Genomic DNA, 51,580 nt, shown 5'->3' with positions numbered 1-51,580 from the left:
GCCCCGTCAAGGGGGAGGAGAAGGGATGCCTCAGAACGAAAGCCGTGCCCGCCCCAGCACGCGGTTGCCGCTGTGCCGCAGGTCCGCGTACGGCGACGCCACCGCGCGATTGGTGTCGATGTCGGTCCCGACATAATCGACGCCGAGCGTCAGCAGACCGCTGACATGCTCCACGCCGATTCGCCAATCGGTATAGTCCCCCGTCGGGCGCAGCCGTGCGGCGCGGAGGTCGTCGGTGCTGCCGGTCGTGTGACCGATCGACCCCGACACGGTGAACGGCGTCGACGGCACGCCCACCGCCGCGCCTGCGTGGAGGTAGAGATTGTCGCCGCCGATCGGCCCCTGGTCCGGCGCATAGGTCGCGCCGCCGTTCAGCTGCAGCGGGCCGAGCGAGAACCTGCCATCCGCGCCGACCTCGACATAGTCCATGGCACGCGCCGCGCCGGTGAAGACATGGCCGGTGACGAAGCCGCGCAACTTGAACAGGCCGATGTCGAAGCCATGGCCGGCTTCCAGGTCGAACACCGTGTCCGCCCCGGCATGGCGGCGCGACTCGCGCACCATCGCCACCCGCGCCGAGGCGTCGAAGCCGAGGATGCCGGCGGACACGTCGCCGGAGGCGCTGAGCTGGTTCTCGCTCCAGCTCAGGCCGCGGCGGCTCTCGTCGGTCGAGAGTTCGACGCCGCCCGAAACCTTGGGGAGCACCTGCGCCTGGGCGGCGAGCGGTAGGGCGAGTGCGGCGAAGGCGGCAACGGTAATGGGGATACGCATCAGGTGTTTACACGTCCTATCTGATCGAGTTCGGCGCGCAGCGTCGCGGCATCCTCGCCGGCCAGCGCCTCGACCGCGCCTCGCATGTCCTTCGTCGCGCTGGCAACGTCCTTGGCGATGACGGCGCGGTTGGCGGTGCACCAGCCGGGACGACTGCCCGACGCGACACTCTCCTGGCGCAGCGCGCGCCCGAGCGTGCCGGTGGCGTGGCGCGCCTGGCGATCGACGACCAGATCGGCCTGCCAGCGGCAGCGCAGCGTCGAGGCGCGGCCGCCGGGGGCCGCCACGCCGAGCTGCTGGTGGCGCACCTCGACCCGCATGCGATAGTCGGCATGGACCGGGCCGCTGTCATGATCGATGCGCACGCTATGCGCGATCTCGGAAAAGGGGGCGGCGAGCAGCAGCCCCAGAATCAACGGGATCATGGCTCTTCTCCTGCGGTTGCCCCGGCTGTTGTCGCCGGTGGCACGGCGTCTTTGCGCGCTGCCTGCGCGGGAATGCAAGTTACCAAGTGTTTCTCGGGGGTTGGCTGGTGCCGCTGAAATGCCGACCGTCGTGCGGGTTGTGGGGCGGGGCAGGCGGCCTACATCGCGCACAAACAATGCGGAGAAGCACATGACCGGCACGCGCACCGAAACCGACTCGATCGGCGCGATCGACGTTCCCGCCGACGCCTATTGGGGCGCCCAGACCCAGCGATCGATCCAGAACTTCCCGTTCGGGCCCGAGGAGCGGATGCCGATCGGCATCGTCCATGCCCAGGCGATCGTGAAGCAGGCCGCGGCGCGGGTGAACGTGAAGCACGGGCTCGATCCCAAGATCGCCGAGGTGATCGACCGGGTCGCGCAGGAAGTGATCGACGGCAAGCTCGACGACCAGTTCCCGCTGGTGATCTGGCAGACCGGCAGCGGCACCCAGACCAACATGAACGTCAACGAGGTGATCGCCGGCCGCGCCAACGAGATCCTCACGGGAAAGCGTGGCGGCAAGAGCCCGATCCACCCCAATGATCATGTCAACATGGCGCAGTCGTCGAACGACAGCTTCCCGACCGCGCTGCACATCGCCGCGGCGCGCGCGGTGACGCTCGACCTGTTCCCGGCGCTGGATCGGCTGCACGCGTCGCTCGACCGCAAGGCGCATGACTGGGACCACATCGTCAAGATCGGCCGCACCCATCTGCAGGACGCGACGCCGCTGACGCTCGGGCAGGAATTTTCGGGCTATGCCGCGATGCTCGCCTCGGCGCGGGCGCGGTTCCAGAGCGTGCTGGAGCTCGACATCTTCAAGCTGGCGCTGGGCGGCACCGCGGTGGGCACCGGCCTCAACTCGCCGCCGGGCTATGCCGAGGACGTGGCGGCGGAGATCGCCAAGATCACCGGCCTGCCCTTCGTCTCGGCACCCAACAAGTTCGAAATGCTGGCGACCAAGGACCAGCTGGTCAACCTGTCGGGGGTCTGCAACACGCTCGCCGTCTCGCTCACCAAGATCGCCAACGACATCCGCCTGCTGGGCTCCGGCCCGCGCTCAGGGCTGGGCGAGCTGGAGCTGCCGGCGAACGAGCCGGGCAGCTCGATCATGCCGGGCAAGGTCAACCCCACGCAGAGCGAGTCGCTGACGATGGTCGCCGCCCAGGTGATCGGCAACCATGCGGCGGTCACCGTGGGCGGGATGCAGGGCCATTTCGAGCTCAACGTGTTCAAGCCGCTGATCGGCGCGAACGTCCTGCGCTCGATCACCTTGATGGCGATCGGCATGACCAACTTCGCCGAGCGCGCGGTGGACGGCGCGGTGGCGAACGAGGCGCGGATCAAGGAACTGGTCGATCGCTCGCTGATGCTGGTGACGGCGCTCGCGCCCGCCATCGGCTACGACGCGGCGGCAAAGATCGCCAAGAACGCCCATGAGAAGGGACTTACGCTAAAAGAATCGGGGCTGGCGCTCGGGCTGGTCGACGAGCCGACCTTCGACACGTTCGTCCGCCCCGAGACGATGATCGGCCGTTGACGTGCTGCGGAACGGCGTGACGACAACGCCGTTGTTGCAGCGAAGGAGAAGACAATGATCGGCAAGTTGATTGCAGGCTGGGTCGGTAGCAAAATCGATCGGCGCGACGGCGAAGGTGGCGCGGTGGGCGCGGCAGTCGGCGTCGCGACTTGGGAAGTCGCCAAGCGCGTCGTGCCGGCGGCGTTCGTGCTCGGCGCGGGCGCGGTGGGCGCGGCCTATCTCAAGCGCAAGCTGACCACCGAACACGGTCCCGATACGGGCCTCGGCGCGTAAGCCGCGAAGCGGCGCCTGGGCTTGACGGCCCGGGTGCCGCTACGCCAAAGGCGCGCATGGCCCATACGCACCAGAACGACCCGCATGGATTCCATCGCCGCGGGGTTTTGTTTGTCCTTTCCTCGCCCTCGGGCGCCGGCAAGTCGACCATCGCCCGCAAGCTGCTGGCAGCCGAACCCGATCTCGCCGTCTCCGTCTCGGTGACCACGCGCGAGCCGCGCCCGGGCGAAGTGAACGGGGTCGATTATACATTCGTCGATGTCGAGCGGTTCCGCGAGATGGTCTCGCAGCACCATTTCATCGAATGGGCGCACGTCTTCAAGCATCGCTACGGCACGCCCAAGGGCCCGGTCGACGCGGTACTCGCCACCGGTCGCGACATGCTGTTCGACATCGACTGGCAGGGCGCGCAGCAGCTCCACCAGACGATGGGCGGCGACGTGGTCCGCGTGTTCATCCTGCCGCCGTCGATGGCCGAGCTGCACCGCCGCCTCGAAGGCCGCCAGACCGATACGCCCGAGGTGATCGCCCACCGCATGGCCCGCGCCTCGAACGAGGTGAGCCACTGGGACGGCTATGACTATGTCCTGGTCAACGACGATGCCGACAAATGCTTCGAGGCGGTCCACACCATCCTCAAGGCCGAGCGCCTGAAGCGCTCGCGCCAGACCGGGCTGATCGGCTTCATCCGCGGCCTGATGAAGCGCGGCGATCCGACCGGGGAAGCCGACGTCCTCTGAACCCTCTCAGAGGAGGCTGAGGAACCGCACCGCTGCGTCGAAATCGGCGCGGCGGACGTTGCGGGCGCGGGTGGCGAGTTCGTCCGCGCCCCATTGTTCGGCCTGCCAGTCTTCGTCGAGCTGGGCGGCGTGCCACACCGTTTCGCGGTCCGCGGCACCTTCGAGCAGCGCGAGGGCTGCCACCAGCGAGCCGCTGATCGTCACCAGCGGGCTGAGTGCGGCCAAGCGGAACGGGTCGAGCGCTGCCACTACCTCCTGCAGCCGCGCGATCGTCGCGGCCGGCTGGGGGCGGTGCATGATGCCCGCGGTCGTCTCGAAATGCACGTCGTAGCGGGTGCGCGCCCAATCGAGCAGCGGATCCCACTGCGCGGCCTGGCGTTCGACCAGCGGGGCGGGCAGCTCGGCGCGATAGCAGAGCAGGTCGCTCTCGCCATAGCGCGCCAGGTCCGCCGCGAAGGGGGCGGGGTTCGGCGCGATCTGGTCGATCGCGGCGTTGGCGAGGCCGGTCAGCGGCATCGTACGCGGATCGAGTTCCTCGCCGACGCTGCGCCATTCCTCCGCCACGGCCTCGGCAAGCTGCGGCGTCGGCAGCGTCAGCAGGGCACGCGCGGGGGTGCGGACGGGACGGCCGTCGAGTTCGATGGCGCCGTCGACGATCGATACGGTCTTCCAGAAACGTTTCATGCGTCGGGGGGTGTCCTCCAGCGGCGGGCGAGCATCCTGGGGATCGCCGCCATGACCCAGAACGAGGCGAGCATCAGTGCCACGCCCAGCATGGTCAGTTCGGTGGTGCGCGCGCGGCCCAGGATGAGCAGCGCCAGCACCGCGCCGGCCACGCCCACCAGGTTGGCGCCCATCATCAGGAAATAGCGATTGCGCGCAAGGCGATCGGCGTCGTTCATAGCGCCTCCAGTCACAGGGCCTCCAGATGCGCCGGAAGCGCCGACGCATGCTCCACGACCCGCACCGCGCCGGCCGCGTGCAGATCTTGGGGAGTGTGGTAGCCCCATGCAACACCCAAGGGATGCGCGCGGGCGGCGACGGCCATTGCCATGTCGAAGCTGGTGTCGCCGATCATCACCGTGGTCTCCGGCGCCGCGCCCGCCTCGGCCATCGCCGTCTCGATCATCGAGGGGTGCGGCTTGGAGGGATGCCGGTCGGCGGTCTGGAGCGTGACGAAGCGATCGCGCAGGCCATGCGCCTCCAGAACGCGGAGCAGCCCCCGATCGGACTTGCCGGTGGCGACGCCGAGCAGCCAGCCATTTGCATCAAGGGCTTCGATCGCTTCAAGGATGCCCTCGTAGAGCGGTTCGTCCTCGATATGGCCCGAGGTGCGCAGCGCGAAATAAGCGCGCTTATATTCCTCGGCGAGGTGGCGGTGAAGCGCGTCCTCCGCTTGCGGCAGCAGCCGGGCGATCGCCTCGACCAGGCTGAGGCCGACGATTCGGCGGATCGCCGCGCGCGCCGGCGGCTCCAGCTTCTGGCCGGTGAAGCAATGCTCCATGGCGAGGCAGATGCTCGCCTGGCTGTCGACCAGCGTGCCGTCGCAGTCGAACAAAGCGAGGCGGTTCATGCGGCGGCGCTCACCAGATCACGGTCATCCCGGCGGAAGCCGGGATCCATTCGCCAGTCGGCAGCAGCAAAAGCCGCGACGGCGACCCCAATGGATCCCGGCTTCCGCCGGGATGACGAACTTAGAGGAGGCACGCGCACGCCTACTTCGCCTGCCCCCGACCCCGCCGCTCGCCGCGGCGTTCCTTGCGGTAGGTCTTGGCGTGCGCCTTGGCCTTCTGCTTGAGCAGTTCTTTGCTCATCGGCGGGGGGCCGTCGTCGATCTCCAGCGCATTGCCCACCGCCAGGTCGAAGCCGAGCGTGTGCATCGATTCCGCGAAATGGTGCGGCAACTCGGCGCGGACGTCGATCCGGCCGCCATCGGGGTGGTCGATGCGGATCCGGCGCGCATGGAGGTGCATCTTGCGGCTGATGCCGCCGGTGAGGAACGCCTCCTGCAGTCCGTACTTGCCATCGCCGACGATCGGGTGGCCGATCGCCGCCATATGGACGCGCAGCTGATGGGTGCGGCCGGTGAAGGGCTGCAGCTCGACCCAGGCGCAGCGGTTGCCCGCCTGCTCGATCACCCGGTAGCGGGTGCGGGCGGGCTGGCCCTCTTCGGTGTCGACCTGCATCTTCTCGCCGCCGGTGCCCGGCTGCTTGCCGATCGGCAGTTCGATGAAGCCGTCCTCGATGTCCGGCACGCCCATCACCAGCGCCCAGTAGATTTTCCGCGCGGTGCGGCTGGAGAAGCTCTTGGAGAAGAACGCCGCCGCCCGTGCCGAACGGGCGATCAGCAGCGCGCCCGAGGTATCCTTGTCGAGCCGGTGGACCAGCTTGGGGCGGCCCTCCGCCTCGAACTGCAGCGCGTCGAGCAGGCCGTCGACATGCTCGAACGTCTTGGTGCCGCCCTGCGTCGCGAGGCCCGGGGGCTTGTTGAGCACGATCGCCGAGGCATCGCGGTGGATAACCATGGACTGCGCCAGCTCGACCTGCTCCGGCGAGAGCGGCGGCCGGTTCGACTTCGGCCGTGCGGTTGCGGCGGGCTTGGCGGGCTCGGCCGGGGGAACGCGGATGGTCTGGCCCTCGGCGATGCGGTCGCCGGGCTGGGCCCGCGCCCCGTCGACGCGGAGCTGGCCGGTGCGTGCCCAGCGCGAGACGAGGTTGAAGCTCACATCCGGCAGGTGCCGCTTGAACCAGCGGTCCAGCCGAATGCCGTCATCGTCGAGGCCGACGGTGAACTGGCGGACGTCGTTCTCGCCGCTCATGCCGTCACCGCCCGGGCGAGCGTCATGCCGATGGCGAGGGCGCCGATCGCACCGATCATCGAGGCGAGGACATAGCCGATCGCCACGAGCACGTCGCCGCGCTCGATCATCGCGAAGGTTTCGAGCGAGAAGGAGGAGAAGGTGGTGAAACCGCCGAGCACGCCGACGCCGAGCAGCAGTCGCGCCTGTTCGGCATTGGGGCCGAACCGCATCAGGCTGGCACCGAGCAGCCCCATCAGGAAGCCGCCGAGGATGTTGACGGCAAGGGTCCCCCAGGGGAAGGCTGGACCGAGCAGGGCGACGCCGGCGCGGCCAACGCCGTAGCGGGCCGCGGAGCCGATGGCCCCGCCGAGCATCACGAGAAAAAGATTGGGCATCCCGCGCCCCTAGCGCGAATCGGGGCAAAGGGGAACCTTCGTGGTTTGGTCCGTCAGGAAGCGGGGGTGGCGGGAAGGGACAGGCGGGGCGCGAGCGTTTGACCCTCCACGATCGGTGCGGCCTGCTGCCAGCACGATTTCCAGCTATTGCTCGAATTGTGCCACCATGTCGCGAAATCGCCGGCGTCCTGGCTGACGCTGGCTTCGGTGAAAAAGCCCGCCTGCGTCGTGGTGCCCTTGATGGTGACGGTGGACGAATCGGAGACGCTGACGAAGTCTCGCACCGGTGCGAAGCCTGCGGGCCGAATGGCCCAAAGCGCGGTGAAGGCCGGTGCCACCTTGGGGCAGGTTGCGCCGTCCAGCCAGTCATGAACTTGGGTCTCGGTGGCGACGCATTTGCCGTCGGCGCCCTGCTTTCCGCACCAGCGGCGGTCGCGGCGCACCCGCTCCGCAACCCAGCGTTGTCTGGTTGCGTCGCCGGGCACCATGCCGAAGATCACCTTCTCGTCGACATAGTTGCCGAGGCCCCCGCCGACATTGGTCACCGTGTACTGGACGTTGAGCGTCCGCTCGACCGGCGGCGTGCCGGCGATCAGGAGGGCGAGCGATAGAGCGGGGAGCGGCATGGCAGACCTCGTGGCGCGACGTGCGGATCGAGGCGTTGCATATCATGGCCAAGCCGGTCGGCGAAAGCGCGCGCGGGGCGCATCCAAAAGCCGGTGTGCTGTCTTGATAGTACAGCAAAGGTGCGCCACATGTTGTCCATGTTCAACGCAATCTCGCTGCTGATCGGGCTGGTGGCGCTGCCCTTTGCGCTGGTGGGGATCATCCCGTTCCCCTTCCTGCCGCTGATCAACTGGATCGCCTTCCCGATCGCGCTTACCGGCACGGCGGTGGGGCTGCTATCGAGCGGGACGGCGGGGCGGAACCTCAATCTGCTGATCCTGATCGTCAGCGGGGTGCGGCTGATGCTGACCGGCGGGTTTATCTGACTCCGGCGGGCGTCGAGTCTATCTGCTGACCCATACTCGTCATCCCGGCGAAAGCCGGGATCCAGTCGCCTCTATGTTTCCGCTCTTGCTGCGACCGAGGGCCAATGGATTCCGGCTTTCGCCGGAATGACGGCTTAACGGGGAGGACGCGTCCTTTCTGAGGCCCTTCCATCGCGCGTAAACAAAAAGGGGCCCGGCGAACCGAGCCCCTCTTTCTGCACGGCTTCAGGCTTCAGCGGCAGCGGACGTTGCCGCGGTCGACCGACTGGCCGAGCGCCGCACCCGCCGCTGCGCCGAGCAGCGTACCGAGCGTCGCGTTGCCGCCCGAGGACAGCGCGTTGCCGAACAGACCGCCGGCGACGCCGCCGACGATCAGGCCGGTCGTGCCATCGTTGCGGCGGCAATAATAGCGGCCGTCGCGGCCGCGATAGATGCGGTCGTTCCGGCTCAGCCGGCGCTCCTGGTAATAGCGGCCGTCGCGGTAATAATTTTCCGCATAATAGCGGCGCTGGCCCGGTTGCGGGCGGTTATAGTCGTAGTTCCGCCAGCGGCGCCAATCGCCGCGATCCGCGCCGCGGCCGGGGCCGCGATCGTTCCAGCGGCCGTCGCGGTCGCGACCATGATCGCGGTCCTGCCAATGGGCATCGCGATCCTGCCAGCCCTGCGCCATCGCGGGCACCGTCGGCAGGGTCAGCGCCGCCGCCGCGGCGGCTACGAACAACATGCGCATCGTGACATTTCCTCGTCGTTATCGATGCGTGCCGAACGTGCCACAGCGGCGGCGGGTTGCGTGAACATGAAACTACGTGCGGTTCACTCGGCGTGCATCGCCGGGACACGGGCGTCGCCCGGATAGGCAAACAGCAGGTCGCTGCCGACCGCGGCGTGCAGCTCGACATGGCCTTCCAGCGTCAGGCACTCGCCCGCCTTGAAGGCGATGCCGTCGACCACGCCTTCACCCTTTACCGGGATCAGCCAGCCGGTGGTGCCCGCCGGCAGATCGAAGCGGCGATGGCCGCCCTGCCAGCGCTCGAGCACGAACTTCGGCCCCTCGACGAGGATCGTGCGGTTCGGCGCGACCGCACCCGGCATCGGATGCGGCACGAACGGCACCGGCTCGGCAACGGCGATGCCCTGGTCCAGGTGCAGTTCGCGCGGGCGGCCGTAATCATAGAGGCGGTAGGTGGTCTCGCTGTTCTGCTGCACCTCGATCAGCGTGATTCCTGCACCGATCGCATGCACCGTGCCCGAGGCCGAGTAGAAGAAATCGCCGGCCTTTACCGGCTTCCAGTCGAGCATGTCCTCGATCGAGCCGTCGAGTGCCCCGGCGCGCAGTTCGTCGCGGGTATAGGGGCGCTTGGTGCCGAGCGCGATCGTCGAATCGGGCTGGGCGTCGAGGATCACCCAGCATTCGTCCTTGCCGCGCGGCAGGCCGGCGGCGTGCGCCTGCTCGTCGTTCGGATGGACCTGCACCGACAATTTCTCGCTGGTGAACAGATACTTGATCAGCAGATCGGGAGTCGAGTTGCCCGGCGTCTGGAACCAGACTTCGCCGACCGGTTCGCCATCCTTGGCGGGATCGGCGAAGCCCGGATACAGGGTGTGGCGGCCCCAGGGTTTTTCGACGCGGTGGGTGGCGAGCAGGGTGGCGGGCATGGAAGGTCCCCTTCGGTAAACGGTCACGAAAGCGGGAGCGCATGTGGCGCGATGCGGGTTCCGCCGCAATCCCGCCCCGAAAAGGATTGTTTGCAGCCACGGCCCCGGTCTAAGAACGCCGCCATATGCGTAGTCCTCTGCCTCGCGCGCTTGCGTTCGCGCTTCTTCCGGTGTTCGCCCTTTCCGTCGCCGGCTGCGCCAAGCGCGGCGGGGTGAAGGATCTGCCCTATGTCGCGCGCGACGTCGGCACGCTGTACAGCGCGGCCAAGCAGAAGCTGGACCAGCACCAGTACAAGCTCGCCGCCGCGCTGTTCGACGAAGTCGAGCGCCAGCACCCCTATTCGGTGTGGGCCCGCCGTGCGCAGCTGATGGGTGCGTTCAGCTATTATCTGAACCGCGACTATGCGCAGGCGATCTCGTCGGCGCAGCGCTTCCTGGCGGTCCACCCGGGCAACCGCGATGCGCCCTATGCCTATTATCTCGTCGGCATCTCCTATTACGAGCAGATCAGCGACGTTACCCGCGACCAGAAGATCACCCAGCAGGCGCTCGATTCGCTCGGCGAGCTGATTCGCCGCTATCCGAACTCGAAGTACGCCGCCGACGCGCGGCTGAAGCTGGACCTGGTCCGCGATCACCTGGGCGGCAAGGAAATGGAAGTCGGCCGCTTCTACGAGAAGCGCGGCCAGTGGCTGGCGGCGGCACTGCGCTTCCGCGCGGTGGTCGACAACTACCAGATGACCACGCATGTGCCGGAAGCGCTGATGCGGCTGACCGAAAGCTATCTCGCAATGGGCGTGCCGGAGGAAGCCAACAAGGCCGCCGCCGTGCTCGGCGCCAACTATCCGGGCACGGACTGGTACAAGCATGCGTACGAGCTGATGCAGGAAAACCAGGACAAGGTGGCGGCTGCGGCCAAGGCGAGCCCGCCGCCCAAGCCCGCGAGCTAAAACCACTTTCGTTCTTCTCCTGTTCCTGCGATAGGGGGCCGCGATGCTGACCGCGCTATCCATTCGCGACGTGGTGCTGATCGAGGCGCTGGACCTGGAGTTCGGCGAAGGGCTCGGCGTGCTGACCGGCGAGACCGGGGCGGGCAAGTCGATCCTGCTCGATGCGCTGGGGCTGGCGCTGGGCGCGCGCGCCGATAGCGGGCTGGTCCGCAGCGGCGCAGGCCAGGCGGTGGTGGTGGCGAGTTTCCTGCCGCCCGCCGCCGATGGCGAGATCGCCAATCTCTTCGCGCAGAACGGCATGGAGCTGGAGCCGGGCGAGCCGCTGCTCGTCCGCCGGCTGGTCAAGGCCGATGGCGGCAGCCGGGCGTTCGTCAACGACCAGCCCGCGTCCGCGGGCTTTCTGCGCGAACTGGCGCCGCACCTCGTCGAGATCCACGGCCAGCATGACGATCGCGGGCTGCTAAATCCGCGCGGGCACCGGCTGTTGCTCGATTCGTTCGGGCGCTGCGACGTGGGGCCGGTGGCGATCGCGCATCGTGCCTGGCGCGCGGCCGAGGACGCGCTGGCGGTAGCGCGTGCCGAGCAGGACAGTGCCGAGCGCGATCGCGAATGGCTGGAACACGCCGTCACCGAACTCGCCGCGCTCGCGCCGGAGGATGGCGAGGAAGAGCGGCTCGCCGAACGCCGCGCCTCGATGCAGCGCGGCGAGAAGATCGCGACCGACCTGCAGGGCATCGCCGATCTGCTCGAAGGGTCGGACGGCGGGCTCGCCCGGCTGCGGCAGGCGGCGCGGATCCTGGAGCGCGTGTCCGGCGATCACGAGGCGCTGGCCGAGGCGCTCGCCGCGATCGACCGGGCGATCACCGAGGGCAGCGAGGCACAGGCGCAGGTCGATGCCGCCGCCGAGGCGCTGGCCTTCGATCCCGCCGCGCTGGAGGCCGACGAGGCGCGGCTCTTCGAGCTGCGGGCCGTCGCGCGCAAGCACCGCGTGCAGCCGGACGAGCTGCCGGCGCTGCTCGCCGAGCTGTCCGGTCGGATGGAGCGGCTGACCAGCGGTGGGGCGGGCATCGCGAGGCTGGAGAAGGCGGCGGTGCAGGCGCACGCCGCCTATCGCGAGGCGGCGCAGACACTTTCCGCCATGCGCACCATGGCGGCGGCGCGACTCGATGCGGCGGTGGCGACCGAGCTCAAGCCGCTCAAGCTGGATGCCGCGCGCTTCCGCACCATGGTCGAGCCGCTCGACGAGAATCAGTGGAGCGCCGCCGGCATGGACCGGGTGGAATTCGAGGTCTCGACCAACCCCGGCGCGCCCTTCGCGCCGCTGATGAAGATCGCCAGCGGCGGCGAACTCTCGCGCTTCATCCTGGCGATGAAGGTGGCGCTGGCGGAGGAAGGCGGCGCCCGCACGCTGATCTTCGACGAGATCGATCGCGGCGTCGGCGGCGCGGTCGCCGATGCGATCGGCGAGCGGCTGGCGCGGCTCGCCCAGGGCTCGCAGCTGCTGGTGGTGACGCACAGCCCGCAGGTCGCGGCGCGCGGGGCGCGGCATCTGCTCATCGCGAAGAGTCACGACGGCATCGTCACCCGTACCGGCGTCACCCCGCTGACCCCCGAGCAGCGCCGCGAGGAGATCGCGCGGATGCTCTCCGGCGCCGAGATCACCCCCGAGGCACGCGCCCAGGCCGAGCGGCTGCTCGCTGCCTGAACCTGAACGAACGTCGCAGGCTTGCGACAAATCGTGACGGAAAAGGCTGAAACGCGGGACAAAAACACGACATCGGCGTTCCACAACGGCTCTCGACCGCAGGGGCGGTCCAGTCGAAGTGAGGAGTACCCGATGAAGAAGTTCATGCTGCTGATCGCCGGCCTTGGTGTCGCCACCGCTGCCGTTCCCGCGTCGGCCCAGCCCGGCTGGCAGGCCATCAACGCCCGCCAGGATCGCATCGAACAGCGCATCAACCAGGGCATCCGCTCGGGCGCGCTCAGCCGCCGCGAAGCGACCCAGATCCGCAACGAATATCGCGGCCTGGTGCGGCTGGAGGCCCGCTATCGCGCCTCGCGCCCCGGCCTGACCATGCAGGAACGCCGCGATCTCGACCGCCGCTACGACGCGTTGTCGGCGAAGATCCGCTACGAGAAGCACGATCGCAACAACCACCGTCGCTGATCGCAGCGCTTGAAGCAGGAGACGGGCCTCGCCGCATGGCGGGGCCCGTTTTTCCATAGTTTCCCTAAACGCCCGCTTCTGTCATCCCGGCGAAAGCCGGGATCCATTCGCCTCTCGGTAGAAGCTGGCGCCGAAACGGAGACCCCAATGGATCCCGGCCTTCGCCGGGATGACGGCTTGAAGGGCGCCGCTGGTCACCCCCGCGGCCGCGAAACCCGCTGCAGCAGCATCCGCCACAAGGGGATCGTCGCCAGCGTCATCTGCGAGGCGAAGGGCAGGACCAGCGCCATCGCGAACGCGCACGTCGTGCCGAGCAGCGTCGCCACCCCGCGCTGGCGGATCACCCGGCAATGCGCCTCGGAGACCTGTTCACCTACCACTGGCGGCGAGGTGGCCAGCCGCTGCACCCAGATATTGGCGAGCGCGATCAGCATCATCCAGAAGGCGTAGAGCGCCGAGGGCACCCGGTGGCCGTAATATTCCGAGGAGAAGGCGGTGAAGAACGGCATCGCCGCCACCGCGCTCAGCATGCACAGATTGGGCAGCACCAGCTTCGGCGACCAGTGCCGCGCGCAGTCGAAGGCGCGGTGGTGGCCCGCCCAGAAGGCGCCGATCACGAAGAACGAGACGAAGAAGCTGAGGAACTCGACCGATAACGGCGCCAGTGCCCGGAGGAACGCCGCATCGGTGAAGGGCGGATGCACCTCCGGGACATGGATCTCGATGATCAGCAGCGTGATCGCGATCGCGAACACCGCGTCCGAAAAGAAGATCAGCCGCTCGAGCGCATGGCCGGGCCCGTGCGATTCCGGCGGGTGCGTGGTCTGCATCCGGTTCCCCCTCGTCCCGAGCGCATCCTAGCAGGCGATCAGCTATCCGTCTTGGGCGGCGTGCGGCGCGTGCGGGGCTTCGACGCCGTTTCGCCGGCCTTGCGGGTGCGGCGGGGCGGGGGCGCCTTGGCAGGCTTGGCCGCGGCCGGCTCTGCGGCGGGCGCGGGGTCGGCGGTCTCCGCCCCCGGTTTGCGCGCGCGGCGCGTCACGGGCTTGGCCGGTGGCGTTTCCTCCGCCGGCGCTGCGGCGACAGTCTTGCGGACGCGCTTCACCGCGGGCTTGGCCGGTTCGGCAACTGCCTCGGCCTTCGGTTCGGCGGCGGGCGCAGGGGGCGGGGGCGGAGGGCTGGCCTCGGCCGTGCTCTCGCCGCCCTTGATGCGCTGCGCCAGGGCGACGAGCCCCGCGGCGATCAGGTCGGCGATCACCGGGTGCTTGGCGAGGCCGGTGAGTTGGCGGCGGGCGTCCTTGGGCAGCTTGATGCCGCCGATCACCTTGGGCAGCAGCGACGGCGCCTTGCCGTCCTTCTTTGCCTTCTTCTCTTTCTTGCCGGCCATGCCGCGCCTCCCTCGCTGGGTGAAGCGGCCAGCTTCCGCCAAGCGATTCGCGCTGTCAACGTTGCATCGGTTCAGTGCTGGGTCGGCGCGTCCGCCTCCCATTCGAACACAATGTCCAGATCCGTATCGATCGGTGCGGATGCGGCAGTGGTGCGGCGCAGGCGCCGGGGCAGCACGGCAGCGTGCGAGGGCTGGCGTCGCGGCGAACGATAGGGCTTCGGCTTCTGCATCATGGGCTCCTTGCGTTTCCCCACATCTACCGAACCCTGCATATTCGATCAGGTTCCGCGATGCGCCGCGACGAGAGCGGCAAGGAAGCGGTGCAAACGTTCGCTATTGGCCTCCCAGGTGAACGGCGCCGCAATGCGACGCACCGTGGCGGCTGGCGGCGGGTTGGCGAGCAGCTCGGCGATGCTGGCGGCGAAGGCGGCCGGCGTGCGCGCGGCAATGCGCCCGGCTGTCGCCGAGGTCACCACCTGCCGCGCGCCGCCCACATCGGGAATGACGATCGGCGTGCCGCTCGCCAGCGCTTCGAGCCAGGCATTGGCGAGTCCTTCGGAGGCGGAGGCGAGCGCCATCACATCGGCGGCGGCGAGCAGCGCAGCGACGCGCTCGGGCGCAAGCGGGCCGCACAGGCGGATACGGTCGCTGCACCCCAGCGCCTCGATCCGTGCGGCAAGGCGATCGGCTTCCGGACCCTGCCCGGCGATGCGGAGATGCACGCCGGGCATGCTGGCGACCGCGTCGATCAGCAGATCGTGCCCCTTGAGGGGGATCAGTGCCCCGATCGAGGCGACCAGCGGCCCCTCGATGCCGAGCGAAGCCTTGGCTTCGGCACGGTCCCTCGGGGCGAAGCGTGCCAGGTCCACGCCGGTGACGATGCACTCGGTGCGCTCGGCGGGCATGCCCAGCGCGATCATGTCGTCGCGCAGCGCCAGCGATACCGCGAGCCGGCCATCTGCGGCGCAGCCTGCCGCGACGATCTGGCGGGCGATGGCGGGGCGACGGGTCCATTGGTGGATGTCCGAGCCGCGCGCCTTGATCGACACCGGTACGCCGAACGTCCTGCCGAGCGCGATCGCGGCGGGGCCGTCGGGGAAGAAGAACTCGGCGCTGATCACGTCGAAGGGGAAGCTGCGGCGCAGCTCGGCGAGCATCGGGCGGAGCGCGCGGGCGAGCATCGCCGCATGCAAGCGGCCGCCGGTGCCGGGCAGGTTGAGGAAACGCGGCCGGTGGACGGGCAGGCCGTGCCAGTCCTCGTGCGCCGGCTGGCTCGCGAGGGCGGCATAGCGGGGATGGCGATCGAGCGGGAAGGGCGGCAGCCCGCGCGGGGCGACGACCTCCACCGCCACGCCGTCCCGGGCCGCCAGGGCCCGCGTCTGGCGTTCGACGAAGATGCCGAAATTGGGCCGGGTGGCATCCGGGAACAGCGTGGAAAGGACGAGCACGCGAAGCATGTCCCGGGGCTATAGCGCCCCGGGGTTAATGCTTCGGGTGTCAGCGGCAGTTGCGGTCGCCGCCGCGCTCGATGGCGCGGCCGGCCAGCGCGCCGGCGACGCCGCCCAGTACCGTGCCGGCGGTGCGGTCGCCGCTGGTATCGATGGTCCGCCCGAGCAGCGCACCGCCGACCGCGCCGACCACGAGGCCGGTGGTGCCATCCGGCTTGCGGCAATAGCGGCGGCCATCGCGACCGCGCCACTCGCGATATGCATAGCGGCGATTGTCATCGCGATAACGGCGGTCGTCACGATAGCGACGGTCGTCCTGGTCGTAATAGTGGCGGCCCTGCGCCACCGTGGCCTTGGCTTCGGCCTGGTGTGCCGGCAGGACCATCGCGGCCGGTATGGCGAGCGCCGCGGCGCTGAGCGAAAGAAGAAGGGTACGCATAACAAACTCCCCGATCTGCTGTAGATGAAACGAACGTGTTGAGCTTAGTCTCGGTTGCATGAACCTGATACGACACGGCGTTCAGGCAGGAGGCAGCGGCATGGAACAAGGGCGGGCGGTAGCGGAGCGATTGCGGCTGGCACCGCATCCCGAGGGGGGCTGGTATCGCGAGACGTGGCGGGCCCCTGCGACAGAGGGCAGTCGATCGCCGGGTACCGCGATCCTCTTCCTGCTCGAATACGGCAAGCGCTCGCACTGGCATCGCGTCGATGCCGACGAACTGTGGCTCTGGCACGCCGGATCGCCCCTGGAAGTGCAGATCGGCGACGGGGAGGGCGGCATCGAGCGGGTGAAACTGGGTGCCGACATCTTCGCGGGCGAGATGCCCCAGGTGCGCGTGCCGGCAGGCCGATGGCAGGCGACCGAGGCACCGCATGGCTGGGGCCTGGTGAGCTGCGTGGTGGTCCCCGGCTTCGACTTTGCCGGGTTCGAGCTGGCCGCGCCGGACTGGTCGCCGCCGGGCGCGTGAGCGGGCTTATCCCCGTTATCCACAGTATCAACAGGGTGGCGACACGGCTTCGCGCTTGGCGGGACTCGCGGCGAGTGACACCCTGCATCCTGTAGGAACAACGGGCGCGCGGCGATGGAAATCGGAGCAATCCCGGGGTCTTACGGCCATGATCCGGTACTGCTGCCCTCGGGCATTGGTGCCCCATGGCAGGGATGCGCGCGCGGCCCCTCCCGGTGGCCCGCCATACGCCCGATGCGCCGCCCGCTTCCCTGCCGCTGGGGGTGGTGCAGGCCGCCGATGGCACACGCGATCGGCGACACGGGGGCCGGCGGCAGCGCCGGCCCCCTTTAGTTCGCGCTACTCGCTGATTGGCAAGCGACCGATCGCCACGCATAGCAGGTGCGGTTCGGTGGAGGAGCATGCGAGTGGGACGCATTTTCGAACGTTTTGCGCAGGGCGTGGCGGGCTGGGCGGGGCGGCCGCCTGCCTTTGCCCTCGCTTTCATGATCATCGTGGTGTGGGGGCTGAGCGGCCCGGTGTTTCACTGGTCCGATACCTGGCAGCTGGTGATCAACACCGGCACCACCATCGTTACCTTCCTGATGGTGTTCCTGATCCAGAATGCCCAGAACCGCGATGCCGCCGCGCTGCAGGCCAAGCTGGACGAAGTGATCCGCGCGATCGACAAGGCGCGCAACGAATTCATCGGCATCGAACATCTGAGCGAGAAGCAGCTGCTCGACATCCGCGACCGGCTCGAGCGCGAGTTCGGCGAAAGCGACCCCGCGCGGCACGAGGCGATCGAGGCGGTGATCGGCCGGCGCTGAAACGGCGGGGCGGCACGCGCCGCCCCGCAGCCGTCGTCAGGCCAGGTCCCACTCCAGCGTGATCTCGGCCTTGAGCAGCTTGGACACGGGGCAGTTCGCTTCGGCACCCTTGGCAAGCGCTTCGAACTGCTCCTCGCTGATGCCGGGGATTTCGGCATGGAGCTTCAGGTCCGAGCGGGTGATGGTGAACCCGTCGCCATCCTGCTCGAGCTTCACCGCCGCCGTGGTTTCCAGCGTGCCGTCGCTGAAGCCGGCCTGGGCCAGCGCGAAGCTGAGCGCCATGGTGAAGCAGCCGGCATGGGCGGCGGCGATCAGCTCTTCCGGATTGGTGCCCTTTTCGTCCCCGAAGCGCGTGTTGAAGCTGTAAGGCGTAGCCTCCAGCACCCCGGACGGGCTGGTCAGCTGGCCTTTGCCGGCCTTGCCGAAGCCGGTGTAGCGGGCGGTGGCGGTGCGGGTGGTCATGGCAGGGCTCCTCGCAGTCAGAACGGGCCGGGGAATCGACCCCGGCCCGACCCTATCATTTGCAGGTGACGTTGTTGCGATCGATCGAGCGACCCGCTGCGGCACCGGCGGCGGCGCCGAGCAGCGTGCCGAGCGTCTCCGATCCGCCGGGCGCGATGATGTTGCCGAGCAGGCCGCCGGCGACGCCGCCGACGATCAGGCCGGTGGTGCCGTCGTTGCGGCGGCAATAATAGCGGCCGTCCTGCCCGCGATAGACCCGGTCGTTCTGCGACAGGCGCCGCTCGCGGGCGCGCTGGTTCTCGCGATAATAGCGATCGGCATAATAGCCGTTATATGCCGGGTCCGGCCGGTTATAGTCATAGTTACGATAGCCGCGGTCGCCGGCATAGCCGGGGCCGTAGCCGCCTTCGGCGCAACCGGAAACCAGCGTCGCAGCAGCGACGATGCTCAGAGCGAAGATGCGCATTCGGTCTCTCTCCTGATCCATGGTGAAGTGGGTGGGCAATGCGCGGCCGCGCGGAAGGTTGCGCGGCCGTGCCGATGCGGGGAGGATCAGGAGGGCGCGGCGTCGTTGCGGCGAAGCGCGTCGGCCTGGCCGGCGACGAGCGTCGGTGCCGAGCCGCCGGCCAGTGCGGGCGCGAACGCCTCGCGCTCGTTCGCCGGGATCGGTGCCGTCGGATCGGGGCGGAACTGCTCGATCGCGCGTTGGCTGCCATCGGGATGGCGATCGCCCATCAGGTCGGTCGGGACGGTGCCCGGCGTGGTGGCGGCGATGCGGCGGCTTCGCAGTATGCTGAAGGCGATCGCGCCGATCGCGCCGAGCCCGGTGGCGGCGATCGCGGCGAGACCGGTTTTGCCGACGATCGGCCGCTTCTGGACCTTTGTCGCGGGCGTGGGCGCCTTGGGCGCGCGCTTCGGCCGCGCCTTGGCGGCAGGCTTGGCTGCGGCCGGCTCGGCCTTGGTATCCGCGGGTGCCGCGGCGGTGGCGGGGGCAGCCTTGGGGGTACGCTTGCGCGGGGTCGTGGACTTCGGCGTCTTGCTGGCAGTGGCCATCGAAATCTCCTTTCGGTTACGGCACGGTCAACGGGCCGGGACGCGCACCTGTTCCGAGCGGCGCGCGATCAGCGGCAATCAGCGGGCGCAGATGCGGGTGCGCGCGTTCACCCAGCACCCGTCCCGCAGCGTGACGACACCCAAGGGGTCCATCGCCTTGTCGTCGTCGGGATCGGCATTCCAGCTTGCATCTGCCTTGCCGTCGGCACGCGTGGTGACCACGGCGAAGTGCGACTGGGCGGGTTTGCCGGCGCTCCAGGTGTTGAGCGTGTAGCCGCCGTCGCCCATCGGATAGACCTGGCAGCGGCCGTCGAGCAGCGTTTTGCCGTCGACGTCGAAGCGACATTGCTTGGCCGCGGAATGGGGCGAGGTTTCGTCCTTCGCCACCGGCATGGGACTGGGCAACGGCGCGGGACCGGGGCTTGCGCCGACCGGAGAGTCGACATTCGCCGTAGCGATGGTGTCGGCGGCCTGCGGGCTGTTGCAGGCCGCCAGCGGCGCGAGGAGCAGCAGCGCCGCGGCGATCGAACGGGTCTTCAGGGGCAAACGGCGTCTCCGCATGAGGTTGCCCCGCCCTACCCGCACGGCGCTGATTTTGTTCCCGAACGGTGAAGCCAGCAATAGCCCCTCCCCTTCCCGCGTGAACTTTCCGCCAAATCCTCCTATCTGACTCCGCATGCCTACCCGGTTTGCTTCCGTCCCCCATCGGCGTGCCCTGATTGACCGCCGCGCCGTCGCCGAGCGCCTCGCGGCGTTGGCGGCAGGCGACACTGCCGCGCTCCGCCAGGCGGGCGCGGCGGAACTCAAGGCCGCGCTCGATGCGGGCCAGGCAGAGATTGCCCGGCGGCTCGCCGAGCACCCGTCGCGCGGGCTCGAGGCGGCGGCTGCCGGTGCGTTTCTCACGGATCAGATCCTGCGGCTGCTCTGGGACTTTACCGTCGAGCGGCTGCATCCCAATGCCAACCCCACCACCGCCGAGCGGATGACGCTGATCGCGGTAGGCGGCTATGGCCGCGGCGAGATGGCGCCGCATTCGGACATCGACATCGGCTTCCTCACGCCTTGGAAAGTCACCGGCTGGAGCGAGCAGGTGATCGAATCGATGCTCTACTCGCTGTGGGACATGCGGCTGAAGGTGGGCCATTCGTCCCGCTCGCTCGATGAGATGGTACGCCAGGCCAAGGCCGATGTGACGATCTGCACCGCGCTGCTCGAGGCGCGCTATGTTTGGGGCGATACCGAACTGTATGACGAGGCGGCGAAGCGCTTCAAGGCCGAGGTGCAGGCCGAGAAGGCGCGCAGCTTCATCACCGCCAAGCTCGAGGAGCGCAACGCCCGCCACAAGAAAATGGGCGACAGCCGCTATGTCGTCGAACCCAATGTCAAGGAGGGCAAGGGCGGCCTTCGCGACCTGCACACGCTCTTCTGGATCGGCAAGTTCGCCTATAACGTCCGCGAGCCCGCCGAGCTGGTCGAGGCCGGGCTGCTGACCCCCGCAGAATATCGCCAGTTCCGCCGCGCCGAGAATTTCCTCTGGGCGGTGCGCTGCCAGCTCCACCTGATCACCAACCGGCCCGAGGATCGGCTGACCTTCGACGTCCAGCGCGAGATCGCCGAGCGGATGCGCTTCGCCGATCGCCCGGGCATGTCCAAGGTCGAGCGCTTCATGCGCTATTACTTCCTCCAGGCGAAGGTGGTGGGCGACCTGACCGGCGTGTTCCTTGCGCATCTCGACGAGAAGTTCGCGGCGCGCGGGCGGCGCTTCGGCTTCCCGGCGCTGTGGCGCGGGCGGCGCAAGCTCAAGGGCTTCGTGCTGGAGCGGGGTCGGCTGGCACTGCCGCGCGACAGCTTCTTCCGCGAGGATCCGGTTCGTCTGATCGAGCTGTTCGCGCTCGCCGACCAGCACGAGCTGGAGATCCATCCGCTGGCGATGCGCGCCGCCGCGCGCGATGCCAAGCTGGTCGACGATGTCCGCACCAATCCGCGCGCCAACGCGCTGTTCCTCGACGTGCTGACCTCGAAGCGCGATCCCGAGACGGTGCTGCGCTGGATGAACGAGGCGGGCGTGTTCGGCCGCTTCGTGCCGGACTTCGGCCGCGTCGTCGCGCAGATGCAGTTCGACATGTACCATCATTACACGGTGGACGAACATTCGATCCGCGCGATCGGGCTGCTGAGCAAGATCGAGAAGGGGGAGCTGAAGGAAGACCATCCGCTCGCCACCGGCATCCTGCACCAGCTCGCCTCGCGGCGCGCGCTGTACGTCGCGGTGCTGCTGCACGACATCGCCAAGGGCCGCAGCGGCGACCATTCGATCCTGGGTGCCGAAGTCGCCGAGCGGCTCTGCCCGCGCCTCGGCCTGACGCCGGGCGAGACCGAGATGGTCGCCTGGCTGGTGCGCTGGCACCTGCTGATGTCCGCCACCGCGTTCAAGCGCGACCTGGCCGACTTCAAGACCATCCTCGACTTCACCGCCCAGGTGCAGAGCGCCGAGCGGCTGCGCATGCTGCTCGCGCTGACCGTGGTCGATATCCGCGCGGTCGGCCCCGGCGTGTGGAACGGCTGGAAGCGCCAGCTGCTCGGCGGCCTCTACGAAGCGGCCGAGGAAGTGCTGCGGCTCGGCCACAAGCAGCGCGGCCGCACCGAGCGGATCGCCGCCAAGCAGGAGGAACTCGGCGCGGCGCTGGGCTGGGAGCCGTCGAAGTTCGAGGCGTTCAAGAAGCGCTTCACCGAAAGCTACTGGATCGCCGAGCCGGCCGATGTGCTGTCGAGGAATGCGGTGATGCTGGCGGACGCGGGCGACGCGACGCTGCATGTCGAGGCGCAGGTCTATCCCGATCGCGGCGCGACGCTGGTGACCGTCTATGCGTCCGACCACCCAGGCCTGTTCTACCGGATCGCGGGTGCCATCCATGTCGCCGGCGGCAATATTATCGACGCGCGCATCCACACCACGCGCGACGGCATGGCGCTGGACAATTTCCTCGTCCAGGATCCGTTCGGCCAGCCCTTCGACGAGGAGGCACGGCTCACCCGCCTCAAGACCGGCATCGCCGATGCGCTGGCGAACCGCGCGCGGCTTTCCGAACGGCTGAAGACCAAGGCGCCGGTGCGCCCGCGCGCCGACGCGTTCTCGATCGAACCCAACGTGTTCATCGACAACAAGGCGTCGAACCGCTTCACCGTCATCGAAGTCAACGCGCGCGATCGGCCGGCGCTACTCTACAGCCTGGCCAACGCGCTGTTCCAGTCGAAGGTAACGATTCACTCGGCGCATGTCGCGACCTATGGCGAGCGCGCGGTCGATACCTTCTATCTGACCGACCTGATCGGCGATAAGATCGCCTCGTCGTCGCGACTCAAGACGATCGAGCGGCGGCTGTTGGAGGCTGCGGCCGGCGAGGAGATCGCCCAGGCCGCCTGATCTGGGGGGATGGACATGCCGGTAGTGGGGCTGGGCGGCTATTTCTTTCGCGCGCAGGATCCGGAAGGCCTGAAGGCCTGGTACCAGGAGGTATTGGGGGTCGGCGGCGGCTGCGGCACCGATGCGCAGGGCGAGGCCAGCCCCTGGTTCTGGTATCCCGAGCCGGGCGGCATCGTGTTCCAGCCCTTTGCCGCCGACAGCAGCTATTTCGCGGCGGACAAGCCGGTGATGCTCAACCTGCGGGTGATCGATCTCGATGGGTTGCTCGAGCAGCTGAACGCCGCCGGCATCGCGATCGAGACGCGGGCGGAGTGGGACAGCCTCGAAACCGGCCGCTTCGCGCGGATCCACGATCCCGAGGGCAATCCGATCGAATTGTGGGAAGCGCCGGCGGACTGACACGCCGACGCGAAACGCGTGCCCGCAGCGCGAGCCGCCCGCCAGCCCTCAGTGGAGGGGCGACAGGCGCAGCGCTGCCAGGCCGCGTCGCGCTGGATCAGCCCCGTGTGTTCACCGCATAGAGCGCCACGGCGGCGGCGTTCGACACGTTCAGGCTTTCGACCTTGGGCGAGATCGGCAGCCGGGCCAACTCGTCGCAATGCGCCTCGGTATTCTGGCGCATGCCTTCGCCCTCTGCGCCGAGCACGAGGGCGACACGACCTTCACCCATCACCTCGCCCAGTGTCGCCTTGGCATGGCCGGTGAGGCCGACGCGCCAGAAGCCTGCCTCGGCGATCTCGTCAAGCGCGCGCGACAGATTCACCACGCGGACCCAGGGCACCACTTCCAGCGTGCCCGCGGCCGAGCGGGCGAGGGTGCCGGTCTCTGGCGGTGCGTGCCGGTCCTGCGTCACGATGCCGAGCGCATCGAAGGCGGCCGCCGAGCGCAGGATCGCGCCGACATTGTGCGGATCGGTCACCTGGTCGAGCACCAGCAGCGGCCGCTTGTCGTCCGCGCCCTGCTCGAGCAGATCGCCCAACCAGATCTCCTCGAGCGGGTCGACTTCGATCACCAGCCCCTGGTGCGGTGCATCAGCCGGCACGAGGCGACCGAGATCGGCCGCGTCGGCATAGGTGATCGGGATGACCGGGGGCAGGTCCAGCGCCGACAGCGCCTCGCGCGTGCCCCAGATCTTGCGCACCGTCCGCTCGGGATTGGCGAGTGCCGCGAGCACCGCGTGGCGGCCGTAGAAGCGCGGCCGCGATGCAGGTGCCTGGCTGGGACGATGGCCTCGACGTTTCATCAGTGTGCAGACTCCGGGAAGGGATAGAAGCGATCGGCCGGGGTCGGCGCGGTCGCAAGCGGCGCGCGCGGCAGCGGCTGATCGCTGTTGGCGGCGTTGATCAGGAATGCGGCGAGGATGGTTGCGCCCTGGCGCATATCGTCGGCCTTCAGATGATCGAACGTGTCGACGTCCGTATGATGCACCATCGAGCCATAGTCGAGGGGGTCCTGGATGAACTGGAACGCCGGGATGCCCACCGCGTCGAAGAAGACATGGTCGGTGCTGCCGGTGCGGCGTGCCGAGACGTTCGTCGCGCCCATGCTGTGGAACGGCGTGAACCACTGCTCGAAGATCGGCATCACCGCGGTGTTGCCCTGGGCATAGATCCCGCGAATCTTGCCCGAGCCGTTATCGAGGTTGAAATAGGCGGCGAGCTTGCCGTGATCGGGCCCCGGCGTGATCGGGAAGGCGCGGCTCCACGTCATGTAGCGAACGATGCCGCTGGCGCCGGCGTCGACCGGGCGCTTGGCGACGTGATTTTCGACATAGGCCATCGAGCCGAGCAGGCCCTGTTCCTCGCCGGCCCACAGCGCGAAGCGGATCGCGCGCTTGGTCTTGATGCCCGATGCCTTGATGATGCGCGCGGCCTCCATCACCATCGCGCTGCCGGCGCCATTGTCCGCCGCGCCGTCACCCATCGCCCAGCTGTCGAGATGCGCGCCGGCCATCACATAGCCGGCCTTGGGATCGGTGCCAGGGATGTCGGCGAGGATGTTGTACGCCTTGGTGTCGCTGTCGTCGAAATGGTTGACCGCGTCGATTTCCAGCGTCGGCTTGGCACCCATCTTGGCGAGCCGGGCGAGGCGGCGATAATCCTCGGCCGCAATCTCGATGCCCGGCAGGGCGCCGGACTGGCCGACCTGGAACTGGCTGTTCTGGCCGTGGACCAGCTTGCCGTTGCGGCTGGACATGATCGCATAGCCGATCGCGCCTTCTTCCTTCAAAAAGGCGTCGCGCTTGCCGGCGAAGGTGAATCGAGCGGCATTGAAGGGGCGTTCGCCGCCGCCGTTCGGCAGATCGTAAAAGTCGCGCTTGGTGAGTTCGTCGTCGGTCCAGCGCTTGAACGGCGCCTCGGTCGCTTCCTCCAGTTCGCGCGGTTCGGTGATCAGCACCACCTTGCCCTTCAGCTTGCCCTTGTACTGGGCAAAGGCAGCTTCGTCGGCGAGCGGCGCCAGCACCACCTCACCGGCGATCGCGCCGTTGGTGCGGGGGGTCCAGGGCAGCGGCGCGGCAACCAACTGGAGCGGGCGGGGGGCGACCATGCGCACCGCGAGCTTCTCGTTCGACCAGCCGCGGCCGAACTCGAACCCTTCCTTGTGCACATTGACCAGGCCCCATTCGCGGAACTTGGCCTGGGTCCAGTCTTCCGCCTTGCGGATGCCCGGCGAGTTGGTGAGCCGGGCGCCGATCACGTCCGTCAGATACTGCGCGATTCGCATCACCTCGCTGTGGTTGGTGCCCTGGTCGATCACCCGGTCCGTCGGCGTGGTCTGGATCGAATGGGCAGCGATCGGTGCGCTGGCGAGCAGGGCGGCCGTGAAAGCAAGCATGGTGCGACGCATTAGGTTCCCCCGAAATGTGAAGGCGGGACGCTATGCGTGCAAAAGAGTGCACGCAAGGCGTTGACAGCTTCGCTTCGCTTCGGCATTGGGCCCACCTCGCTCGCAAGCGGCGGTCTCCATGGATAGGTGGCCGAGTGGTTAAAGGCAGCAGACTGTAAATCTGCCGGGCTTCGCCCTACGGTGGTTCGAATCCATCCCTATCCACCACCGCCGCTGCGAGCGAGGTTCCCGTCTCGCTTCTCGCCGCGCTCCGATCCGGGAGCGACAGGGCGCATCCGCTCCGCTATAGTTCGGCCCTGCAGTCGTGCCTTGGCAGGGGTGGTACAGCGTGCGAACCAGATTTCTCCGCCCGACGCGCGCCTTGCAGACCTGGTGGCAGGGTTCCGCGACCGTAACTCGCCGGCCGCGCGGCCGGTCTCCCTGGCATTGCCGGCGCGGCCCGAGCTTTTTATCGAATTCTATTTTGGCGCGCCGGTGCTGGCGACGACCTCGCGTGGAACGGCCTTCGCACCCAGCACGGTGCTGGTCGGGCCCTCGACCGCGCACCATACCGATCTGCATTTCGACGGCGCGATCGATACGTTCACGATCAAGCTGCAGCCTACCGCGTTGCATCGCCTGTTCGGGATGGCGGGCCGGCTGCTTGTCGATCAGGCCGAGGAGGCCGGGCTGGTAGATGCCGGATTCGCCGCGTTGCGGCGATCCCTGGAGGGCGTACCGGAGTTCGCCGGGCGGGTGGCGCTTGCCGAGGATTGGCTGCGTCGGCGAGCGGCCTCGGCACGGGAGGTCAGCCCGATCGACCATGCGGCGCGGCTGATTCGACGCTCCGGCGGCCAGGTTGATCTCGATCGCCTTGCTGATCGCTGCGGCATGGGGGCACGCCATTTCCGGCGCTGCTTCGGCGCGGCGGTGGGGCTCCCGCCCAAATTCTACAGCCGGATCGTGCGCTTCCACGCGGCGCTGCAGGTCAAGGATCGGCATCCGACCTCGACCTGGACCGAGGTTGCGCATCGGCTAGGCTATTTCGATCAGTCCCATTTTCTGCGCGACGCGCGCGTCTTTGCCGGCGACATGCCGCTGCCGCGCTACGCCCCTACACCGGTGTGGCGAGAGGGGGCCGTGGCCGGATTTTCCTATTCCGCGCGATAGTGCTTCGGGCACCGGGGCGAACGACGCATCCACGCAGGGGGACTGGCATGATGACGCACTATGACGCCGCTGCCGACATTCGCGAATGGCTGGAGCGGCACTGCCGCGCCTGGAACGACGATGACGTCGCCGCGATGTTCGAGGTCGCCGCGCCTGATCTGCATTGGGTCAATGTCGTTGGCATGCACTGGCAGGGGCGAGACCAGGCGCTCGCCGCGCACCGCGCCTTCTTCGCCCGCATGTTCGCGGGCGTGCCGCTAGGCTTGGTTGCGATCGAGAGCATCACCGCCATTACCGCCGAGGTGCGCATCGCCGTCGTTCGTTGGCAACTCGGCAGCTATGTCGTGCCCAGCGGCGAAACGATCGAGGACGAGGAAAATCGGATGACGCTCGTGTTTTCCGGAGCGGACGAGCGGCTGCAACTCCGTCATGTCGCGAATGTCCGTATCGATGCGATGGCGGCCCGGCACGATCCGGTCGCCGGGATAGGGTAGTCGACAACCGCTCCGGAAGCGGCCGCAATGCCCGTCTGTGCGGCGCGCTCAGTTCTTGCCGTACATCGCTAGTGTGCGCTGGCGATATTCGATCAACTGCAAAAGATGGTCCAGTTCGCGGATGCGCTGCACGGGCGCGCCTTCGCGGATCGCCCCTTCGATCTGATCGAGCAAATAGGCCGCGCTGCCCTCGCCATGGGTCAGGTAAATCGCCTCGGCGCGATCGAGCAGCGTGGAAAGCGGCGTCACGGAAGGTTCCTTGCGCGGAAAGAGCATTCATATCCAAAATGAACTTAGCCGCGCAATGTTCAAGGACTTGCGATCGTTTCGATATCTGCCCTAGGTGTGTCCCGTGTCGGGATAAACCCTTACTTGTAGCCGCGTACGCAAAAATCCAATACGGATATAAAGATACGCGAGTTTTCGACCAAATGAACGAACCGGGCGCTGGAATTGAGACGATATGCGCGCATCTGCTGGATGCGATAGCGCTGCTCGACCGTTTGGGCGAGGATGCGGAGGCGGCGCATGTCTCGCTGTCGCTGGAGCGGCTGACCGGCAAATATGGCCTTACGGCAACGAGCCTTTCGACGCGCGATCCAGAATAAGATCGAAGAATCGGTCCAGCGCGGCACTGGTGCCGCCGCTGAGCTCGAGATAGGTGAAGCGGCGATCGCTCGGCAGGCTGCGCTTGTGGATCATGCCGCGCCGGGCAAGCGCGTTGATCCAGCGCAGCGCCGTCGTGGTCGGCACGCCCGACGCGGTGCACGCGGTGGACGTCGAGACATCCTGCCCGTCCGCCCGGCTGACATAGAGCGTGAGCAGGATGTTCAACGCCGGATCAGCGAACAGATCCCGCGCAACCTCGCTCTCCAAGAGGCCTCGTCCCCAGAGTAGCAAGCGCGCGAGATCCAGCCGCCCGAGAGCGGGCACCGCGCCGCTCGTTCGAGACGGGGAAGATTTCGGCGCGCCAGCCAGCTGCTGGAAGATCCGCTTGATCTCGCTCAGCCGCGCATCGAGTTCGTCGAATAGTTCGGTGCCGTGCACCCCCAAATTGTCCTCCATCGTTGCCAGTGCTTAGGCAGCGATCGTTACTCGATCAACTCATGGACGTCCTTAGGATAGCTTAAACCTTCGGTGCCCCGAAGATGTGCGTGAACGAAACCGCAGACGTTAGAAGACGTTCGCCACCAATTGCCGAAACGCATCTGCGCGGTGGCTCATTGCATGCTTGGCGGCTGGATCCATTTCGCCAAAGGTTTGCACATGGCCGTGCGGGACGAACATGGGGTCATAGCCAAAGCCTTGCTCGCCGCGCGGCGGCCAGACGAGGTCACCATGTACGCGGCCCTCGAACCATTCGACATGCCCATCCGGCCACGCCAGCGCGAGCGCGCAGACGAAGTGCGCCGCCCGACTGGTTTCGGGCGGTAGCGCTTCGAGCTTGTCGTGGACGCGGCGCATCGCCAGGCCGAAGTCGCGGCCTTCGAACGGGGCGACCGGTTCGAGCCCGTCCATTCCCGGTGCCGCCACGCCCCAGCGCGCCGAGTAGATGCTGGGGGCGAGGCCGAGCGCCTCGACGCACAGCCCCGAATCGTCCGCCAGTGCGGGCAGCCCCGACAGGTCCGCCGCCTGGAGCGCCTTGAGCTCGGCATTGGCGACGAAGCTGGTGCCGGTCTCCTCGGGCTCGGGCAGGTCGAGCTCGGCGGCCGAGACCGGCTCGATCCCATAGGGACCGAGCAGCTCGCGGATCTCGCGCACCTTGCCCGCATTGTGGCTGGCGATCACCAGCTTGCCGGGGGCGAGCTTGCGGATCGCCTGGGGGACGTCGCCCTCGCCGCTCATCCGACCGCCTTCAGTTGCGCGTCGAAGATGCGGGCGCAGCCGATGCGGGCGAGGCGGAGCAGGCGCAGCAGGCCTTCCTCGTCATAGGTCGCGCCCTCGGCGGTGGCCTGCGCCTCGGCGATGTTGCCGTTGGAGAGCAGCACGAAGTTCGCATCCGCGTCGGCCGACGAGTCCTCGGGATAATCGAGGTCGAGCACCGGCGTGCCCTGGTAGATGCCGCAGCTTACCGCCGCCACCTGGGTGGTGATCGGGTCGGTGGCGATCGCGCCTTCCGCCATCAGCTTGTTCACCGCGAGCCGCAGCGCCACCCAGGCGCCCGAGATTGCCGCGGTGCGGGTCCCGCCATCGGCCTGGAGCACGTCGCAGTCGAGCGTGATCTGGCGCTCGCCGAGCAGCTTGAGGTCGGTGACTGCCCGGAGGGATCGGCCGATCAGCCGCTGGATTTCCTGGGTGCGGCCCGACTGCTTGCCCTTGGCCGCCTCGCGCTGGCCGCGGGTGTGGGTGGCCCGGGGCAGCATGCCGTACTCGGCCGTCACCCAGCCTTCGCCCTTGCCGCGCAGGAACGGCGGCACGCGCTCTTCGACGCTGGCGGTGACGAGCACGCGGGTGTCGCCGAAGCCGATCAGCACAGAGCCCTCGGCGTGGCGGGTGAAGTTCGGCGTGATGGTGATTTCCCGCATTTCGTCGGGGGCGCGGCCGGATGGGCGCATGCGATTCAGTCTCCCTACAGGTAGAGCCGGGCACCTAGACCGTGGCGGCGCGTTTCGCCAGTCTTGCACGATCAGGGGAGAAAGACACGCATGCGCCTGTTGGTTGCACTGGTTTGCGGCGGAGCGATGCTCGGCGGCTGCATTCCGCAGGTGGCGCCGCCCGACGGTTCGTCGCGCCCGGCGCCCGCCAGGCCTCCCCGCCCGACACCACCGCCGGTCAGCAGCGGGATCCCCGCCGACCCGTCCGCGCCGATCGTACGCGGCGAGATGGTCCGCTACGCGACCAGCCCCTGCGGCGGCGCCTGCCCGGTCTACACCGTTACCGTGCGGCCGGATGGGACCGGCACGTTCGAGGGGCAGCGCTTCACTGCGGTGACCGGCGCGCGCGACTTCCGCGTGTCCCCGGCGCAGTACGAAGCCTTCCTCACCCGGCTCGCCCCCTATCGTCCGCGCAGCGGCAGCGTCCGCACCGCGCCAGGGACGCCGGCTTGCGGCCAGCACGCCACCGACATGCCGAGCGTCGAGGTCCAGTGGGACGGAAGGGCAGGGCATCGGTCCTTCTCCTATTATTTCGGCTGCGACCGAACGCGGAGCCCCGGCGTCGCCGATGCGCTGGGGTCGGCACCGGATCTGTTGCCGATCGCCAGCCTGATCGGCGCGCGGCCTTGAAGCCGACCCGGCGTACCGCCTAGATAACAGCCACCATGATCACGCCGCCGATCCACGAGCTGACCGACCGCGCGCGCGACGTGTTCCGCATCGTGGTGGAATCCTATCTCGACAACGGCGCGCCGGTGGGATCGCGCACCATCTCGCGCATCTCGGCGCTCAACCTGTCGCCGGCGTCGATCCGCAACGTGATGCAGGATTTGGAGGAGCTGGGCCTGCTCGCCGCGCCGCACACCAGCGCCGGCCGGATGCCGACCGAAAGCGGGCTGCGCCTCTTCGTCGACGGGATGATGCAGGCGAACGAACCCTCGGTGGAGGAGCGCGCGGCGATCGAGGCGCGCGCCGGCATCGGCGGCCCGGTCGAGGATGCGATTGCGGAGACGACCGCGGCGCTTTCCGGACTGTCGGCCTGCGCCGGGCTGGTGCTGGTGCCCAAGGCCGAGACGGTGCTGCGCCAGTTCGGCTTCGTGCCGCTCAGTCAGGACCGCGCGCTGGCCGTGCTGGTCGGCGAGGACGGCTCGGTCGAGAACCGGGTGGTCGAGCTGCCCGGCGGGGTCGACCCGATGTCCCTGCAGCGCGCGGCCAATTACATGAGCGCCACGCTCGCCGGGCTGACCCTCGCCGAGGCCCGCGGCCGGATCGAGCGCGAGCTCCGCCAGCAACAGGCCGCGCTCGACGCTGCCGCCGCCGATCTGGTCGAGCGCGGGCTTGCGGTGTGGAGCGAGGATAGCGGCCGTCGCCCGGTGCTGATCGTCCGCGGACAGGCCCGGCTGATCGACACCAGCGCCACCGAGGATCTCGACCGCGTCCGCCAGCTGCTCGATGAGCTGGAGGGCAAGGAGGAGATCGCCCGGCTGCTCGACAGCGCCCGGGAAGGCGAGGCGGCGCGGATCTTCATCGGCTCCGAGAACAAGCTGTTCGCGCTTTCCGGCTCGTCGGTGATCGCCAAGCCGGTGCGATCGCTGGACGGCCGGGTGGTCGGCGTCGTCGGCGTGATCGGCCCGACCCGGTTGAACTATGCCCGCGTCGTGCCCATGGTGGATTTCACGGCGGCCACATTGGCCCGTTTGCTGGCCTGAAGAAAACAGGGAACCATGTCCGAGAACATCGAAAATACCGAACCGACCCAGGGCGAAACGCTGGGGCAAGAGACTGCACAAGCCGCGCCGGAAGTGGCCGAGCAGGACCGTGTCGCCGAACTGGAGGCGCAGCTGGCCGAGGCCAAGCAGGCGCATCTCTACGTCCAGGCCGACATGCAGAACCTGCGTCGCCGCACCGAGAAGGAAGTGGCGGACGCACGTGCCTATGCCGCGACCAGCTTCGCCCGCGACATCCTCTCCGTCGCCGACAATCTCGGTCGGGCGCTCCAGGCGATCCCCGCCGAGCTGCGCGACGACGAGAAGATGAAGGGCCTGGTCGTGGGCCTGGAGGCCACCGGCCGCGAGCTGGAGGCGGTGTTCGGCCGCCACGGCATTTCCAAGGTGGTGTCGCTGGGCGAGACACTCGACCCCAACAAGCACCAGGCGATGATGGAAATGCCCGTCGCCGACAAGGAGCCCGGCACCGTGGTGCAGGAGATCCAGTCCGGCTACATGATCAAGGACCGACTGCTCCGCCCGGCGCTCGTCGCCGTCGCCAAGAAGCCCGACTGACCGGCCTTCGCCCCGCTCCGAACAGGGGCGGGGCATTGCCTCGCAGTACCGACCCGCTGCCTCCGTTCCTCGCACTGCCATTGCATTCCCTCCTGCATGCGCCCACATAGGGGGTGCTGAAGTCGCAAATCGTTGGTCTCTGGTGCTTTGCGGCTCCGTTTTCCTTCCATCCCTGCCCTGAAGCGCGAGGTCCGCCCGCACGGGGCGCGCCGACAATGCAAGGAAAACACATGAGCATCACTGGCACCGTCAAGTTCTTCAACGCCGACAAGGGCTATGGCTTCATCGCGCCGGATACCGGCGGCAACGACGCCTTTGTCCACATCACCGCGGTGGAGCGCGCCGGCATGATCACGCTGCAGCAGAACCAGCGCGTGACCTATGAACTGGAGCAGGATCGCCGCGGCAAGATGGCGGCGGTCAACCTTCAGGCGGCTGACTGACCTGAGCCCCAAGACGGCGGCCCCAACCGGGGCCGCCGTTTTCGCATGTCCCTCCCTCTTTCCCCAGCGAGGACTTCCCGCCGATGACCGAAATCGAACTGTTCCGCGCCCGTGCCGACGAAGCCGGTGCCGCCGCCGCCGGCTGCGATCTCGACAATGTCCGCGAGCGGCACCTCCGCTCCCAGGCGGCCTGGGAAGCGATGGCCGTCCGCGCCGAGCGGGTCGCCACCCAGCGCGCGCTCAACGAGGCCGAGAAGGAAGCCCGCGCGGTTTCCTTCTGATCAGCGCGGCGCCCGGACCTCGACCAGCCGGGCAATGTCTGCGTGCAGCGAATCGATCTTCGCGTGCAGCTCCTCGATCTGCGCCTCGGCGCGCAGGTTGGTCTCATAGTCGAGCCGCGCCTCGAGCCGGTCCTTCGCCGCCTGGCGGTTCTGGCTCATCATGATGATCGGGGCCTGGAGCGCGGCGAGCATCGACAGCATCAAGTTCAAAAAGATAAACGGAAACGGGTCGAAGGCGTGCGCGGCCAGCACGACCGTGTTCAGCACCGCCCAGGCGGCGAGGAACAGGCCGAAGCCGATGATGAACCCCCAGGAGCCGCCGACCGCCGCGACCCGATCGGCGAGGCGCTCGCCGAAGGTCAGGCGTTCGTCGAACACCGCGTTGAGGTCCCGAGACGCCCCGCTGCCGATCCGGCGCAGGTCATACAGGAAACGAATGGCTGCATTCATGGTACACCTCACTGCCGACCGGCCCGCCCGGGCCGGCGCGTGAGGTGACCGAGGTCGATCAGATCAGCGCGGCGGCCCGGACAGGCGCGGTCGGTCTACTTTGATCGTTACTCGGCATGGTTCCTTCTCGGATCCGTTGGCGTTTGGACGCACCCTTGGCGCGACCGGAGCGGGAGATGGGCGCGTCGGCTGGAGGTGTCAAGCCGGGGCCAGCCGCGGGCGTCCCGGGATGCGACGAAGCGGGTGGGGGCGGGGAGTCCGGCGCCTTTCGCGCTGCGCTCCCCTTCCGCTTGCGGGAGGGGCCGGGGGAGGGTGTGTGAGGGTGGCAGGCGGTGCCGTCGCCATCTGTGCTCCCCTCCCGCTTGCGGGAGGGGGCGGGGGAGGGGGTGGCCGCTCCGCCAGAACCATCGGCTACCAGGTGCGCCAACGACCTCGCGCCATCGTGACCGGCCGCCTGTGGCGCTGCCAGCCCCTCCCCTAACCCCTCCCGCAAGCGGAAGGGGGACATAGCCTCGGCTTCGCCTTCGCTTTCCACTTCCCCCCAGAGCGGCACGCCGTTGGCGTCGACCTCGATCACATCGACTCCGTCCGCGAAGAACGCATCGCGTTCCTGCGCCGCCGCCGCCCGACGGGCCTCGCGCGCCGCACGCAGCGGCCCTTCCAGCACCTCCAGCTCCTCGGGCGACAGCTCGCGCGCATAGTCCGGCTCGCCATAGTCGCCCCATTCCTCGCCGGTGAAACCCTCGGGCGGCGGGAAGCGCGTGCGCCATTCGCCGAGGTCGCCGTCCCACCAGACCGGATCGTCGTTTGCGGGCGCGTCCTCGCGAAGTTGCGGAAGTTCAGGCCCGTGCGCGCTTGCGTCCTCGGCCGCCGGCGCCGGCGGGGCGAGCACCAGCAGCCCCGCCGCCTCGGCCCGCGCCCATTGCTCGGCGCTCCACCCCGCGCGCTGCGCCGGATCGAGATCGGCGATTGCCACCGCCTCGGCCGCGTCGCTGCGCCCGCGCAGCCAGGCATCGGCGCGGGCGAGCGTGCGGACCGGCGCGAGATCGTCCGGCGCCCCGTCGCCCGCATCTCCCGCCAGCCGCCGCGCGAGGAACAGCCCGGCGCGCGCCGCACCGCCGTCGCGCTCGACCAGTTCGAGATATTGCTCGAACTCGGCGGCGGCGAGCCGCGCGGCGGCATGGTCGGCGGGCCCCTGCGCATCGTCCGCCAGCCGGTCGAGCCGGTTGAGCATGTGCATCGCCAGCCGGTTGTCGTGGCGCTGGCGGGTTACGGTGGAGCCGTCGGCATGGGTGATCGTCTCGACGCTGCCATGCACCGCGCGTTCGAGCAGCGTGTCGGCCAGACGCTCGCGCGCCAGCAGCAGCGCCGCCTGCCAGCCGAGCGCGAACGCCGCCCCGCGCGCCGAGCGGCGCAGCGCATAGGCCGAGGTGACCGACATGCCGAGCGCGAGGCAGGCATTGGTGATGGTGTGCCCCTCCGCCAGCATTTCGAGGAACTTGCGCTGCCGCTCCGCCGTCCAGCCATCGGCGCGCGTCGCACGGGTGGGAGTGCAGGCAGGGGTGGGGGCGGGGAGCGGGCCGCGATCGATCAGCGCATCGAGGCAGAACAGGTCGTCGCCATCGGGGTGGGGCGGGAGGATTTCGGCAAGGTCGGGCATGTCGCATCTCCTGGAAGGCCAAGGCGACTCGCCAGATATGCCGGAACGGTGGCTGTAGGAAAGCGATTTGTTGCCGGTTTGTTCTTTTAGGTTGCGTCTGTGCCTCCGCAGCCCTCCGCCAGGCGGGCGCCCATCCTCCCCCTTGACGCAGGGCAATCGCATTTGGAACCTCGCGACGACGGCACGTCCAAAACAATCGTCATCCCGGCGGAAGCCGGGATCCATTCGCGCTGAAATGGCGGTTCTTTCCCCCCGCGTCGAGGGCAATGGATCCCGGCTTTCGCCGGGATGACGGAGCAAATTTGCCAAATGCGATAGCCCTGCCCCTTGACGGGGGAGGATAGCGTAGCTTGGCAGCCTGCTGCCTAGCGAAGCTTGGAGAGGGTGAGCGGCGGCACAGCCGCCGCGCGATTTGCGCCGCAAATCGCCCCCTCTCCCTCCCATCCACCGCAGGGGGGGAGGGGAGCGCACACGCGATGGTCCTGCCCGCCCGCACTCACCGCAGCAATCGTTTCGGTTGCAGTGCATGATTGGCATGCGGCCGCACCCGTGCGATATTGCGCCGGCTCGCGGGGGCGGGCAGCGGCAAGGGGTGGCACGCATGGGCAAGCATGTGCTCGTGGTCGGCTGGGAGCCGACCAGCATCGATTTCGACAGCGACTTTTTCCGGGGCAAGCCGCTGACCGCGGCCTCGATACAGGCCGGGCTCGACGCCGATCACGCGCGGCTGCTGGCGGCGGGGTACGACGTGACCTGGCTCTATGCCCGCTATGGCGGCGATCCGGCGGCCGAGGCGGCGCGGCTGCGCGATCTGTTGGCGGCGCGACCGGCCGATCTGGTGGTGGTCGGCGGCGGCGTCCGGCTCGATCCGACGGCGACGCCGATGCTGGAGGCGCTGGTCAACGCCGCGGCCTCGGCCGGCGTGCGGCTGGGGTTCAACACCACCCCCAACGATACCGCCGCGGCAGTGGAACGCGGGCTGGCCGACGCGCTGGTGGCCTAGCGGCGCGGGCGGGCGCGACGCTGCTGCCCAAAGATCGCTGCCAAGCCGCGCGTGCGGCCTGTATCCTGCCGCCTCCAGCCGTCATCCTGCAGCCGTCATCCTGCAGCCGTCGTCCTGCAGCCGTCATCCCGGCGAAAGCCGGGATCCATTGGGGTCTACGTCACGGCTCGAGCCGTGACGGAGTGGCGTCTGGATCCCGGCTTTCGCCGGGATGACAGTGGAAAGGAGCGGGGACCCGCCCCCTCGCCCACCGCGTTCAGCGCGGGCGGTGGGTGGTGCCGATGCCGGGGGTGATGAAGATCGCGGTGCAGGTTGCGCCCGGCGCGACATCGGCGGTGTGCCAGGTGCCCCCACCCCGCAAAGTGCTACTTTGCGGGGACCCCGGAAGACGCGTTGATGGCGTAATCGTTCGCGGCGAGCGTCACGCGCTCGGTGCTGCCGTCGGCATGTTCCTGGTGGAGCGTGCAGGCACCCTGGGTGCAGATCACGCGTTCCGCGCCGTGCGGGTGCATCTCCCACGAGTCCCAGCTTTCCGAAAAGGCGAACTGCGAGACCAGCCGGCCCTCCAGCCCGTCCGCTTGATGGCGGGCGGCATAGGCCTCGAACCAGTCGGGGCCGGTGAAGTCGGGCTCGACGCTGGCGCTGGCGGCGCGGCCGAGATGGGCGGGGTTGGTGGGGAGGTGAGGCATCTAACCTATGCGCCTAATGCAGCTAGATGCTCTCGGAGCAGTGTTGGAACCGTTTCTACGAAGCGTGTAGCACTTCTGTACCTTTCCATTATTTCCATTGGCGTGCTTTCAAGCGCGAAACTGCCAAAGTTTTGGTGGACCAATCTGTTTCTGTCAGAGCCAAGCGACATGAAGTCTTTGACGCCCTGACTTAAATTTTCATCAGCTTTGATCCTTTGTTCCGCAAACTTCTTGAAACCCTGCCCGAAAAGAGCAAAAAATTTTGCGGCGCTGCTCGTGTTCCAATCAAACCACGTGTGATACTGTCGAGCAATTGCTTTAGATTTTACAAGTTCAAGAATAGGGCTGTCATTGCCGACTACGGCGCTGCAAAATGTGACTACGGTCTCGCTGAGTTTATATTCAAAGTAACTTGCCACTGCAAGGAGCAGGCATTTTCTGTGAATGTCTTCAAGAGTAATGCTTAGAGAGGGTTGTTCTGCTGTCAGTAGGTGTTTTGACGCCTCAGTAAGTTCGTTGTATAGAACCTCGATAGCATCCTCTGCCATATTCTGGCTCCGTCACAACGAGGTTAAATGGTGTCGCGCTCGGTCAAGGCGCAACAAAACATTTGCAGTCCTTGTTGTGCCCTCGATGGCCGCCATTAGGAACTTCTTATCTTTGGACAGATTTGATATTTCATCTCCGTCTATGTTGCCTTCTGCAACGCGACGGGCCTGGAAGGCTCCCTCCAAGGTGGCTGTAAAGGTGGCCTCGAACAAAGCTATATTGAACCTGCCGTTACCTACATTAACAAAAACATCGTCTGGAAGTTCATGAGTTGACCGCAGGAAGGATTGAAACAGGCGCTCCAGATAATGGTTCTGTTCGGCGCTTTGATTTTCACACATCTTGGAAAATCTATTTAGAAAACGAACCATCGATGGTGCGTATTCAGCGCTTTGAATGAGCATTGCAAATGCTCTCAGAAGGATTTCAATATCCTTCATATGAAGATCCGGCTGAGGTGATTGAAGTAGCTCTCTCCACCTCGGTTCACGATTGACCTTGTAAAGCATGTCATAAAATGAAGAGTGGTACATGCTTGTACGTATTTCCTGAGGGCGAAGATTAACGCCCCCAGTATTCAATCTATTGAAAACCTCATATATCGCCGAGTCGTCGTCACCAGGTCCGTTTTGCTTAACCACAATATTTCGAATCGGCCTTAGGTCTAGCTGAGTCTTGTATTCACCCATGGTGGCGTAATTCGTGCCGTCAAATTTGTTTCTCTGGTTTGGTAGAGATCCAGAAAGGCGGAGGTTGAAGTCTTCGAAATAGTCGTCGCTATACAGCACATTGTCGGGAATTCCGCCGTGCTCGTCAAAAATTGCGCGAAGTTCTCCTCGCTTCTCTTTTTTTGGAAAGCGACGCTTCACAAAGTAATAGATGGACATCAGTCGTTGCTGACCATCAATGACAAGAAATTTATTTCTTGCCTGCTCATAAAGAAACAACTGGGGTACAGGGATGCCAAGTATCAGCGATTCAATCAATTTCGAAGACCGCTGCTTGTCCCAAACGAAATTCCTCTGAAAACCAGGAATTTTGACAGCACCAGATTCTATAAAGCTAAATAATGTGAGGACATTAAAATCGTTGGGAGTTGCGGTGACGTCATACTCGTCGATTTGATTATCATCGGCTTCCTCCGCATAATCCTCAAACCAATCTACTGAGTCTTCCACCGCATTTCCTCCGCTGTTACCCTGCCGTATTGCCGCGATGTTCGAAAATTGCAACAGCGCTGAAATTCTAGCCGGTGAGCAAAATCTCGGTTTCAAGCTATATTGCTTGGATGCTCATTTACTCCGCCGCCACCTTCGCCGCCTTCCCCCGCGGCTTGAGCAACGGCGCCAGATACCGCCCGGTATAGCTGCCCGCCACCTTCGCCACCTGCTCCGGCGTGCCTTCGGCGACGATCTCGCCGCCCTTCACGCCGCCTTCGGGGCCCAGGTCGAGGATCCAGTCGGCGGTCTTGATGACGTCGAGATTGTGCTCGATCACCACCACCGTGTTGCCCTGTTCCACCAGCGCGTGGAGCACTTCCAGGAGCTTGCGCACATCCTCGAAGTGCAGGCCCGTGGTGGGTTCGTCGAGGATGTACAGCGTCTGCCCGGTGGCGCGGCGCGCCAGTTCCTTGGCGAGCTTCACCCGCTGCGCCTCGCCGCCCGACAGCGTCGTCGCCTGCTGGCCGACCTTGACATAGCCGAGGCCCACTTCGGCGAGCATCGCCATGCGGTCGCGGATCGGCGGCACGGCCTTGAAGAACTCGACCGCGTCTTCCACCGTCATGTCGAGCACGTCGGCGATCGACTTGCCCTTGAACTTCACCTCCAGCGTCTCGCGATTGTAGCGCGCGCCGTGGCACACGTCGCAGGTGACATAGACGTCGGGGAGGAAGTGCATCTCGATCTTGAGCACGCCGTCGCCCTGGCACGCCTCGCACCGGCCACCCTTGACGTTGAAGCTGAACCGGCCGGGCTTGTAGCCGCGCGCCTGCGCCTCGGGGAGGCCGGCGAACCAGTCGCGGATGTTGGTGAAGGCGCCGGTATAGGTCGCCGGGTTCGAGCGCGGGGTGCGGCCGATCGGCGACTGGTCGATGTCGATCACCTTGTCGCAGTGTTCGAGCCCGGTGATCTTGTCGTGCTTGCCGGCGAGCACGCGCGCGCCGTTGAGCTGGCGCGCGGCCGAGGCGTAGAGCGTGTCGAGCGTGAAGCTCGACTTGCCCGAGCCCGAGACGCCGGTGATGCAGGTGAAGGTGCCGAGGGGCAAGCTCGCCGTCACGCCCTTGAGGTTGTTGGCGACGGCGTTGTGCACCGTGATCTTCTTGCCGTTGCCCTTGCGGCGCTTAGGGGGCACGGCGACCTCGCGGGTGCCGTTGAGGTAATCGGCGGTGACGCTGCCTTCAGTGGCCAGCACCTCCGCGAGCGTGCCCTTGGCGACGATCTCGCCGCCATGGACGCCGGCGCCCGGCCCCATGTCGATCACATAATCGGCGGTGCGGATCGCATCCTCGTCATGCTCGACGACGAGCACGGTGTTGCCGAGGTCGCGCAGGCGCTTGAGGGTGGCGAGCAGCATGTCGTTGTCGCGCTGGTGCAGGCCGATCGAGGGCTCGTCGAGCACGTAGAGCACGCCCGACAGGCCGCTGCCGATCTGGCTGGCGAGGCGGATGCGCTGGCTCTCGCCGCCCGACAGCGTGCCCGAGGTGCGATCGAGGTTGAGATAGTCGAGCCCGACATTGTTGAGGAAGCCGAGCCGCTCGTCGATTTCCTTGAGGATCGCGCGGGCGATCTCGCGCTGCTGCGGCGTGAAGGTCTCGGGCAGGGTCTGGAAGAAGCCGAGCGCGTCGACCACCGAGAGGCGGGTGGCATGGGCGATGTCCTGCCCGGCGACCTTCACCGCCAGCGCCTCGGGCTTGAGGCGGGCGCCGCCGCACACCTCGCAGGGGTGGCTGGCCTGGTACTTGCCCAGCTCCTCGCGCATCCACGCGCTTTCGGTCTGCAGCATGCGGCGGTTGAGGTTGCCGATCACGCCCTCGAACGGCTTCTTGACGTCGTAGCTCTTGCGGCCGTCGATGAAGGTGAGGGTGACCGGCTTGCCGCCGGTGCCGTGGAGGATGATCAGCTGCACCTCGCCGGGCAGGTCCTTCCACGGCGTGTCGAGGCTGAAGCCGAACTCGCGGGCGAGGCTGCCCAGCACCTGCATGTAATAGGGCGAGGGCGGGTTGGACTTGGCCCAGGGCACCACCGCGCCCTTCTTGATGCTGAGATCATGGTTGGGGACGACGAGATCCTCGTCGAACTCGAGCTTCTCGCCGAGGCCGTCGCACGCCGGGCAGGCGCCCTGGGGGGCGTTGAAGCTGAACAGCCGGGGTTCGATCTCGGGGATGGTGAAGCCGGAGACCGGGCAGGCGAACTTCTCGGAGAAGACGATCCGGTTGTCGGGGATGCCGACGCCCTTGAGGTTCCCCTCCCGCTTGCGGGAGGGGCTAGGGGAGGGGCTGTCCGGGGCCTCAACGGCGAACGTCTGGGGTGCCTCCCGGACAGCCCCTCCCCCGACCCCTCCCGCAAGCGGGAGGGGAGCGCTGAGCTCGGCTACCGTCGTATCCACCAGGTCCACATACGCCAGCCCCTCGGCCAGCTTGAGCGCGGTCTCGAAGCTTTCGGCCAGCCGCGTGCCGATATCGTCGCGCACCACCAGGCGATCGACCACCACTTCGATGTCGTGCTTGAACTTCTTGTCGAGCGCCGGCGCGTCCTCGATCAGGTACATCTCGCCGTCGATGCGGACGCGACTGAAGCCGGCCTTCTGCCACTCGGCGAGCTCCTTGCGATACTCGCCCTTGCGCCCGCGCACCACGGGGGCGAGCAGCAGCAGCCTTGTGCCCTCGGGCAGCGCCAGCACGCGGTCGACCATCTGGCTCACCGTCTGCGCGCTGATCGGCAGCCCGGTGGCGGGCGAATAGGGCACGCCCACCCGCGCCCAGAGCAGGCGCATGTAATCATAGATCTCGGTGACCGTCGCCACCGTCGAGCGCGGGTTGCGGCTGGTGGTCTTCTGCTCGATCGAGATGGCGGGGCTGAGGCCCTCGATATGCTCGACATTGGGCTTCTGCATCAGCTCGAGGAACTGGCGCGCATAGGCCGAGAGCGACTCGACATAGCGGCGCTGCCCCTCGGCATAGATGGTGTCGAAGGCGAGGCTCGACTTGCCCGAGCCCGACAGCCCGGTGATCACCGTCAGCGTGTCGCGGGGAATGTCGATGTCGACGCCCTTGAGGTTGTGCTCGCGCGCGCCGCGGACGCTTATGTGAGTCAGCATGCGGAACACCTTTGCTGCGGGATCGTGGTGAGTGCCATAGGGGAGGGTTCTATCTTTGTTCTGAAGGATTTTCCAGAGGGGAGATAGGAAGCCCCACACCGATCCGCCACCTGCCGCTTCGGCCACCCGACAACCGGGCGTGCCGCCGCGCACCCCCGTCACGCCCCGACGCGCGCACGAAAGCACCGCGGACGCCGCCGCCGTGCATCGATTCGGTCCGCGGAGACGCTACGGCAGCGCGATATGTTGCACGGGCGTGATGTTGGTCACGCGCAGCGGCGCTTGCTGCATGCGAACAGGCACCCAGTGCCGGAGCTTGCTCCCATTGGCTCGCGGCGCTCCCAGGAAGCTCCCCAGGGTGCCGCATTTCGGGGGAAGCGCGGCGCCCGGCGAGCGGGCATGTTCAGGCCGGGGGGCTGGACATGCCCGCTCGCGGCCCTGCGGGCCCCCGCCGAATTCAACCGGCGCCGCTCAGTTGTAGTAATAGGGCGAGCGCTTCGCCCACACCGTGCCCGGATAGCGGGCGTGGAGCAGCCGGAAGGCGCGCTTGCTCAGCTGGTTGTGGTTGCCGCCCCAGCGGCCGACGCGGTTGAGCCGGTAGAGCGCCTCGGCCGCGCGCGGATCGCGCGGATGCGCGGCGACATAGGCCAGCGCCTCTTCCCACAAGCTCGTGCCGCCGGTGACGCCCTCGCCCAGATCGGCATCGGAGCGGAAGGCGCTGCGCTCGCGCAAGGCGGCTGCCTGGAGCGGCTGGGCGAAGGCGGGCAGGTGCAACGGCGCGCCAACCCCGCATTTCTCGTTGCAGACCAGATCGGCGTCGCCGGCCTCTTCGGGCGCGCCGCGATTCCACCAGCCGCCCGGCACATAGGCACGGGCAGGCGGGAAGGTGGCGGGCTTGGCACCGCGCGGCGGCCGGACCAGCCATGCCGTCCAATAGCCGCCGAACGACGCGGCGGTGCCGAACGGTCGGCCATAGTCGGCAAGGTCGGGGCGCAGGCTCGGGATCTTGGCAAGCACGAAGGTCTCGGCGAAGCGCTTGTCGGGGCCCGGTGCGGTGCGCAGGATCCGCTGCCAGTCGCCCCGCACCTGCGGCAGCAGCGCGATCAGTGCGCGCGCGGTCTCGTTTACCGCCGCGTTGTTGCCGAGCAGCACGGCGCGGACATAGTTGGTGAGCGCGAGATCGAGCCGCAGCTCGGCCGGCAGCGTGGCGGTGCGCCCGAGCGCCAGCCGTTCGGCCAGCGGCAGGCGATCGATCACCAGCAGCGCGTCCGGGCCGAAGCCGACCCAGCCGCCGCCTTGTCGGGCGAGCATCGAGTCCGCCGCCGCGCCGGGATAGTCGAAGCAGCTGTCGAGGCTCAGGCGGCAATAGGGCGTGCGCAGCGCCTGGGTGGCAAAGTCGCCGAGCCCGGTCGCCAGCTGGGCGCGCAGCGCCAGGAAGATGTTGCGATCCGCCGGGGTGAGATCGCTGCGGGCGAGGATCGCATCGACCTGCGCGCGCAGCGCCGCATCGGGCAGGGTGCCGATGCGCAGGCGGAGCAGATGGTAGCGCGCGGTGAGCCAGGCGGGATCGCCGGCCGGCAGCTGCTCGGCGGCGGTGGCGAGCGGCACCGCCGCCGGATCGCCGCGCCCGACCAGCGCGAGCGCCGCGACCAGCCAGGGGGTGCGGCGCGTCTCCTGCCAGCGCCGGGTGGCGTGCGCGAGCCCTTCGGCCGCGTTGCGCGTGCCGAGCGTCGCGATCCAGTCGGCGGCTTCGGGCTTGTCGGGCTTGTCGGCCGAAAGGCTCCAATAGTCGGTGAACTGCACCGCGATGTCCGGGCCGGGGACCTTCTGGTTCAGCGCCTGGTCGAGCCGGTCGCGCAGCGCCGCCGGATGCTCGTGATACTCGAGCACCTGCTGCATCCGCCCGATCTCGCCCTTGCCATAGGTGCCGTCCGGCGCGGCGGCGAGGGTGGCGATCGCGGCATGGGCGCGGGCGAAGGCGGCGGGATCGCGGGTGGTGAGCGCGGCGCGCTGCACGGCGCGGGCCTGGAGGTACAGCGCCAGCTTCTGCCACGGCGACGCCGGATCGCGGCCGATCGCGGCGAAACTCGCCTCGGCATCGGCGAAGCGGCCGTCGTAGAGCGCCAGCGCCGCCTGCTGGTAGAGCCGATCGGCACGCAGCCAGGCGGGGGCGGCGGGATCGAGCGGGGGCAGGCGGATGCCGGGCTTGCTGCACGCCTCGAACACCGCGTCCTGCGCGGCCACCCAGGCGCGCACCCAGGGCGACGCGGCGCCATGGGCGGCGATCCGCGCCTTCAGCGTCGCCGTCGCGGTGGTGAAGGCGTCGCCGAAGCAGGTCGGGATCGCGGTATAATTGGGGCCCTGGCGCTCGGTCGAGATCCAGTAGACGTCGGGCGACACCCCGGGCACCTCGCGGCGCGCCTGGACCCAGCCGCCGGAAAGATCCTGCCAGCCGCCGCAGCACGGCGTGGCGAGCGCCTCGGTCGCCGCCGCGCCGCTGTCGAGCCCGGTGAGCAGGCGCCAGTCGAGATAGCGCACGGCCGCCGGGGCGGTGGTCTTGACGATGCCGACGCGGCCAGCGGCGAGCGCGGCGCGATCGACCGGCTGCAGCGCATGGCTGGTGACATATTCGATGATCGGCCCGGGATCGCCCGAGCCGAACGCCTGCGTCCCCGCCAGCACCGCGACGCATGCCGTCGCCGCGAACCACCACCCGCGCTTCATCGCCATTGCTCCACCCGTTTCCGCACCGCGTCGAAGGTGGAGGGCGTCCAGCTTTGCGGGGCGAACAGATAGATCCTACGCGCTTGCGGCGCGCGGGCAATGGGGGTGTCGGCGGAAAGTGCGAAGGCCTTGCGGCAGGCCGGCGCGGCCCAGTCGGCCCCGCTGTCGAGCCGGGCGCGGATCGCCGGTCCGCCGCGGCCCATGCGGAACAGCATCGGCACGATCTCGTCGACCGGCAGCGCGCCGAGCCAGTCCTCCTGGCACCAGCTGGCGATCGCGGTCATCGACAGCGCCGTGCCGCGCGGCAGACGCGCGCGGACGTCGTGGAGCAGGTCGATCAGCACCTGGCGCTGCGACTGCCGGACCTCGAAATCGATCTGGACGCGGGGGGCGGGGACGACCCGGGCGAAGTGCAGCACCGCGGCGGCGACGCGGGCGCGCAGTTCCGGCGTCCAGCGCAGCGGGACGGTGTCGTCGATCTGGACATGGACCAGCGCGGTGCTCGGCGGCCGGTCGCTGCGCAGCGGATAGCGGCGACCGCGTGCGCGGAAATTGTCCCCGGCGAGCTCGACAAAGCCGGTCTGCACGGCGATTTCCGCGTCCGGGGGGAGGAAGCGGAGGTCCTCGGGGCGCTCCCAGGCCCAGACGACCAGCTGCGGGGCAGGCGCGGCGGGCTTGCAGGCGGCAAGGGCGAGAAGGGGGAGCAGGAAGGCGCGGCGCACGGCCCAGCATAGAAGGACGGCGCGACGGGGTTCAAGGCGGGCGCGTGCCTTGCGCGGGGCGGAACCGGTGCTTCAGAATCCGTTCCGATCCGTAGCGGGGTGGCTGCAAGGCGTGGTCCGATGATGAGTCCGAAAGCGCTCCATCTTCGGCCAGGGCGGCTCCCGCCCACTTGCGGACATCGCTGTGCGATGACACGCCAGCGGCGGCAGTCGCTGCTTGAGCAGCGGAACATGGGGGTGCGGCATGTTGGGGCTTGGAAACACGAGATATTACGGGGTTCAATCCCTCGGCTGCGCTATGGTTGGTATAGTTTTCAGCATAGTTTTAGACAGCTTCGGATACGAGAGAATCGCAATCGTGGCTGGCATGGTATTATCAGCCACCCTCATACTCGTGGTAGTTGGCTGGAATTATCTCACCTCAAGAGCGGTTTGGATAATAATCTTTGCGCTTACGACTTTGCACATAGTTGCCGGTATCTACTTTTTCCCTTACGACGGCTTCAAACCCATAGTGCTGTTGCCCTTCGCGCTGGCTGAAGTATGCGGTTACCTTTATTTGATTGATCGATTGTCAGGATTTCGCTGAGGGGATGCTGAACCGTTTAGGGCTACTGAGCGCGGGGCACGAAGACATAAGCGGAAGCTACCCGCAAACGTCCGCTTCCCACCATTTTCCGCCAGGGCGGCTCCCGCCCAATAGCGGACGCAATGCCTTTGGTTTATCGTGAGGCATGCTTAAAAAGCTCGTTACAGCGATTTTGGTGATAACGTGGAGCTTCCCAGCTTCTGCGCTCTGTATCTATCGCGGCGTGGATAACGCAAAAACTACTATTGCTCAGGAGTTTAGAGACTCCCGATGGGTTGTTCGTGCTCATGTCGTGTCAGTTGACTATCATTGGTCGGACGAAGATGAATCTTGGACACTCTACCGGCTTAAGGTTGTAAAATCCTATAAGGGCAATCTGACGACGCGTTTCAAGTTCTTCACTGAGCGTAACAGTGGTGGTTTTTACATGGATGGCACCGGTGGTGGGCCGGACCTAGACAGAGATTATCTACTGTTCCTGACGCCGCAAGCTTTTGAAAGAGGACTGCCAGCATCCGCTAAGGGTGCGTTGTGGGTCAATTACAACTGCGGCCAATCGAAGGTCTGGAACGAGGTTACAGCCCGTGAAGCTGCAGAGCTTGCTACGCTTTCTCGACACCGCTGATTGACAGCTAACCACCCTTCCCAGCCCCTCGGCGCCAAGCGACATGCGGAAAGCGCTTGGGCGCTTGGCGTTCCATTGCGAACCGCGCGGTTCGCCGCCAAAGGCGGGGCATGTTCAGGATCAGGGGATCGCGGCCCGACGAGGGGCAACGCGTCATCGACATCTGGTGCGAGGCCGTCGATGCCACGCACCATTTCCTTTCGGCGGAAGATCGCGCGGCGATCGAACAGGAGGTGCGTGGCTTTCTTCCCGCGGTTCCCTTGTGGGTCGCGGTCGACGAGGCGGACCGTGCGATCGCCTTCCTGCTGATCGCGGACGGGCACATGGAGGCCTTGTTCGTCGATCCGGCGTTTCACGGGCAAGGAGTCGGTGCCGCGCTCGTCCGCCATGCGCTCGGCATGCATCCGGCGATGACGACCGATGTGAACGAGCAGAATGGTGCGGCGATCGGCTTTTATGAACGCATGGGCTTTCGCCGGACCGGGCGCTCGCCGCGCGACGGGCAAGGCAGGCCCTATCCGCTGATCCATCTCGTCCATGCAGGCGCGGCGAACGCGGGCTAGCCGCCGGGCGGCAGACGCCCTCAGAACGCCCGGGTCAGCCCGATCGTCGCCGCCTTGCGGGTGTAGGTGTAGATGCCGACGGTGGAGTGGTTGCGCTCCCAGTCGAGCCGGAGCACCGGCGCGAAGCCGTGGAGCTGGAGGCGGCGGAAGGTGGCGCCGGCGCCGAGGCTGACATTCCAGTCCTTGCGGCGCTCGGGAAACAGGAACAGCCGGGCGTCGCCCTCCAGCCGGCGCAGCCCCGCCGTCGCATAGACGGTGGTGCGGCCGAACTCGTGCCAGCCGAGCAGGCTCGCCCCGCCCGAGGCGGTGGCATAGCCGGGGTCGCGCGCGGTCTGGCGGGTGGCGGACAGGGTGAGGCTGCCGCCGGCGCGGGGGGAGAAGGCGCGCTCATAGGCGACCGCGCCGTTGAGCAGCGCGCCGTTCTGCAGCGCGTTGCCGCGATAGCGCGTGCCGGCGATCGTCGCGCTGGTGGTGAGCTGGGCGCGGGTACCGAGCGGGTGCTGCCAGTCGATCGCGGCGGTGGCGGTGCGGGCATAGGGGCTGCCGCCATACCAGCGCTGGGTGCCGCCGATCGAGGGGCGCAGGCGATCGCGGCCGAGGCTCCATTCGAGCCCGACCAGCGCCGAGGCGGAGACGTCGTCGAAGCGGCCCTCGCGGTAGAAATCGCCCTGGCCGGAGATGCGGGGGACCAGCGCGAGATCGGGCGCCACCGGCACGCGGGCGTAGAGCTGGCCACCGGCATGCGCGCCGAGCCCGGCGCGGGCGCGCGCGTCGCGCGAAAGCTGGAGCGGGGCGAGCACGGTATCGAGCGTCGCGGCATCGGTGGCGCGGTTGACGTTGCTGTCCGGCACCAGCGCGACTTCGAGGCTGGCGCCCCAGGGCTTGCGCGAGCGCAGCGCGGCGGCGAACTGGTCGACGATCTGGGCGACCCGCGGCGGCAGCCCGCCGGCCTGGGCCTGGCGCAGCTCGCGCCGCGCAGCGCCCTCGTCGCCGAGCTGGGTGAGCAGCCGGGCGAGCTCGAGGCGGACGCGGGCGGCATCGGGCTTCTCGTCGAGCAGCGCGCGATAGGTGGTCGCCGCCTCGCGCCGGCGGCCGAGCCGTTCGAGCAGCTGGCCGAGGCGGAAGCGCGATTCGGCGCGGACCTCGGCATCGGGATCCCGGGCGAGCGCGCGATACATCGTCTCGGCATCGCCCGGGCGGCCGCCCGCCTCGGCCTTGGCGGCGAGCGCGAACAGCTCGACCGCCGAGACCTGGCGCTGCTCGGTTGCCTGGGCGGGCGCGGGGGTGGGCGCCGGCAGGGCCAGCGCCAGGGCAAGCAGCATCGTCTGGGTCACTGGCCCTTCTTGGCGAGCGTCGCGCCGGTGAGCACCGCCTTGTCGCCGTTCGCCAGCGTGCGCACGGCATCGAACCGGGCGCCGATCTCCTGCGCCTGCGGCCCGAAGAACCAGCCGGTGAGGCTGCCCGAGCCGCCGGGAGCGGAGAGGGTGCCGGTGAAGCCGTTCGCCGAGAGGCTCGCCGCCTGGAAGCCGAAGCTGCCGAAGTCGCGGCTGCCCGCAGTGCCGCTGCCGGTGACGGCGAGGCTGCCGGTCGCGCTCGCCCGGGCGAAATCGACCGCGAAGCTGCTGGTGCCGCCCAGCGCGTAGGTCGCGCCGCCGGCGGTGCCGCTGCCGAACACCAGCCCGGCATAGCTGGCGGTGCCGGTGCGCGGCAGCTGGTCCGCGGTGGTGCGCTGGCCGAAGGGCAGGTACCAGCGCTGCGGATCGCTGCCCGCGGCCGCGTCGTTCGCGAGATAGGCGAGCTCGGCGAAGCTCGCATAGCTGAGCGCGAGCGGCCCCTTGCCGGCATCGTAGATCCGCGCCTGGACGGTGCCGGCGGCGAGCGTCTTGCGATAGACGTCGAAGCCGACCTCGCTGGTGATCGCCTCGCGATCGGCGGCGGTGAGCAGGGTGATCGTCTCGGACAGTCCCGGTAGCCCCGCGACGGCATAGCCGCTGGCGGCGTCGCCCGCGAAATCCGGCGTGGCCGGCGTGCGGCCGGCGGCGCTGGCGCTGGCCGAGCGGGCGCCGACGAGGCTGATCGCGGCGGCGTTGCCATTGGCATCGGTCAGCGCCGCGCTGGCACCGACCTCGTCGGCGGCGGGGCCGTAGAAATGGCCGGTCATCGCGCCGTTATAGCCCGCGAACAACGCGAGGTTGAGGTTGCCGGTAAAGGCATTGGCGGTGCTGGACAGCGTCGCCGATCCGGTGAAGCTGCCATTGGTGGTGGTCGTGGCGTTGGCGGCGTCGGTGTAGCTGGCGGCTGCGGTGCCGTTGGCGGCGATCGCGCCGCTGGCGAAATTGGCGGTCAGCGTGCCGGTGCCGGTGAGCGCGAACAGATCGGGCTTGCTGCCGTCGGCCAGCGCGCCGGCGAGACGGACGTCGAAGCTCGCCGATCCGGTGCGCGGCAGCGCGCTGGCGGTGGTGGGCATGCCGAAGGTGAAGGCGTCGACGAGGCTGGTGGTGATGCCGTTGGTGCTGGTGGTGGTCGCCCAGCGGGCGGCGCGGACATAGCGCATGCCGTTCAGCGCATCGAGCGTCAGCGTGTCGGCTGCGCCCGCGGCGGGCGTCGGCGGGAACATTCCGCTGCGCGCACCCGCGATCACGATATAGTTGCCGGACGCGGCGTCGTAGCTGACGACCACCGGCTGGGCATCGATCGTGGCGCCGGCAAGCGTGCTGTTGCTCTCGTCATAGCGGGCGCGCAGCGTGGTGCCTTCGCCGCTGAAGATCTGCCCGGCGGTGAGGTTGGCGAGGCTGGCATTCCCGGTCTGCGCACCCGACTGGCGGCCGATCAAGACGCCGGCGGCGGCACGGCCATCGGCGTTGGACGCCGCCCAGGACGCGCCGACTTCCTCGGCAGCGGGGCCGTAGAAGCGACCTTGCAGGGTGCCGCTGAGCGCACCGCCCGAAAAGGCGAAGAGCCCTGCAAAGGCGTTGCTCGCGCCGAGCTGGGCGAGCCCGGTGAACACCGAGCTGGTGATGGTGTCGCCGGTGCTGGTCGACACTTCGCGGACGACGCCGCTGGTGAGCACGGTGCCCGTCGCGAAATCGACCTGCAGCGCGCCGCTGCCGACCAGGCTCTCCAGCACGCCATAGCCGAGCGAGCCGACCAGATCGACCGCGTAGGCACCGCTGCCGCTGCGCGGCACCGCGGCGTCCGGCGTTTCCACGCCGTAGCTGAAGCTGTTGAAGCGGAACGCGCCGTTGCCGCTGCTGTCGAAATCGGCGCGCTGCCAGAAGCCCGCCCCGACATAGCGATAGGTGAGCGCCCCGCTGGTACCGGGCAGGGTGAGCGACAGCGTGTAGGCGCTGTTCGCGGTGCTGTGGCGATAGACGCGCAGCACCGAATTCGACTGGGCGGAGTCGACATCGCCGGGCAGGAACGTCTCGGTATTGACGCCGTCGCTGACCGTGTAGCCGCTGGTCGCCGCGTCGAAGCGGATCGTCAGGCCGCGCGTCGCCGCGAGGCAGCCGCACGACCGCGCGTCCGGATAGAAGGTGCCGGCGAAGCCGGTGGCGTCATTGCTGAAGCTCTCGCTCTGGGTGAGCGACAGCAGCGACGCGTTGGTCTGCGGGGACGGAGTCGGCGTGGGGGTTGGGGTCGGTGTGGGTGTGGGCGTCGGAGTCGGAGTAGGGGTCGGGGTCGGGGTTGGAGTGGGCGTCGGTGTCGGTGTCGGTGTCGGTGTCGGAGTGGGTGTAGGCGTCGGCGACGGCGTCGGCGTGGGAGCCGGGGTCGGTGCCGGAGTCGGGCTCGGGGTGGGGCTGGGGGCCGGGGTCGCGTCGGGGACCGGGTTCGGCGCGGCCGGGGTGCCGGAGACGCCGCCGCCGCCGCCGCCGCCGCTGCAGGCGCCCAGCAGTGCAAGGGCAGAAACCATCGTCGGGAGCACGAGTGCGCGCTTCATGCCAGATCCTCGGAAATACGCGTTAACCATCGCCGCGGCTATGCGGCCCGAGCCGATAAGGTTTGGTTAAAACCGTATTTGTTTTTCGCGACTTGCGACGAGCCGAAGTCCGTCATGCTTTGTTCACAAGGATAGGCGGATGGTGACGCAAACAATGGACTGGGGTGAACCGATGGCGCGGTGGAAGCGAACGTTGATGGCGGCGGCGGGCACCGGCCTGCTGTGCGGCTGCACTGGCACCGGTATTGCCCAGAACGCCCATGTGGTGACCGCGGGCACGCTGACCGACGACGTCGCGGCGCGCGACGACTATCGATGGATCGATCGCGCCCGTGCGCTGTGGGACACGGTGGGGGATGCCCCGCCCGACTACAGCTTCAGCTTCGCCGGCGGTCAGCCGATGGCCTGGGAAACGCGCGACGGCTATTGGGTGGTGGTGGAGGACCGGGCCGAAGGCACCCGCACCTATTTCTTCGCGCCGGGCGAGCGCGGGCCATTCCTGGTGCGCGAGGTCGATCGCAGCTTCGGCTATCAGGACGGCCATGTCGCCGCGGTGTACGATGCCGGCGGCGGGCTGCTGCCGCGCTATGAGGGCGCGCGCTGGCTGGGGCAGGGCGAGGATCTGTATCAGCGCGGCCGCCGCCTGCGCGATGCGCTGCTCGATCGCCAATGGGCGCCGGTCGACACGACGCGCTGGACCGAGCTGAACCTGTTCTTCATCGGCATCGATCCGGGCTGGGATTCGGGCTGGCGCTACCGCGGCGACAGCTTCGCCTTTGCCGACCAGCGCCGCTGGGCCGAGGAGCGTGCGCGCCGCGCGGCGATGGCAGCGGCGTTCGCGCGCTGGCGCAACGGCAATTTCCAGGGACCACCGCCGCCCGGGCTCGGGCATCACTGGGAACATCGCCCGCCGCGCCCGGGCCAGCCGCCCCATGGTGGCCGTCCGCCGCAGCCCCCGGGTGCCGGCCAGCCGGTGCCGCCGCCCCCGCCCCCCGGCGGCCGTCCGCCCGGCCGGCCCTGGATGTGGGGCGGCCTGCCCGGCGGGGGCGGCGATCGCCCCGACCGCCCGCAGGGTGGCCCGCGCCCGACGCCGCCGGCCCCACCACCGGGCTCCGTACCCGTGCCGCCGCCCCAGCCCGGCGCGGGCGGACCCGGCCAGCCGCCCGTAGGCGGAACGCCGGGATGGCATGGCTGGCGTCCGGGCGGGCCGGGCGGTCCCCGGCCGGATGGCGGCGCCGGCCGTCCGCCGCGCCCCGACAGCAACGGACCCGGGCGTCCCGGCTGGCAGGGTGGCCGGCCGCCGAGCCCGCCGCCCGCAGCTGCCGCGCCCTCTGCACCCGGCGCGCCACCGCCAGCGGC

Annotated in this window: 57 protein-coding genes, 1 tRNA gene and 1 pseudogene; 24 read left to right on the top strand and 35 right to left on the bottom strand. The window is 68.1% G+C overall.

Annotated features, from left to right (window positions below; genetic code table 11):
* Nucleotides 1-30 precede the first annotated feature (30 nt).
* The gene (locus SAZ01S_RS17685) at nucleotides 31-771 is read right to left on the bottom strand and encodes a TorF family putative porin (protein ID WP_084583599.1); all 741 of its coding nucleotides are present in this window, start codon (nucleotides 769-771) and stop codon (nucleotides 31-33) included.
* Nucleotides 771-1,196 (bottom strand): hypothetical protein, encoded by a 426-nt coding sequence (locus SAZ01S_RS17680; protein ID WP_084583598.1) that lies wholly within the window; start codon nucleotides 1,194-1,196, stop codon nucleotides 771-773. The genes SAZ01S_RS17685 and SAZ01S_RS17680 overlap by 1 nt, the downstream gene beginning before the upstream one ends.
* A gap of 190 nt (nucleotides 1,197-1,386) precedes the next feature.
* Between SAZ01S_RS17680 and fumC the strand changes: the two genes are divergently transcribed.
* The 3 genes from fumC to gmk are packed head-to-tail and all read left to right on the top strand — an operon-like array spanning nucleotide 1,387 to nucleotide 3,791.
* On the top strand, nucleotides 1,387-2,778 hold the full coding sequence (gene fumC / locus SAZ01S_RS17675) for a class II fumarate hydratase (RefSeq protein WP_084583597.1): 1,392 nt from the start codon (nucleotides 1,387-1,389) through the stop codon (nucleotides 2,776-2,778).
* A gap of 54 nt (nucleotides 2,779-2,832) precedes the next feature.
* A complete protein-coding gene (locus tag SAZ01S_RS17670; RefSeq protein WP_064310010.1) occupies nucleotides 2,833-3,051 on the top strand; it encodes a hypothetical protein in 219 nt (72 codons plus the stop codon).
* Nucleotides 3,052-3,107: 56 nt separating this feature from the next.
* Nucleotides 3,108-3,791 carry a guanylate kinase gene (gene gmk, locus SAZ01S_RS17665; protein WP_084583596.1) on the top strand — a complete coding sequence of 228 codons (684 nt, stop codon included), beginning with the start codon at nucleotides 3,108-3,110 and terminating at the stop codon, nucleotides 3,789-3,791.
* Between the two features lie 6 nt (nucleotides 3,792-3,797).
* Here the strand turns inward: gmk and SAZ01S_RS17660 are convergent, their stop codons facing one another.
* The 6 genes from SAZ01S_RS17660 to SAZ01S_RS17635 all read right to left on the bottom strand — a co-directional run bounded on the left by SAZ01S_RS17660 (nucleotide 3,798) and on the right by SAZ01S_RS17635 (nucleotide 7,613).
* Nucleotides 3,798-4,475, bottom strand: a complete 678-nt coding sequence (locus SAZ01S_RS17660) for an ATP12 family chaperone protein (RefSeq protein WP_084583595.1) — start codon at nucleotides 4,473-4,475, stop codon at nucleotides 3,798-3,800.
* The gene (locus SAZ01S_RS17655; protein WP_084583594.1) at nucleotides 4,472-4,693 is read right to left on the bottom strand and encodes a hypothetical protein; all 222 of its coding nucleotides are present in this window, start codon (nucleotides 4,691-4,693) and stop codon (nucleotides 4,472-4,474) included. Before SAZ01S_RS17655 ends, SAZ01S_RS17660 begins: the two co-directional genes overlap by 4 nt.
* A gap of 11 nt (nucleotides 4,694-4,704) precedes the next feature.
* Entirely contained in the window at nucleotides 4,705-5,364 is a 660-nt protein-coding gene (locus SAZ01S_RS17650) for an HAD-IA family hydrolase (protein WP_084583593.1), read from the bottom strand.
* A 142-nt stretch (nucleotides 5,365-5,506) separates the two neighbouring features.
* Nucleotides 5,507-6,610 carry an RluA family pseudouridine synthase gene (locus SAZ01S_RS17645; protein ID WP_084583592.1) on the bottom strand — a complete coding sequence of 368 codons (1,104 nt, stop codon included), beginning with the start codon at nucleotides 6,608-6,610 and terminating at the stop codon, nucleotides 5,507-5,509.
* Nucleotides 6,607-6,987, bottom strand: a complete 381-nt coding sequence (crcB, locus tag SAZ01S_RS17640; RefSeq protein ID WP_084583591.1) for a fluoride efflux transporter CrcB — start codon at nucleotides 6,985-6,987, stop codon at nucleotides 6,607-6,609. Before crcB ends, SAZ01S_RS17645 begins: the two co-directional genes overlap by 4 nt.
* A gap of 53 nt (nucleotides 6,988-7,040) precedes the next feature.
* Entirely contained in the window at nucleotides 7,041-7,613 is a 573-nt protein-coding gene (locus SAZ01S_RS17635; protein WP_084583590.1) for a hypothetical protein, read from the bottom strand.
* Nucleotides 7,614-7,742: 129 nt separating this feature from the next.
* Between SAZ01S_RS17635 and SAZ01S_RS17630 the strand changes: the two genes are divergently transcribed.
* Entirely contained in the window at nucleotides 7,743-7,979 is a 237-nt protein-coding gene (locus SAZ01S_RS17630) for a hypothetical protein (protein WP_439951235.1), read from the top strand.
* Between the two features lie 232 nt (nucleotides 7,980-8,211).
* Here SAZ01S_RS17630 and SAZ01S_RS17625 read toward each other — a convergent pair whose 3' ends face one another.
* Nucleotides 8,212-8,709, bottom strand: coding sequence for a glycine zipper 2TM domain-containing protein (locus SAZ01S_RS17625; RefSeq protein ID WP_084583588.1), 498 nt, complete (start codon nucleotides 8,707-8,709; stop codon nucleotides 8,212-8,214).
* Between the two features lie 83 nt (nucleotides 8,710-8,792).
* On the bottom strand, nucleotides 8,793-9,635 hold the full coding sequence (locus tag SAZ01S_RS17620; protein ID WP_084583587.1) for a class I mannose-6-phosphate isomerase: 843 nt from the start codon (nucleotides 9,633-9,635) through the stop codon (nucleotides 8,793-8,795).
* 125 nt (nucleotides 9,636-9,760) lie between these two features.
* Between SAZ01S_RS17620 and SAZ01S_RS17615 the strand changes: the two genes are divergently transcribed.
* The 3 genes from SAZ01S_RS17615 to SAZ01S_RS17605 all read left to right on the top strand — a co-directional run bounded on the left by SAZ01S_RS17615 (nucleotide 9,761) and on the right by SAZ01S_RS17605 (nucleotide 12,752).
* Nucleotides 9,761-10,585 (top strand): outer membrane protein assembly factor BamD, encoded by an 825-nt coding sequence (locus SAZ01S_RS17615; RefSeq protein ID WP_084583586.1) that lies wholly within the window; start codon nucleotides 9,761-9,763, stop codon nucleotides 10,583-10,585.
* A gap of 43 nt (nucleotides 10,586-10,628) precedes the next feature.
* Entirely contained in the window at nucleotides 10,629-12,290 is a 1,662-nt protein-coding gene (gene recN / locus SAZ01S_RS17610; protein ID WP_084583585.1) for a DNA repair protein RecN, read from the top strand.
* Between the two features lie 132 nt (nucleotides 12,291-12,422).
* Entirely contained in the window at nucleotides 12,423-12,752 is a 330-nt protein-coding gene (locus SAZ01S_RS17605) for a hypothetical protein (RefSeq protein WP_084583584.1), read from the top strand.
* 194 nt (nucleotides 12,753-12,946) lie between these two features.
* Here the strand turns inward: SAZ01S_RS17605 and SAZ01S_RS17600 are convergent, their stop codons facing one another.
* The 5 genes from SAZ01S_RS17600 to SAZ01S_RS17585 all read right to left on the bottom strand — a co-directional run bounded on the left by SAZ01S_RS17600 (nucleotide 12,947) and on the right by SAZ01S_RS17585 (nucleotide 16,023).
* On the bottom strand, nucleotides 12,947-13,582 hold the full coding sequence (locus SAZ01S_RS17600) for a TMEM175 family protein (protein ID WP_084583583.1): 636 nt from the start codon (nucleotides 13,580-13,582) through the stop codon (nucleotides 12,947-12,949).
* Nucleotides 13,583-13,620: 38 nt separating this feature from the next.
* Entirely contained in the window at nucleotides 13,621-14,136 is a 516-nt protein-coding gene (locus SAZ01S_RS17595) for a hypothetical protein (RefSeq protein WP_084583582.1), read from the bottom strand.
* A gap of 71 nt (nucleotides 14,137-14,207) precedes the next feature.
* Nucleotides 14,208-14,369, bottom strand: coding sequence for a hypothetical protein (locus SAZ01S_RS24100; RefSeq protein WP_218018112.1), 162 nt, complete (start codon nucleotides 14,367-14,369; stop codon nucleotides 14,208-14,210).
* Nucleotides 14,370-14,414: 45 nt separating this feature from the next.
* Nucleotides 14,415-15,593 carry a glycosyltransferase gene (locus tag SAZ01S_RS17590; protein ID WP_084583581.1) on the bottom strand — a complete coding sequence of 393 codons (1,179 nt, stop codon included), beginning with the start codon at nucleotides 15,591-15,593 and terminating at the stop codon, nucleotides 14,415-14,417.
* Between the two features lie 40 nt (nucleotides 15,594-15,633).
* Nucleotides 15,634-16,023, bottom strand: coding sequence for a glycine zipper 2TM domain-containing protein (locus SAZ01S_RS17585; protein WP_084583580.1), 390 nt, complete (start codon nucleotides 16,021-16,023; stop codon nucleotides 15,634-15,636).
* Nucleotides 16,024-16,123: 100 nt separating this feature from the next.
* On the opposite strand from SAZ01S_RS17585, the gene SAZ01S_RS17580 reads away from it, so the two are divergent.
* Together SAZ01S_RS17580 and SAZ01S_RS17575 are read left to right on the top strand one after the other, a co-directional pair.
* Nucleotides 16,124-16,552: a cupin domain-containing protein gene (locus tag SAZ01S_RS17580; RefSeq protein WP_084583579.1), complete on the top strand. Its 429-nt coding sequence runs from the start codon at nucleotides 16,124-16,126 to the stop codon at nucleotides 16,550-16,552.
* A 407-nt stretch (nucleotides 16,553-16,959) separates the two neighbouring features.
* Nucleotides 16,960-17,361 carry a low affinity iron permease family protein gene (locus SAZ01S_RS17575; protein ID WP_084583578.1) on the top strand — a complete coding sequence of 134 codons (402 nt, stop codon included), beginning with the start codon at nucleotides 16,960-16,962 and terminating at the stop codon, nucleotides 17,359-17,361.
* Between the two features lie 36 nt (nucleotides 17,362-17,397).
* Here SAZ01S_RS17575 and SAZ01S_RS17570 read toward each other — a convergent pair whose 3' ends face one another.
* The 4 genes from SAZ01S_RS17570 to SAZ01S_RS17555 form a co-directional block, all read right to left on the bottom strand.
* Complete coding sequence (locus SAZ01S_RS17570) at nucleotides 17,398-17,823, bottom strand: OsmC family protein (protein WP_084583577.1); 426 nt, start codon at nucleotides 17,821-17,823, stop codon at nucleotides 17,398-17,400.
* Between the two features lie 55 nt (nucleotides 17,824-17,878).
* A complete protein-coding gene (locus SAZ01S_RS17565) occupies nucleotides 17,879-18,289 on the bottom strand; it encodes a glycine zipper 2TM domain-containing protein (protein WP_084583576.1) in 411 nt (136 codons plus the stop codon).
* Nucleotides 18,290-18,375: 86 nt separating this feature from the next.
* Nucleotides 18,376-18,876 (bottom strand): hypothetical protein, encoded by a 501-nt coding sequence (locus SAZ01S_RS24245; protein ID WP_084583575.1) that lies wholly within the window; start codon nucleotides 18,874-18,876, stop codon nucleotides 18,376-18,378.
* A 78-nt stretch (nucleotides 18,877-18,954) separates the two neighbouring features.
* Nucleotides 18,955-19,422: a hypothetical protein gene (locus SAZ01S_RS17555; RefSeq protein ID WP_084583574.1), complete on the bottom strand. Its 468-nt coding sequence runs from the start codon at nucleotides 19,420-19,422 to the stop codon at nucleotides 18,955-18,957.
* A 130-nt stretch (nucleotides 19,423-19,552) separates the two neighbouring features.
* Here SAZ01S_RS17555 and SAZ01S_RS17550 point away from each other — a divergent pair, with 130 nt between their 5' ends.
* Together SAZ01S_RS17550 and SAZ01S_RS17545 are read left to right on the top strand one after the other, a co-directional pair.
* Entirely contained in the window at nucleotides 19,553-22,300 is a 2,748-nt protein-coding gene (locus SAZ01S_RS17550; protein ID WP_084583573.1) for a [protein-PII] uridylyltransferase, read from the top strand.
* 15 nt (nucleotides 22,301-22,315) lie between these two features.
* Nucleotides 22,316-22,699, top strand: a complete 384-nt coding sequence (locus SAZ01S_RS17545) for a VOC family protein (protein WP_084583602.1) — start codon at nucleotides 22,316-22,318, stop codon at nucleotides 22,697-22,699.
* Between the two features lie 97 nt (nucleotides 22,700-22,796).
* Here the strand turns inward: SAZ01S_RS17545 and rlmB are convergent, their stop codons facing one another.
* Nucleotides 22,797-23,543 (bottom strand): 23S rRNA (guanosine(2251)-2'-O)-methyltransferase RlmB, encoded by a 747-nt coding sequence (gene rlmB, locus SAZ01S_RS17540; RefSeq protein ID WP_084583572.1) that lies wholly within the window; start codon nucleotides 23,541-23,543, stop codon nucleotides 22,797-22,799.
* Nucleotides 23,543-25,147: a M20/M25/M40 family metallo-hydrolase gene (locus SAZ01S_RS17535; protein WP_084583571.1), complete on the bottom strand. Its 1,605-nt coding sequence runs from the start codon at nucleotides 25,145-25,147 to the stop codon at nucleotides 23,543-23,545. Before SAZ01S_RS17535 ends, rlmB begins: the two co-directional genes overlap by 1 nt.
* 120 nt (nucleotides 25,148-25,267) lie before the next feature.
* Between SAZ01S_RS17535 and SAZ01S_RS17530 the strand changes: the two genes are divergently transcribed.
* The 3 genes from SAZ01S_RS17530 (at nucleotide 25,268) to SAZ01S_RS17520 (ending at nucleotide 26,790) form a co-directional block, all read left to right on the top strand.
* Nucleotides 25,268-25,354: transfer RNA gene (locus tag SAZ01S_RS17530), tRNA-Tyr, on the top strand.
* A gap of 165 nt (nucleotides 25,355-25,519) precedes the next feature.
* Nucleotides 25,520-26,296, top strand: a complete 777-nt coding sequence (locus SAZ01S_RS17525; protein WP_139810129.1) for a helix-turn-helix domain-containing protein — start codon at nucleotides 25,520-25,522, stop codon at nucleotides 26,294-26,296.
* A gap of 47 nt (nucleotides 26,297-26,343) precedes the next feature.
* Complete coding sequence (locus SAZ01S_RS17520) at nucleotides 26,344-26,790, top strand: SgcJ/EcaC family oxidoreductase (RefSeq protein WP_084583569.1); 447 nt, start codon at nucleotides 26,344-26,346, stop codon at nucleotides 26,788-26,790.
* Nucleotides 26,791-26,838: 48 nt separating this feature from the next.
* Here SAZ01S_RS17520 and SAZ01S_RS17515 read toward each other — a convergent pair whose 3' ends face one another.
* Nucleotides 26,839-27,039 carry a hypothetical protein gene (locus SAZ01S_RS17515; protein WP_084583601.1) on the bottom strand — a complete coding sequence of 67 codons (201 nt, stop codon included), beginning with the start codon at nucleotides 27,037-27,039 and terminating at the stop codon, nucleotides 26,839-26,841.
* Between the two features lie 182 nt (nucleotides 27,040-27,221).
* Between SAZ01S_RS17515 and SAZ01S_RS24095 the strand changes: the two genes are divergently transcribed.
* Nucleotides 27,222-27,398, top strand: a complete 177-nt coding sequence (locus SAZ01S_RS24095) for a hypothetical protein (RefSeq protein ID WP_167693202.1) — start codon at nucleotides 27,222-27,224, stop codon at nucleotides 27,396-27,398.
* Here the strand turns inward: SAZ01S_RS24095 and SAZ01S_RS17510 are convergent.
* The 3 genes from SAZ01S_RS17510 to rph all read right to left on the bottom strand — a co-directional run bounded on the left by SAZ01S_RS17510 (nucleotide 27,361) and on the right by rph (nucleotide 29,345).
* Entirely contained in the window at nucleotides 27,361-27,837 is a 477-nt protein-coding gene (locus tag SAZ01S_RS17510; RefSeq protein WP_245824981.1) for a helix-turn-helix domain-containing protein, read from the bottom strand. The two genes, SAZ01S_RS24095 and SAZ01S_RS17510, sit on opposite strands and share 38 nt — an antisense overlap.
* A gap of 126 nt (nucleotides 27,838-27,963) precedes the next feature.
* Complete coding sequence (gene rdgB, locus SAZ01S_RS17505) at nucleotides 27,964-28,635, bottom strand: RdgB/HAM1 family non-canonical purine NTP pyrophosphatase (protein WP_084583567.1); 672 nt, start codon at nucleotides 28,633-28,635, stop codon at nucleotides 27,964-27,966.
* Nucleotides 28,632-29,345: a ribonuclease PH gene (gene rph, locus SAZ01S_RS17500; RefSeq protein ID WP_084583566.1), complete on the bottom strand. Its 714-nt coding sequence runs from the start codon at nucleotides 29,343-29,345 to the stop codon at nucleotides 28,632-28,634. The genes rdgB and rph overlap by 4 nt, the downstream gene beginning before the upstream one ends.
* Before the next feature lie 90 nt (nucleotides 29,346-29,435).
* On the opposite strand from rph, the gene SAZ01S_RS17495 reads away from it, so the two are divergent.
* The 5 genes from SAZ01S_RS17495 to SAZ01S_RS17475 all read left to right on the top strand — a co-directional run bounded on the left by SAZ01S_RS17495 (nucleotide 29,436) and on the right by SAZ01S_RS17475 (nucleotide 32,390).
* A complete protein-coding gene (locus SAZ01S_RS17495; protein ID WP_084583565.1) occupies nucleotides 29,436-30,014 on the top strand; it encodes a DUF6438 domain-containing protein in 579 nt (192 codons plus the stop codon).
* A gap of 35 nt (nucleotides 30,015-30,049) precedes the next feature.
* Nucleotides 30,050-31,093, top strand: a complete 1,044-nt coding sequence (gene hrcA / locus SAZ01S_RS17490; protein ID WP_084583564.1) for a heat-inducible transcriptional repressor HrcA — start codon at nucleotides 30,050-30,052, stop codon at nucleotides 31,091-31,093.
* Between the two features lie 15 nt (nucleotides 31,094-31,108).
* Nucleotides 31,109-31,666 carry a nucleotide exchange factor GrpE gene (gene grpE / locus SAZ01S_RS17485; RefSeq protein WP_084583563.1) on the top strand — a complete coding sequence of 186 codons (558 nt, stop codon included), beginning with the start codon at nucleotides 31,109-31,111 and terminating at the stop codon, nucleotides 31,664-31,666.
* 230 nt (nucleotides 31,667-31,896) lie between these two features.
* Entirely contained in the window at nucleotides 31,897-32,109 is a 213-nt protein-coding gene (locus SAZ01S_RS17480) for a cold-shock protein (protein WP_010544313.1), read from the top strand.
* 83 nt (nucleotides 32,110-32,192) lie between these two features.
* Nucleotides 32,193-32,390, top strand: coding sequence for a hypothetical protein (locus tag SAZ01S_RS17475; RefSeq protein ID WP_084583562.1), 198 nt, complete (start codon nucleotides 32,193-32,195; stop codon nucleotides 32,388-32,390).
* On the opposite strand, the gene SAZ01S_RS17470 is transcribed toward SAZ01S_RS17475, so the two are convergent.
* Both SAZ01S_RS17470 and SAZ01S_RS23795 read right to left on the bottom strand, forming a co-directional pair.
* Complete coding sequence (locus SAZ01S_RS17470) at nucleotides 32,391-32,840, bottom strand: DUF1003 domain-containing protein (protein WP_084583561.1); 450 nt, start codon at nucleotides 32,838-32,840, stop codon at nucleotides 32,391-32,393.
* Between the two features lie 58 nt (nucleotides 32,841-32,898).
* Nucleotides 32,899-34,500 (bottom strand): hypothetical protein, encoded by a 1,602-nt coding sequence (locus SAZ01S_RS23795; RefSeq protein WP_139810128.1) that lies wholly within the window; start codon nucleotides 34,498-34,500, stop codon nucleotides 32,899-32,901.
* Between the two features lie 601 nt (nucleotides 34,501-35,101).
* Between SAZ01S_RS23795 and SAZ01S_RS17460 the strand changes: the two genes are divergently transcribed.
* Nucleotides 35,102-35,503, top strand: coding sequence for a diacylglycerol kinase family protein (locus tag SAZ01S_RS17460; protein ID WP_084583559.1), 402 nt, complete (start codon nucleotides 35,102-35,104; stop codon nucleotides 35,501-35,503).
* A gap of 365 nt (nucleotides 35,504-35,868) precedes the next feature.
* On the opposite strand, the gene SAZ01S_RS17455 is transcribed toward SAZ01S_RS17460, so the two are convergent.
* From SAZ01S_RS17455 to SAZ01S_RS17435, 6 genes are all read right to left on the bottom strand, one after another.
* Nucleotides 35,869-36,192, bottom strand: coding sequence for a cupin (locus tag SAZ01S_RS17455; protein ID WP_369688888.1), 324 nt, complete (start codon nucleotides 36,190-36,192; stop codon nucleotides 35,869-35,871).
* 5 nt (nucleotides 36,193-36,197) lie between these two features.
* A complete protein-coding gene (locus tag SAZ01S_RS23790; protein WP_139810127.1) occupies nucleotides 36,198-36,740 on the bottom strand; it encodes a HEPN domain-containing protein in 543 nt (180 codons plus the stop codon).
* Between the two features lie 12 nt (nucleotides 36,741-36,752).
* Nucleotides 36,753-37,919, bottom strand: a complete 1,167-nt coding sequence (locus SAZ01S_RS17450) for a DUF262 domain-containing protein (RefSeq protein WP_139810131.1) — start codon at nucleotides 37,917-37,919, stop codon at nucleotides 36,753-36,755.
* Nucleotides 37,920-38,037: 118 nt separating this feature from the next.
* Nucleotides 38,038-41,058 (bottom strand): excinuclease ABC subunit UvrA, encoded by a 3,021-nt coding sequence (gene uvrA / locus SAZ01S_RS17445; RefSeq protein ID WP_084583558.1) that lies wholly within the window; start codon nucleotides 41,056-41,058, stop codon nucleotides 38,038-38,040.
* Between the two features lie 471 nt (nucleotides 41,059-41,529).
* Nucleotides 41,530-43,788 (bottom strand): hypothetical protein, encoded by a 2,259-nt coding sequence (locus tag SAZ01S_RS17440; protein ID WP_084583557.1) that lies wholly within the window; start codon nucleotides 43,786-43,788, stop codon nucleotides 41,530-41,532.
* Nucleotides 43,779-44,504, bottom strand: coding sequence for a hypothetical protein (locus SAZ01S_RS17435; RefSeq protein WP_084583556.1), 726 nt, complete (start codon nucleotides 44,502-44,504; stop codon nucleotides 43,779-43,781). The genes SAZ01S_RS17440 and SAZ01S_RS17435 overlap by 10 nt, the downstream gene beginning before the upstream one ends.
* Nucleotides 44,505-45,238: 734 nt before the next feature.
* Between SAZ01S_RS17435 and SAZ01S_RS23785 the strand changes: the two genes are divergently transcribed.
* Nucleotides 45,239-45,718, top strand: coding sequence for a hypothetical protein (locus tag SAZ01S_RS23785; RefSeq protein WP_139810126.1), 480 nt, complete (start codon nucleotides 45,239-45,241; stop codon nucleotides 45,716-45,718).
* 110 nt (nucleotides 45,719-45,828) lie between these two features.
* On the top strand, nucleotides 45,829-46,281 hold the full coding sequence (locus tag SAZ01S_RS17430) for an acetyltransferase (protein WP_084583555.1): 453 nt from the start codon (nucleotides 45,829-45,831) through the stop codon (nucleotides 46,279-46,281).
* A 20-nt stretch (nucleotides 46,282-46,301) separates the two neighbouring features.
* Here the strand turns inward: SAZ01S_RS17430 and SAZ01S_RS17425 are convergent, their stop codons facing one another.
* The gene (locus SAZ01S_RS17425; protein WP_084583554.1) at nucleotides 46,302-47,615 is read right to left on the bottom strand and encodes a surface lipoprotein assembly modifier; all 1,314 of its coding nucleotides are present in this window, start codon (nucleotides 47,613-47,615) and stop codon (nucleotides 46,302-46,304) included.
* Nucleotides 47,612-50,221 carry a transferrin-binding protein-like solute binding protein gene (locus SAZ01S_RS24605; protein WP_139810125.1) on the bottom strand — a complete coding sequence of 870 codons (2,610 nt, stop codon included), beginning with the start codon at nucleotides 50,219-50,221 and terminating at the stop codon, nucleotides 47,612-47,614. Before SAZ01S_RS24605 ends, SAZ01S_RS17425 begins: the two co-directional genes overlap by 4 nt.
* 139 nt (nucleotides 50,222-50,360) lie before the next feature.
* Between SAZ01S_RS24605 and SAZ01S_RS17415 the strand changes: the two are divergent.
* Nucleotides 50,361-51,580, top strand: a pseudogene (locus SAZ01S_RS17415) (hypothetical protein); the annotation flags it as partial.

It is taken from the genome of Sphingomonas azotifigens NBRC 15497, from assembly GCF_002091475.1.
Classification (GTDB): Bacteria; Pseudomonadota; Alphaproteobacteria; order Sphingomonadales; family Sphingomonadaceae; genus Sphingomonas; species Sphingomonas azotifigens.
The sequence above is the reverse complement of the archived record's forward strand: the minus strand, read 5'-3'. Positions and strand labels throughout refer to the sequence as shown.

What these genes read in the sequence shown, in the direction of transcription:
- SAZ01S_RS17545 (WP_084583602.1), top strand. Translation starts at nt 22,316, where the DNA reads ATGCCGGTAGTGGGGCTGGGCGGCTATTTCTTTCGCGCGCAGGATCCG.
- SAZ01S_RS17460 (WP_084583559.1), top strand. Translation starts at nt 35,102, where the DNA reads ATGGGCAAGCATGTGCTCGTGGTCGGCTGGGAGCCGACCAGCATCGAT.
- SAZ01S_RS17685 (WP_084583599.1), bottom strand. Translation starts at nt 771, where the DNA reads ATGCGTATCCCCATTACCGTTGCCGCCTTCGCCGCACTCGCCCTACCG.
- SAZ01S_RS17650 (WP_084583593.1), bottom strand. Translation starts at nt 5,364, where the DNA reads ATGAACCGCCTCGCTTTGTTCGACTGCGACGGCACGCTGGTCGACAGC.
- rph (WP_084583566.1), bottom strand. Translation starts at nt 29,345, where the DNA reads ATGCGCCCATCCGGCCGCGCCCCCGACGAAATGCGGGAAATCACCATC.
- SAZ01S_RS17550 (WP_084583573.1), top strand. Translation starts at nt 19,553, where the DNA reads ATGCCTACCCGGTTTGCTTCCGTCCCCCATCGGCGTGCCCTGATTGAC.
- SAZ01S_RS17655 (WP_084583594.1), bottom strand. Translation starts at nt 4,693, where the DNA reads ATGAACGACGCCGATCGCCTTGCGCGCAATCGCTATTTCCTGATGATG.
- SAZ01S_RS17680 (WP_084583598.1), bottom strand. Translation starts at nt 1,196, where the DNA reads ATGATCCCGTTGATTCTGGGGCTGCTGCTCGCCGCCCCCTTTTCCGAG.
- SAZ01S_RS17625 (WP_084583588.1), bottom strand. Translation starts at nt 8,709, where the DNA reads ATGCGCATGTTGTTCGTAGCCGCCGCGGCGGCGGCGCTGACCCTGCCG.
- recN (WP_084583585.1), top strand. Translation starts at nt 10,629, where the DNA reads ATGCTGACCGCGCTATCCATTCGCGACGTGGTGCTGATCGAGGCGCTG.
- rlmB (WP_084583572.1), bottom strand. Translation starts at nt 23,543, where the DNA reads ATGAAACGTCGAGGCCATCGTCCCAGCCAGGCACCTGCATCGCGGCCG.
- SAZ01S_RS17480 (WP_010544313.1), top strand. Translation starts at nt 31,897, where the DNA reads ATGAGCATCACTGGCACCGTCAAGTTCTTCAACGCCGACAAGGGCTAT.
- SAZ01S_RS17605 (WP_084583584.1), top strand. Translation starts at nt 12,423, where the DNA reads ATGAAGAAGTTCATGCTGCTGATCGCCGGCCTTGGTGTCGCCACCGCT.
- SAZ01S_RS17635 (WP_084583590.1), bottom strand. Translation starts at nt 7,613, where the DNA reads ATGCCGCTCCCCGCTCTATCGCTCGCCCTCCTGATCGCCGGCACGCCG.
- SAZ01S_RS17670 (WP_064310010.1), top strand. Translation starts at nt 2,833, where the DNA reads ATGATCGGCAAGTTGATTGCAGGCTGGGTCGGTAGCAAAATCGATCGG.
- SAZ01S_RS17570 (WP_084583577.1), bottom strand. Translation starts at nt 17,823, where the DNA reads ATGACCACCCGCACCGCCACCGCCCGCTACACCGGCTTCGGCAAGGCC.
- SAZ01S_RS24100 (WP_218018112.1), bottom strand. Translation starts at nt 14,369, where the DNA reads ATGATGCAGAAGCCGAAGCCCTATCGTTCGCCGCGACGCCAGCCCTCG.
- hrcA (WP_084583564.1), top strand. Translation starts at nt 30,050, where the DNA reads ATGATCACGCCGCCGATCCACGAGCTGACCGACCGCGCGCGCGACGTG.
- SAZ01S_RS17520 (WP_084583569.1), top strand. Translation starts at nt 26,344, where the DNA reads ATGATGACGCACTATGACGCCGCTGCCGACATTCGCGAATGGCTGGAG.
- SAZ01S_RS17535 (WP_084583571.1), bottom strand. Translation starts at nt 25,147, where the DNA reads ATGCGTCGCACCATGCTTGCTTTCACGGCCGCCCTGCTCGCCAGCGCA.
- SAZ01S_RS17440 (WP_084583557.1), bottom strand. Translation starts at nt 43,788, where the DNA reads ATGGCGATGAAGCGCGGGTGGTGGTTCGCGGCGACGGCATGCGTCGCG.
- crcB (WP_084583591.1), bottom strand. Translation starts at nt 6,987, where the DNA reads ATGCCCAATCTTTTTCTCGTGATGCTCGGCGGGGCCATCGGCTCCGCG.
- SAZ01S_RS17430 (WP_084583555.1), top strand. Translation starts at nt 45,829, where the DNA reads ATGTTCAGGATCAGGGGATCGCGGCCCGACGAGGGGCAACGCGTCATC.
- SAZ01S_RS17600 (WP_084583583.1), bottom strand. Translation starts at nt 13,582, where the DNA reads ATGCAGACCACGCACCCGCCGGAATCGCACGGGCCCGGCCATGCGCTC.
- SAZ01S_RS17565 (WP_084583576.1), bottom strand. Translation starts at nt 18,289, where the DNA reads ATGCGCATCTTCGCTCTGAGCATCGTCGCTGCTGCGACGCTGGTTTCC.
- SAZ01S_RS23785 (WP_139810126.1), top strand. Translation starts at nt 45,239, where the DNA reads ATGCTTAAAAAGCTCGTTACAGCGATTTTGGTGATAACGTGGAGCTTC.
- SAZ01S_RS17645 (WP_084583592.1), bottom strand. Translation starts at nt 6,610, where the DNA reads ATGAGCGGCGAGAACGACGTCCGCCAGTTCACCGTCGGCCTCGACGAT.
- SAZ01S_RS24605 (WP_139810125.1), bottom strand. Translation starts at nt 50,221, where the DNA reads ATGAAGCGCGCACTCGTGCTCCCGACGATGGTTTCTGCCCTTGCACTG.
- SAZ01S_RS17595 (WP_084583582.1), bottom strand. Translation starts at nt 14,136, where the DNA reads ATGGCCGGCAAGAAAGAGAAGAAGGCAAAGAAGGACGGCAAGGCGCCG.
- SAZ01S_RS24095 (WP_167693202.1), top strand. Translation starts at nt 27,222, where the DNA reads ATGAACGAACCGGGCGCTGGAATTGAGACGATATGCGCGCATCTGCTG.
- SAZ01S_RS17585 (WP_084583580.1), bottom strand. Translation starts at nt 16,023, where the DNA reads ATGCGTACCCTTCTTCTTTCGCTCAGCGCCGCGGCGCTCGCCATACCG.
- uvrA (WP_084583558.1), bottom strand. Translation starts at nt 41,058, where the DNA reads ATGCTGACTCACATAAGCGTCCGCGGCGCGCGCGAGCACAACCTCAAG.
- SAZ01S_RS24245 (WP_084583575.1), bottom strand. Translation starts at nt 18,876, where the DNA reads ATGGCCACTGCCAGCAAGACGCCGAAGTCCACGACCCCGCGCAAGCGT.
- grpE (WP_084583563.1), top strand. Translation starts at nt 31,109, where the DNA reads ATGTCCGAGAACATCGAAAATACCGAACCGACCCAGGGCGAAACGCTG.
- SAZ01S_RS17620 (WP_084583587.1), bottom strand. Translation starts at nt 9,635, where the DNA reads ATGCCCGCCACCCTGCTCGCCACCCACCGCGTCGAAAAACCCTGGGGC.
- SAZ01S_RS17615 (WP_084583586.1), top strand. Translation starts at nt 9,761, where the DNA reads ATGCGTAGTCCTCTGCCTCGCGCGCTTGCGTTCGCGCTTCTTCCGGTG.
- SAZ01S_RS17475 (WP_084583562.1), top strand. Translation starts at nt 32,193, where the DNA reads ATGACCGAAATCGAACTGTTCCGCGCCCGTGCCGACGAAGCCGGTGCC.
- rdgB (WP_084583567.1), bottom strand. Translation starts at nt 28,635, where the DNA reads ATGAGCGGCGAGGGCGACGTCCCCCAGGCGATCCGCAAGCTCGCCCCC.
- SAZ01S_RS17495 (WP_084583565.1), top strand. Translation starts at nt 29,436, where the DNA reads ATGCGCCTGTTGGTTGCACTGGTTTGCGGCGGAGCGATGCTCGGCGGC.
- SAZ01S_RS17455 (WP_369688888.1), bottom strand. Translation starts at nt 36,192, where the DNA reads ATGCCTCACCTCCCCACCAACCCCGCCCATCTCGGCCGCGCCGCCAGC.
- SAZ01S_RS17660 (WP_084583595.1), bottom strand. Translation starts at nt 4,475, where the DNA reads ATGAAACGTTTCTGGAAGACCGTATCGATCGTCGACGGCGCCATCGAA.
- SAZ01S_RS23795 (WP_139810128.1), bottom strand. Translation starts at nt 34,500, where the DNA reads ATGCCCGACCTTGCCGAAATCCTCCCGCCCCACCCCGATGGCGACGAC.
- SAZ01S_RS17470 (WP_084583561.1), bottom strand. Translation starts at nt 32,840, where the DNA reads ATGAATGCAGCCATTCGTTTCCTGTATGACCTGCGCCGGATCGGCAGC.
- SAZ01S_RS23790 (WP_139810127.1), bottom strand. Translation starts at nt 36,740, where the DNA reads ATGGCAGAGGATGCTATCGAGGTTCTATACAACGAACTTACTGAGGCG.
- SAZ01S_RS17580 (WP_084583579.1), top strand. Translation starts at nt 16,124, where the DNA reads ATGGAACAAGGGCGGGCGGTAGCGGAGCGATTGCGGCTGGCACCGCAT.
- SAZ01S_RS17590 (WP_084583581.1), bottom strand. Translation starts at nt 15,593, where the DNA reads ATGCTTCGCGTGCTCGTCCTTTCCACGCTGTTCCCGGATGCCACCCGG.
- gmk (WP_084583596.1), top strand. Translation starts at nt 3,108, where the DNA reads ATGGCCCATACGCACCAGAACGACCCGCATGGATTCCATCGCCGCGGG.
- SAZ01S_RS17630 (WP_439951235.1), top strand. Translation starts at nt 7,743, where the DNA reads ATGTTGTCCATGTTCAACGCAATCTCGCTGCTGATCGGGCTGGTGGCG.
- fumC (WP_084583597.1), top strand. Translation starts at nt 1,387, where the DNA reads ATGACCGGCACGCGCACCGAAACCGACTCGATCGGCGCGATCGACGTT.